Raw genomic sequence first — 57,671 nt, 5'->3', positions numbered from 1 at the left:
CTTCAGGCTTTTTACTAGGATTAAATTGGCTTTTTTTATTTCAAGCATATAAATATACAACTCTTTCAATAGCAACTATTGCTTGTTATTGTGCTCCTATCTTTATGCTTTTTTTATCTATTTTATTCTTGAAAGAAGAACCTGACATAAAAAAAATAATTTGTATTCTAATTTCTATATTTGGTATGATTTTAATTTTTTACAATAGCAATGATTCTAGTAGTAGCATTATATATAATCACACTTTAGGGATTTGCTACGGCCTCCTAACCGCTATTTGTTATTCTGTTGTAATTATTATTAATAAATCTCTAGAAGATATTTTTTCTCTAGAACAAACTTTAGGTCAATTTTTTTCTGCAATTATTATATTACTATTTTATCTATTAATATTTGAAAACTTTAATTTTAAAGGATTAGATATAATCTCATCAATAAATTTAATTGTTATCGGAGTTATACATACAGGATTTGCTTTTTTTATTTATTTTTCTTGCATTAAAAATATACCTGGACAAAGCGTTGCAATCTTAAGTTACATAACTCCTATATTTGCAGTTTTTATATCTATATTTTATCTAAAAGAACCTATCAATATCTTTCAACTATGTGGAGGAAGTTTAATTTTAATATCAACTTTTATAGCTGAAAAAAAATAATCTCTCTTTAAAAAAAGTTTATACATTAGTTCACTTTAAATATAACTTTTTTTGACTAAAATATAGTTGCAGTGTTAAAATAATCATAATCACTTTTAAAATAAAAAATTATTAAACTTATAAAAAGGAGCAAATAAAATGAAAAAGAATTTTATATTATTAATATTAACTTTAACACTATTCAGTTGTTCTCCTGCTAATAGAAAATTAAATAGCTTTAAACAATCAAGGTCATTAAAATTGTCTAAAACAGTAATAATTAAAGATAATATGTTTTTTAGTGATATGCAAAGTAGTGTAAAAGGTGGATTAAATAGTCTTCTTGGAGATTTTTTAGCAAATAGCATGGATAATAAAAAAGAAAAATTTATTAAAGTTATGATAGAAAATAATATTAATATAGAAAATATTGTTTTAAAATCAGCAAACAAAGAATTAAAAAAAGCAGGAATAAATAATTCTGATAATTCAGAATTTGAAATAAAATTTATTGTTAGACTATACGGTTTCGGACAAAGACAAGGACTTTCGAAAAAACTAAAACCTATAATGGTTATTGAAGCTAAAATAAGTGACAATAATAATGAAATTGTCTTTAAGGACATTGAAAACATTACTACTTTTAATTCAAAGACCAAACATTATGAAATAGATGAATATATTAAAGATTATAATAAAATAAATGCTGCATTAGAAGGAGTTGCATCTATTGCTATATCAAATATTTTAAAAAATTTAAATTCATAAAGTAGCTAAAACAGATAATTTTGTAATTTTATTTTTTTAGGGTATAATATATATATAATTATATTACTTTAATTTAAGGGGGCTTTTTATGAAAAAATTCAATTTACCTAAGTTTCTTTTTTGTCTTTTAATCCCTGCTATATCTGGAGGGGTTTCTGGATTTTTCAATCAAAATTCAGTTGAATTATATGAGAAACTTGTTCTTCCTGAGTTTGCTCCACCTTCTTTTGTTTTTCCATTGGTCTGGACTTTTCTTTATACTTTTATGGGAATAGGATTTTATTTAATTCTTGAAAAAAGAAGAAATAAATTTGCAGTAACTAGTTTTTTTATCCAATTAATAGCCAACTTTGCTTGGCCATTTGTATTTTTTAAATTCAATTTAATTATTCCAGGATTTTATTTACATATGTTCTTATTACTAAGCGTAATATGGATGACATTCAATTTTTTTAAACTAAATAAATTTGCAGGGGTTTTACAGTTACCATATATAATTTGGTTAAGCTTTGCAGGATATTTAAATTATTACATTGTTTTACTCAACGCTTAAATTTATAAATAAAAAAATAGAGTGAATTAATTTCACTCTATTTTCATCTTTTTTATTTTATTTTAGCTTTTGATTTAGCAACTTTATCTTCTAAAGTTTTTCCCACTCTAAATTTAACAACTTTTTTTGCTTTTATTTTCATTTTTTTACCTGTTTGAGGATTTCTGACTTCTCTTGCTTCTCTTTTTACTACTTCCCATTTACCCCAACCAACAAAACTAACTGAATTTCCTTTTTCTAGGTTATCTGAAACTGTATCTAAAAATAAATTTACCACTTTTTCCGCATCTTTTTTTGCTATTGCTCCATTTTCAGCAATATCTGCTATAAATTCCTTTTTTGTCATACCTCTCCTCCTTATTTTTTATCTAAAACACTACTATGGTTATAGCCCGTAATTCTTAATTTGTAAAGCTTTTTTTTATTTTTTTAATTAAAAGCAAATTAAAAAAAAGGAAATTTAATAGATATTTTGAATAATAATATGTGTCAAGGTGTTATGGATTTTTTCTCAAACAAACTCATATATCTTTACTATTTAATTAAGGGGAAAATATTTTCCCCTTAATTTATTTTTATTAACTTATTTTAATAACTTTATACCCTGCTGATTCAATAGTATTTTTTATAATTTCATCATTAATGTTATCTAAAACGTTAAAAACTGCTATTTTTGTTTCTAAATCAACTTTAACATCTGTTACTCCTGAAACTTCATTTAAAGCATCTGTCACATGCTTTACACAATGCATACAACTCATCCCTTCTATTAAAACTTCTTTTCTCATAATATCCTCCTCTATTTTAAATCTTTTTAATCTAAGAGCATTAGTTACAACAGATACAGAGCTAAAACTCATAGCCGTTCCTGCTATCATTGGATTTAGCAAAGGCCCACCAAACAAATGTAAAACTCCCATAGCAACAGGAAGACCTAATGTATTATAAGCAAAAGCCCAAAATAAATTTTGTTTAATATTTTTTATAGTACTTTTGCTCAATAAAATAGCTGTAGGAACATCTCTTAAATCATTTTTCATAAGAACAATATCTGCTGATTCAATAGCAACATCTGTTCCACTCCCAACTGCTATTCCTATATCTGCTTGTGCTAAAGCTGGAGCATCATTTATTCCATCTCCTACCATTGCAACTTTTGTATTATATCCTTGGAATTTTTTAACTGCTTTTGATTTATCTTCCGGAAGAACTTCAGCAAGAATTGTATCTATATTTACTTGCTTACCTATGGCTTCTGCTGTTTTCTTATTATCTCCTGTTATCATCGCTACTTTAATTCCCATTTCATGTAATTTTTCAATAGCTCTTCTACTATTTTTTTTAACTGTATCTGCCACTGCTACTATTCCTGCAATTTCATTATCAACAGCTATATACATTGGAGTTTTACCTTCCATAGCTAATCTATCTGACGCCTCTTTTAAATCTTTTAATTTAATTTTCTTATCTTTCATAAGTTTTAGATTTCCAGCTAATATCTTTTTACCTTCTATTTTTACTTCAATACCATGTCCTGGAATCGCTTCAAAAGAAGACACTTTTTTTAATTCTATTCCTCTTTCTATAGCTTCATTAACAATAGCTTCTCCTAGAGGATGTTCTGATCCTTTTTCAGCTGATGCTATTAATTGTAATAATTTATTTTCTTCTAAATTCCCTAAATTAATTATATCTGTTAATCTAGGTTTTCCTTCTGTAATTGTTCCTGTTTTATCAAAAATTACCATCTCAACTTCATGAGTTTTTTCTAAAGCTACTCCACTTTTTATTAAAACTCCATTTTCTGCACCTTTCCCCGTCCCTACCATTATAGCTGTTGGAGTTGCTAGTCCTAAAGCACAAGGGCAAGCTATAACTAATACTGATATAAAAATAGTTAAAGAAAACTTAACTGTTTCCCCTCCTATAAAATACCAAGCTAAACTTGATAAAAGGGCTAACCCTATGACCGTTGGTACAAAATATCCCGCTATAACATCTGCTAAATTAGCTATAGGAGCTTTTGAACCTTGAGCATTTTCGACTAATTTTATTATTTGAGCAAGAGTAGTATCTTCTCCTATTTTTATTGCTCTATATTTTATAAATCCATTTTTATTAATACTTGCACCTACTATATTATCCCCAATATTTTTTTCAACCGGAATACTTTCTCCTGTAATCATAGACTCATCAACAGAAGTATTTCCACTTATAATTTTTCCATCTACTGGAATCTTTTCTCCAGGTTTTACTATTATTATATCTCCAACTTGGACTTCTTCTATAGGAATAGTAACTTCTTTTTCCTCCCTAATAATCGTTGCTATTTTAGGAGCTAAATCTATTAATTTCTTTATTGCTTCTGAAGTTTTACCTTTCGAAACTGCTTCTAAATATTTTCCTAAAGATATTAAAGTTATAATAACTGCAGCTGATTCAAAGTATAAATTTTTTGCATAAATTATATTTCCAATCATAACTTGATATGCTGCATATACTCCATAAAGAAAAGCTGCTCCAGTTCCTATTGCTATCAATGAATCCATATTAGGATTTCCTTTAATTAAAGTCCTTATTCCTACTGTATAAAATCTATATCCAAATATTACAACAGGTAATGTCAATATTAATTGAGATAATGTAAAATTAACTGGATTTATCATTGGGTTTAAAAAATTGGGTAAAGCTAAACCGAACATATGTCCCATAGATATATATAAAAGAGGTACTGTAAATATAGCTGCTGCTAAAAATCTTTTCCAAAGCAATTTAATTTCACTTTGTTTTTCTTTATTCCTCTCTTCAAAAGAAGGAAATTCTTCCTTACTTAAAGCTGTGTAACCTGCATTTTCAATAACTTTTTTTATTTCTTTCTCTGAAACTAATCCTTCATTATAACTAATACTTAGTTCCTCTGTAGTTAAATTAACACTTGCTTTAGTAACCCCATCTAATTTTAAACTAACTCTCTCAACAGTTTTTGCACAAGCAGCACATGTCATTCCTTGAATTTTCAATATTTTTTTCATCATAGTAATCCCTTCCTTTTATTTTCCCATCATTTTGGTTAAAAGTTTTATAACCTCATCTATTTTTTCATCTTCATTATTGTTCTTAAATGATTCTTTTACACAATGTTTCATATGTTGCTTAATTATTAATATATCTGCTTTTTTTAAAAGAGATTGGGAAGCTAAAATCTGATTAGAAATATCAATACAATATCTATTATCCTCTATCATCTTAATTGCAGCTTCAACCTGTCCTCTAGCTATTTTCAAAGTTTGTAATGCTTTTTTTCTTTCTTCATTCATTTTATAAACATCCTCCTCTACCCCCCCTGCACGGGGGTGTTTCTATATGTATACCATCTTTATTTTTATTTGTCAATAAAAATAAAGAAAGAGAAAAAACTAATTCTCTTTCTTTAATCTTAATATTTATGAAATTAAATTCTTATATTAATTTATGTAAAGCTATAATAAGCTCCTTTATATTTATAGGTTTACCTATATGACTATTCATCCCTACTTTGAAAGATTTTTCCATATCTTCATCATAAGCATTAGCAGATAATGCTATAATAGGAACCTTTTTATTAAAATTTCTTATTTTACTTGTCGCTTCTAATCCATCCATTATAGGCATTCTTATATCCATTAAAATTGCATGGAATATATTTTCCCTTGTTATTTCTACAGCCTCCCTACCATTTTTTACCCAAGCATAATCAAAATTATGATTTTCTAATATTTTCATTACAATCTTAGCATTTATTTCAATATCTTCACATATTAATATTTTTTTACCTTTAAATTTATCAAAATCTATTCTATGATAATTTTCCTCTTTTTTTCCTTTAATTCTTTTTTTATCTATCAAATCAAAAGTAGCTATAATTTTAAAAGTTGTCCCTTCTCCCACTTTACTTTTACAATAGATTTTCGCTCCCATAGCATCTACAATCCTCTTACAAATCGAAAGTCCTAACCCTACTCCATCAGTTTCTGAAGTATCTTTATTTTTTTCTCTAGAAAATGCATTAAACATTATTTTTTGAAAATCTTTAGATATTCCTATTCCATTATCAGATATTTCATCAATAATTGTTAGTCTTTTATTTTCAACAAAAAATCTAGTTTTCCATATAACTTTTCCTCCTGAAGGAGTATATTTTATCGCATTATTTAATAAATTTATCAATACCTGTTCTACTCTTTTAGAATCAAATTTAGAATAATATTCTCTATCTATTTCTTCTGTATCTATTTGAAAATCTATATTTTTTTCTAAAGCTTTAGTTCTAATTATTGTTTGAACTTTATTAGAAACTCCACCTATTTTTTGAACTTTATTTTTTAAAAATATATTCTCTGATTCTAATCTTTGAAGATCCAAAACATCTGTTAAAAGTTCTAATAAATATTCTGAACTTTCTTTAATTTGTCTAAAATATTTTTTAGTTTTTATATCTTTAGTTTCATCTATTCCAAAGTTAGACAAACCTATTACTGCACTTAAAGGAGTTCTCATATCATGACTCATTCTAGCTAAAAAGTTAGTTTTTGCTAAATTAGCTTTATCTAATTCTTTATTTTTTTTATGCATTCTCATAGAATGAACTAGAAATCCATAAAGTAATATTAATATCGTAATAAAAGATAACATCAAATCATATCTATAAGCATAAAGCCATGTTGAAAAATCCATTTTATAATGAACTTCCATTACATTTTTAGTTACAATTGATTTAAAAATAGATTCATCCATGCTTATTATTGTTTTGTCCAATATCCTTTTCACTAAAGGATTTACATCAGATGATATAACTAAATTCATAGAATTATCCATCACAGGCATAGGATATATTTTTAAATCTTTAAATCTTGGATTTTGTAAATAATATTGTGCGTCAAGATTACTAACAACGGTACAACTAATATCTCCTCTTTGAATTTCTCTAAAACACTCTTCTATAGTTTTAAAATCTCTTATTATCCAATTTGGCTTAGTTTTTTTTATAAATTCACGTACTGATAAAAAATTTTTTGGAATACCTATTATCTGTTTTCTATTAAAATTTATTTTTCTATCTTTTTCATATACAAAAGACCATTGCATTTTAATTAATTTTTTAGCAAAAACTAATTGTTCATTAGACAATAGCTTTTCTGTTTTTTGAAGCCCTATAGACATATCTGTACTCTTATTTTCAATACTTGTTAATAAATTTTCTCCATTCTTAGTGCCTTTTATCTTTAACTTTATCCCTGATTTTTTAGATATTGCTCTTATTATATCCGCTTGAATACCTTCATATCTTTTAGTTTTATTGTCATAATGTGATAAAAAAAATCGATTTGGTAATACTGCTACGGTATACTCTGGTTTAATTTTTAAAAACTCTTTTTCTTCTCTTGTAAGTTGTGTTTTTTCATTATAAATTTTTGAATAATATTTTTTTATAAGACTTGTATTAAATAAAGGATTATCTTCATATAATTTTCTTTGAGCTTTATTAAATAGTTCTATTTTACCACTACCTTTTAACCCCATAACATAAAGAGGTGATAAATCAAAATAATCTACCGCTCTCAATGTTGATGAATATTCCATTATTTCAGAAGCTATCATATCTATTTTTTGTTTCTGCAATGCTTCTTCAGCTTTAAATCTTGAAGAAAATCTAATCAATTCACATTTAAAATTATTTTCTTTTGCATATTCTAAAAATCTTTCCCCTAAAGGATCACAAGAATATCCGATCTTTTTATTATTAAAATTTTTATAATCTTGATAATAAATTTCATTTTTTGGCTCTGTATAAACTATTCCTTTAGAATATCCCATACTATATCTTGAAAAATCATACTTCTTTTTTCTTTTCTCTGTTATATGACCTAACATTATTAAATCAAGATTACCATTTTCTAAACTTTTTACTATCCCATCCCAAGATCCTGAAATTAATTTTATTTTTATATTTCCCTTTTTTTCCAGTTTTTTTATATACTCATAGGCATAACCACTTGCATTTCCTTCTTTATCAATTTTATTAAAATCACTAAATTCCATATACCCAATTTTAATCAACTGATCATTATTTTCTTTAGCCAAAGCGTTACAGATTATACTTATTTGAAAAACTAATACCCATATAAAAAATAATACTTTTTTTATATTTTTCATTCATGTCTCCTTTGATTAAAATTTTTATATTTTCACAAAAAATACAATTTATCTATTTTATTATACAAAACTTTCTTTAAAATTACTATTGTATTTCTAGTTTTAAAATAAATTTTTAGTTATTAAAAATTTATTTTTATGATATAATCAAAATAATTTTAATACTATAATATTTAATAAAATTTGGAGGCCTCTATGTTTCTTAAATTAAAAAACTTATTTTTATCTTTTGCTATATTATTTTTACTTACTGGAACAAGTTTTTTCTTTGCTTATAATTGGAATTATATGGGAAATTATGAAAAATTATCGTTACCCTTATTTTTAATATTACTTGGAATTATCGGTTGGCTATTTTTTCAAAAAAATAAAAAATATCGTCAGCTTTGCTTATTTTCATCTTCTTTTTTTATAGGATCTCTTTTTGCTGTATTTGGACAAATCTACCAAACAGGAGCAGATTCTTATATTTTATTTCGTAATTGGGGATTTTTTATTATTTTATTTTCAATAATAGAAAAATTTTACCCTCTTTGGATTTTAAATATTACTATATTTACAATTTCAATTATGAAATATATTGACTTTTTCTATGATGATTCTATACTAGTTCTATTTTCTGGAGGAATATTTCTTTTCTTTTGTTTTTTTATATATATAATATTATCAAAAAAAATGTCTTCACCTATTAAAAGATATTTTTACAATTTAATATCCTTTTCATCAATTATTTTTTTAACACTTGGTTTTTGTTCTTCTTTAGTTTCATCTAGAATTAAATTTTATGACAAATCCATTCTTGGAATTATTTTTATAATTGTTATGATTTCATTTTTTTTCTTAAATAAAAAAACTCTAGATAAACCAGAAATAAAAATATTTCAAATAACTTCTATTACTTTTGTCATAAGTTCTTTTGTTATTAATAATGTTATAGGTTTCAACTTCTATTCTCTTGAGACTGCTATTTTGGGAATATTCTTTATTATTTGTCTATTTCTTATTAGTTTAATAATAATTTCAAAAAAATATAAAAATTCTTTTTTTACACAAAGTTTTATAGGATTTTTTAAAACATTTTTAATAATTCTTACTATTTTATTTTTCTTAGGCTTAAGTTCTCTATTAGGACTTAAAGAATTAGGCTTTTACTTGGGAGGAATTTTTCTTGTTTTTATAGCTAGCTTTTCACCTAAATATTTAAAATTTAAAAAAGAAACTATTGAAATAATTACTTTTATTTCTGGACTTATTTTAATATTTTTAGGAATTATGGAAACAATTACTTCTAATAAATTAATTGGAATTTTAATTATTTGGATAATTTATGGAACTTTTTGGATTGTAAGAAAATCTATGGCTTTAGATTTTCTTTCTGTTCCTACTTTAATTTTTGGACTTTATTTTTCTAATATTATTCCTTATAAATTTGAAAGTATCTTTGTTATTATTCCTTTAATTATTTTATTAATATCTTTACTTTACAATAACTTTTTAAATAATAAATTAAAAAGAATACTTAGAGGTACTGAAATATCAGCTATGATATCTATTTTTTCAATTTATTTAAATAATAAAATTCATATTGGTATTTATATAATTGATCTCTTAATTATGGGAATATCTTTAATTATTTTTTATAAAATTTTTCATAAAAAAAATATTAATCTTTTAATTTCAATAGGGTTAATTATTCTTTTAATTGAATTTTTTATTTTAAATGGTAGTCTTACTAATTTAGAATTTATTAATTTAGGAATAATGTTTACATTGTTTTATATTTTCAAAGAAGAAAAAAAAATGTTAATAATTTCAATTCTTTTTCTAGGAGGTCAAATTATAAGTTATTATTATAATTTAGATATAACATTAATTAAAAAATCATATATGCTTTTGGAAAGTAGCGCCTTATTATTTCTAGGATATTATCTTCTTAACAAATTAAAATTGGAGGTTAAATAATGAAAAAAATACTTGTTCTTTCAAACATTTTTTTATTATTAATTACTTTTGGATATTCTGTGTCTAAAGAAGAAACTAACTTAAAAAAATATTCTTTTTATTTAAAACTTAGTCCTGTTGACCCAAGATCTTTAATTCAAGGAGATTATATGAATCTTGATTATCAAATAATAAATGATAGTTATAAAGACCTTAAAAACTTAAAAAAAGGATATATTAAAATTTATATAGACGAACAAAACATAGGACACTACATGGATATTCAAAATTCTTTAACTCCTTTATCTACCAATGAAAAATTAATCTATTTCATTAAAACTTATAGCACTCTAGATATTGGAGCCAATTCTTTTTTCTTTCAAGAAGGACAAAGATATCTCTTCCAAAATGCAAAATATGCCGAAGTTATTATTCTTAAAAATGGAAAATTAAGATTAAAATATTTATTAGATAAAAATTTAAAAATTATAAAAGCAAAATAAAAAGGAAATGTAATACATTTCCTTTTTATTTATATATTTTTTAAATAATCATAAGCTTTTAATAAATTCATAATTTGAACTTTAACTCCTAAGCTTAATGATGACTCCTCAATCGAAAATAAACCATTATGTAAAGGTTTATTTTCCTCTCCTTTTTTCCCTACTCCAAGATTGAAAAAAGCACCTGGAACTTTATCCAAATAATATGCAAAATCTTCAACTACCATTTCTGGAACTTTCTTTTCTTTAACATTTTCAAATCCTAAAATTTCATTTCCACTTAATTTTATTAAATCTACAAATTCATCTTTATTTATAAGAGCCATATAACTGTCTCTATATTCTACTTCTCCTATAGCTCCCATTCCTTCACAAATCATTTCAACCATATTTTTTATTTTTGGTTTTATAGAATCTCTCAAACTATTAGAAAGAGTCCTAATAGTTCCTTCTAATAAAACATCCCCTGTTATTACATTTTCAGTTTCTCCACCTATAATTTTCCCAAAACTTAAAACCAACGATTCTCTTGAATCTATATTTCTACTAACTATTGTTTGAAGAGCAGTTATTACTTGAGCTGCTATAACTATTGCATCAATTCCAGTACTTGGATAAGCTCCATGACAACTTTTCCCTTTAATTTTTATTTTTATCCCTGTTGAAGCTGCATTCATAGCTCCATACTTAATTGCTATCTTTCCTGCATTTATAGAAGGATCAACATGTAACCCAAATATTCCATTCACATTTTTAAGAACCCCTTCTTCTATCATTGGAACTGCTCCTCCTGTTGTTTCTTCTGCTGGTTGAAATATTAATCTAACATTGCATGGAAGCTCTTCTTTATTTTCTGAAATAACTTTTGCCACCCCAAGTAAAATACTCATATGAGCATCATGCCCACATGCATGCATTTTCCCATAATGTTCTGATTTAAATTCAAATTCAGTTTCTTCAATTATTGGTAATGCATCCATATCTGCTCTAAAAGCTAAAGTTATATTTTTATCTTTCCCTTCTATGTTTGCAACAATACCACTTTCACCTATATTTTTTTGATAATCTATTTTTAAATTATCTAATATTTTACAAATTATTTCAGTTGTTTTGGGAAGAGAAAAACCTAATTCTGGGTACTTGTGTAATTCCCTTCTAACATCAATAACAAAATTTCCTATCTTATTTGCTGAATTTAATATTTTTTTTTTCATATTTCTCCTCCTAATTTTTTTCTTTATCTAATTAAAACAAGTTTAATCAAAAATAGCAATTAAATAAAATATATTATATCAATACTATTCATTTATAAAATATATTTTTATTTTGCCTGTTATAAGTGTATAATACACCTTAATTAAATAAGAATCAGATTGAGGAGCAATTGACATTAGTAGCTATATAGAGTTTACCTAAAATTTTGAAATATAGTGAAAGGGAAAATTGCCGAAGTATGAACCTTAGGTAAGTTTATATTGGGGACATAATTAAAAGTTGTGTTACTGTCATTGATTATTCAATGTTGTGCTTTCTGTTGTGTCTTACTAGACTTTAGTATGCGTCATTAGTATAAATTACTAGACCAACAGTTTGTAATCTGTTGGTCTTTTTTATTTAATTAAATTTTTAAAACAAAGGAGATTTACAAATGAGAGTAGTACTAAAATACGGAGGTTCTAGTGTTGCCACAATTGACAAAATAAAAGCTATTGCTGAGTATATAATAAAATTAAAGAAAACTAAATATGATGAAATAGTTATAGTTGCTTCTGCAATGGGAAAAACTACAAATAAATTAATTTCATTAGCTAAAGATATTTCTGAAACTCCTAATCAAAGAGAATTAGATTCTCTTCTATCAACAGGAGAGCAACAAACTGTTTCCCTTATTTCAATGGCTATTAATTCCATGGGAACAAAAGCTATTTCCTTAACAGGATCTCAAGCAAATATTTTAACTAGTGGAGTGCACACAAAAAGTAAAATTAAAAGTATTAATACAGATAGAATAAAGGCATATCTTAATGAAGGAAAAGTAGTAATCGTTGCTGGTTTTCAAGGAATCAATGAACATGGAGATATAACAACTCTTGGAAGAGGAGGTTCTGACACTAGTGCTGTTGCATTAGCTGCAGCTTTAAAATGCGAATGCAGAATTTATACTGATGTAGATGGAATATACAGTGTTGATCCTAGACTACACCCAAAAGCTAAGTTTATAGAACAATTATCATATGAAGAAATGATGGAAATGTCTAATTTGGGAGCTGGAGTTATGGAAACTAGAGCTGTGGAAATAGGTAAAAAATATAATGTGCCTATATTTGTCGGGAAATCTTTAAGTGAATCTGGAGGAACTTATATCATGAATACAATTAATGCATTAGAAGAAAAATTAGTTACAGGAATTAGTATTACAAAAGAAATTATTATTACAAGAATATTAAATATTGGTTATTCACCTGAAAAAATTTCTAAAATATTTTCAATTGTTGATGCTGGAGGATTAAATATAAATATGATTACACAAAATATGACTAAAGACTGTCATGTTGATCTTTCATTTAGTTGTAAATCTGATGAAAAATATTTATTAGAACAAGTTATTGAAAAAGTAAAAGAAACTATTCCAGAAGCTGAAGTTGATTATAATGACAATTTAGGAATGATTTCTATTGTTGGAGTTGGAATGATTAATAACTCTGGTATAGCTGGAAGATTCTTTTCATCTTTAAGCAAAGCTAATGTAAATTTCTATCAAGTAACTACTTCTGAAATAAGTGTTTCATGTAGTATTGATAGAGAGTTAGTTGAAACTGCTGTTAAAGCCGTTGCTGAAGAATTTAATTTATAAATAAACTAGGAGGATTTAAAATGAAAGTTGCTATTGTTGGTGCTACTGGGTTAGTAGGGAGTACTTTTTTAAAAGTTTTAGAAGAAAGAAATTTAGAAATAACAGAATTATATTTATTTGCATCTAAAAGAAGTGCAGGTAAAAAAATTAGCTTTAAAGGTTCTGAATATATAGTTGAAGAATTAACTGAACATAGTTTTGATCGTGGAATAGATATCGCTTTATTTTCTGCTGGAGGAGATACTAGTAAAAAATTCGCTCCTATAGCTGCTGAAAAAGGATGCCTTGTGATAGACAATTCTTCTGCTTGGAGGATGAATGACTCTGTTCCTTTGATTGTTCCTGAAGTTAATAGTAATGCTGCTTTTAATAATCATAAAATTATAGCTAACCCTAATTGTTCTACTATTCAATGTATGCTTCCTCTTAAAGCATTAGCTAATAAATATGGATTAAAGAGAGTAATTTTTAATACTTATCAAGCTGTTTCTGGTTCAGGACAAAAAGGTGTTTTAGACTTAACTAATGGATTAAAAGGAGAAAAGCCTCAAAATTATCCTCATCCTATAGTTAATAACTGTCTTCCGCATATTGACATATTTTTGGATAACGGTTACACTAAAGAAGAGATGAAGATGGTAAATGAAACTAGAAAAATATTAGAATTACCTAATCTTCCAATAACTGCAACATGTGTTAGAGTTCCCGTTGTTAATTCTCATTCTGTTTCTATCACTGCAGAACTTGAAACTGATTTTGATTTAGATGAAGTAAGAGATATTTTTTCTAAATATCCAGGAATGATTTTAGTGGATAATCCTGAAAATAATGAATATCCATTAGCCACTAATGCAACTGGACATGATGAAATTCTTGTAGGAAGAGTTAGAAGAGATTTTAGTGCTCCTAAAAGCATTAACTTTTGGGTTGTAGGAGATAACATTAGAAAAGGAGCAGCTACTAATGCTGTTCAAATTGCAGAATTATTTAAAAATATAAATAAATAGGAGGAAAAAATATGACCTTATTTACAGGATCAGGAGTTGCAATAATCACACCATTTACAAATTCAATGGAGGTAAATTATCCTAAACTTAAAGAACTTTTAGAATTTCATATTGAAAATGAAACAGATGCTATAATCATCAATGGAACAACTGGAGAATCTGCTACTATGACAGATGAAGAAAGTTTGAAAGTAATTAAATTTACTGTTGAAGTTATTAATAATAGAATTCCTGTAATTGCAGGAACTGGTTCAAACGACACAAGACATGCTATAGAATTTAGCGTTGCGGCTACAAAACTTGGAGTAGATGGATTATTAATTGTTACTCCTTATTATAATAAAGGTAATGAAAATGGAATATATAATCACTATAAAGCTATTGCTGAAGCCGTTAATTGTCCTATCATTCTTTATAATGTTCCTTCTAGAACAGGAGTTAATTTATCAATACCTCTTTTAGAAAAACTTTCTAAATTTGATAATATTATAGCAATTAAAGAAGCTAGTGGAAATATTTCTTATGCTGCTGAAATAGCTAGAGTTATTCCTTCTCTTACTATCTATTCTGGTAATGATGATATGGTTGTTCCCTTATTATCACTTGGAGCTAAAGGAGTTATTTCTGTTTCAGCTAATATAATACCTAAAATAACACATAAAATGGTTATTTCATTTTTAAATTCTGACATTAATAAAGCAATGAGATTACAATTAGATTATAATGATTTAGTAAATGCTTTATTTATAGAAACAAATCCTATTCCTATAAAAAATGCTATGAATTTTTTAGGTTATAATGTTGGACCTTGTAGATTACCTCTTGGAGAAATGTTTGAAGAAAACAAAAAAACTTTACATACTATATTAAATAAACATGGAGTTGACAAATGGATATAATTATACACGGAACAGGAGCTATGGGAAAAGTAGTTTCTGACCTATTAAAAGAAGAAGAAAATTTAAATGTTAGTGGCTTTGCAGATGAATTAACAAATGAAAAAGGAGATGTTATAATCGATTTTTCTCATTTTTCTAGATTAAATTCTCTACTTGAATATGCTAGAGAAAATAAAATTCCTTTAGTTGTTGCAACTACCGGATATGATGATAACACTTTGAATAAATTAAAAGATTTTTCAAAAGAAATACCTATTCTTCTATCATCGAATATGTCATTAGGAGTTAATCTTATGCAAGATGTTCTTAAAAAAATAGTTCCAATATTATATGATAAATACGATATTGAAGTTATTGAAAAACATCATAATAAAAAAGTTGATTCTCCAAGTGGAACTGCTAAAACTATTTTAGAAGTTATTGAAGAAGGCTGCAAAGAAAAAATGAAAGAACAATATGGAAGAGAAGGAATTAAAAAAAGAGAAGAAAATGAGATCGGAGTACATGTTGTTAGAGGCGGAACTATTGTTGGAGAACATTCTGTTTTATTCTGTGGAAATGATGAAATCATTGAAATAAAACATACTGCAATGTCTAAAAAAATATTTGCAGAAGGGGCTATAACAGCTGCTAAATTTTTATCTGACAAACCTGCTGGGCTTTATTCTATGAAAGATATATTTTAATAATTAAATTTAAACGGAGGACAATAATGAACGGATTAAATACTGCTGAAGAAATAATAGCATTTATAAAAAACTCAACAAAAAGTACACCTGTGAAGGCTTATATTAATGGTAATTTAGAAAATTTAAAAACAACTGCAAAAGTTTTTAAAGGAGAAGGTTCTTATATATTAATAGGAGAATCTGATGAAATATCTAAAATATTAGAAAATTACAAAGAAACTATAACTGATTTTCATATTGAAAATGATAGAAGAAATTCTGGAGTTCCTACTCTTGACCTTAGAAATATAAATGCAAGAATAGAACCTGGAGCTGTTATTAGAGATAAAGTTACTATTGGAGATAATGCAGTTATAATGATGGGAGCTGTTATAAATATTGGATCTATAATCGGAGAAAATACCATGATAGATATGGGAGCAATCCTTGGTGGAAGAGCTACAGTCGGTAAAAACTGTCACATTGGAGCTGGAACTGTTCTAGCCGGGGTTATCGAACCTTCTTCTGCAACTCCAGTAATAGTTGAAGATAATGTCTTAATTGGTGCTAATTCTGTAGTTATAGAAGGAATTAGAATTGGAAAAGGAGCTGTTGTTGGAGCTGGTTCTATAGTTTTACAAGATGTTCCTGCGGGAGCTGTTGTTGGAGGTAATCCAGCAAAAATTATAAAAACAGTTGATGAAAAAACTTTAGGAAAAACTCAACTTGTTGATGACTTAAGAAAATAGTCTTAAAGATAAGGAGGCATAAATGGAAGTAAACAAAGTAGTTAGTAATTTACAATACTCTTTAATCAGAGCATTAAAAGAAGAAGCAACAAACTATTCAGATGTTATTGATTTAACTGTAGGGGAACCAGATTTAGAGACACCTAAGGAAATTGTATTAGAAGCATTTGAAAGAGCTAAGGATATAAAACTTAGTTATCCACCAACTGGAGGTGGAGAAAGAATTCGTTCTCTTATCGCTAAACATTATAATAAAAAATATAATACAAATTATCAAACTGATAATATTATTGTAAATGTAGGAGCATCTGAGGCTATATCTTCTTGTTTTAGAACTATTCTTAATCCAGAAGATGAAGTAATTGTTCTTTCTCCATTTTATGCAGGATATCCTCCTATGATAGAACTTTGTTATGCAAAACCTGTTTATATTGATATTTCTAAATATGATTTTGTATTAACTCCTGAAATTTTAGAGAAATATATAACTGATAAAACAAAAGCTATCTTATTTTGTAACCCTTGTAATCCTACAGGAAATGTTATGGGATATGAAGAAATGAAAAATCTTGCAAATTTTTTAGCAGGAAAAGATTTATTTATAATTTCAGATGAAATTTATAGTGAACTTGCTTTTGAAGAATTTTATTCTTTCGGTTCTTTTGAAAATATAAAAGAACAGCTTATTATTATAAATGGATTTTCAAAATCTCATTCTATGACTGGATGGAGAATTGGTTATACTATTTTCCCTGTTAAATATCGAAAAAACTTTTTAAACACAACACTTTATACATTAAGTTCACCTATGGCAGTTTCAATTCTTGCAGGAGAAGTTGCTCTAGAAAGATTTGATGATAGAAGTGAGTTTAAAGATATCTATAAAAAAAGAGCTCTTTATCTATATGACGAGCTAAAAAAATTGGGACTTGAACCAGTTAAACCTAAAGGAGCTTTCTATATTTTTGTTAACTATTCTAATATTTCAAAGCTAAATTCTTATGATTTTGCTATTGATTTACTAAAAAAATCAAAGGTTGCCCTTGTGCCAGGGATTGCTTTTGGTGTAGAAAATTATTTTAGAATATCTTCTATCTACGATCTCCCTATCTTGGAAGAAGTTGTTAACAGATTAAAAATATATATAGAAGGGAATTAAAAAAAGCGGTGAAATTTCACCGCTTTTTTCTATTATTTAATTATTTTTATTTAGCCCATAATTTTTTTAAATTTTCTATAAATTTAAAATCATCTTCAATACTTCTTCCATTTATTGTAAGATATCCACCAATCATCATTCCATTAGCTCCTGCTAAAAATGCATTTCCCATAAAATCTTTTAGAATACTTTCTCTTCCTGCTATTACTTTTATTCCCTTATCTTTTAATATTAATCTATATATAGCTATTGTTTTTAATATTTCATCCACTGATAATATTTCTCTATTCCCATGAGGAGTTCCTGGAATTGGATTCAAAATATTCATTGGAACTGCATCTACATTTAATTCTTTAAAAGTAAAAGCCATATCCATTCTATCTTCCCATGTTTCACCCATTCCTAATATTCCGCCACAACAAATTTTCATTCCTGCTTTTTGAGCATTTTTTATAGTTTCAATTCTATCTTCCACATTATGAGTAGTTGCAACTATATCTTTATATGATTTTATAGATGTCTGTAAATTTGAATGAAATCTATTAATCCCTTTTCCTTTTAAATATCTAAGCTCTTCTTCTGATAAAAGACCTATTGAGCAACAAATTTCAATTTTACCATCCTTTGTCATATCTTCTGCAAATTTAGCTACTGTTTCATAGTCTTTTGTTCCTTGATTAATTCCTCTTCCACTTGTAACTATTGAGAATCTATCGCTATTATGTTCTATTGCAACTTTACATTCTTCTTCTAAAGTTGCAATATCCTTCATAGGATAAGTGGTTATACAAGTATTATACTTCTCAGATTGAGCACAAAATTTACAATCTTCTGAACATTTTCCAGACTTTGCATTTGTTATTGTACAAGTTTCTATTTTATCACCACAATATTTTTCTCTTGTCATATTAGCAACTTTAAATAATTCTAAAAGTTCACTTCCTTTTAAATTAACTAACTCCATTGCTATTTCTTTTGTTACTTCGCCATCAATATACTTTTCTAAATTCATTTTCCATTCTCCCTTTTAACTTTATAATTTTTGTAATATAATTCAAAGTTATGTTACAGAAGAAATTATACAATCTATTCAAAAAATTGTAAACATTTTTTATTCCGATGGTTAACATTTCATATTTTGCCTATTTTATCCATTCCTTCCATATTTCTGGCTTATACCCTATAGTCACTTTATTTTTTTCTCTTAAAATTGGAGTCTTAAAAAGAGTAGGTGAATCCATTAATAATTCCAAAGTATCAAAAACATAATATTCTAAATTACGTTTTTTAAATTCTTTTCCTTCTCTATCTAAGAGATCTCCAATATCAAAAATTCGTACTATGCTTTTCAACTCTCCTTTTGAAATTCCTTTTTCTTTGAGATTAATAAATTGAATATCAATTTTTCTATCCTTGAAAAATCTTATAGCTTTTTTTGTATCATTACAATTTTTAACTCCAAATATCTGTATCATTAATAACTCCTCACATTTATATAGTCATCTTATTTTACTACATTAATTAAAAAATGTTAAACTATATCTTAAAAAAAATAATATTTTTTTAAAAAAACGTTCGAAAATAAAGCTTAAAAATCATTTGACAAACAAAAGTTATAAATGTATAATGATGTAAGCGGTTACATGATAAGGAGAGTAATATGAAAATAAAAGATATCGCACGACTAGCTGGTGTATCCACGGCTACTGTATCAAGAGTAATAAATAATTCTTCTTCAGTAAAAGAAGAAACAAGAAAAAACATTTTAGAAATTATTAAAGCTAAAAATTACAAGCCTAATATAACAGCCCAAAATTTAGCTAAAAAAGAAAACAACACTATCGGAGTAGTTATTCCTGATTTAGATAATCCCTTTTTTGGAAAAATTATAAAAGGAATTTATGAAAAAATCGAAAAAGAAAATTTAAATATTATCCTTTTAAATAGCTATAGTAGTTTAAAAAAAGAAAAAAGAGTAATTGAAACTTTAATAGAGCAAAGAGTTAAAGGAGTTATAATAGTTCCTATAGCAAAAGATAAATTTTCTAGTTATGAACATTTTAATAGATTAGATGAATTTAACATTCCTTATGTTCTTATAGATAGAGAAGTTGAAGGAGATAATTTTTCTAAAGTTTATTTAGAAAATAGAAAAGGAGCCTACAATGCAACTAAATATTTAATGAATAAAACAAAAAATATTGCTATGATTTCAGGCCCTACTAGAACAACCACTGCAACTAAAAGATTAGAAGGTTATAATATGGCCATGGATGAAGAAAATTTAGAAAAAAAAGTTTATTATGGAGATTATAAAATAGATTCAGGTTATAAAATAATAACCGAAATTATAAAAAAAAATAATCTTCCAAAAGCTTTATTTATAGCTAATAATATGATGACACTTGGAGTAATAAAAGGACTTATAGAAAATAACATAAAAATACCTGAACATATTTTAATATTTAGTTTTGATGAGGTAGAAATGGCTGAAATTTTTGGTATTAAAATAGATTATCTTGAATTTAATGTAAAAGCTGTTGGAGAAAAAGCAGTAAATATATTAAAAGATAAATTAAATGGTGATAATTCTAGAAAAATTATCAAAATACCTGGAAAAATAAAAAAATAATTTTTTTAATTTTAAATGTAAACGGTTACAAAATTAATGAAAAGGAGGATATGACAAATTATTTGCCATATAAAATTATGAAAAAAATATTAGTAATTGGAAGTCTTAATATGGATTTAGTTACCATGGCTAAAAGACACCCTAAATTAGGAGAAACAATTATTGGAAAAAGTTTCTTTCAAATTCCAGGGGGAAAAGGAGGAAATCAAGCAGTTTCCATTGCAAAATTAGGTGGAAATGTAACTATGTTTGGTTGCGTAGGTAAGGATTCTCATGGACAAATATTAATAAATGAATTAGAAAAGAATAATATCCAAACTAAGCACATAAAAAAAGTTGAAACTAATACTGGTATTGCTACAATAGTAGTAGATGAAAATGCTGATAATACTATAATTGTTGTTCCTGGAGCAAACTTTGAAATAAATAAAACAGATATTGATAATAATATAAATTTAATAAAAGAAGCAGATATAATTCTTCTTCAATTGGAAATTCCTATAGAAATAGTTAAATATATCTTAAAAAAAGCAAAAGAAAATAATAAAATTACTATTCTTAATCCTGCTCCAGCTAAAAAACTTTCTAAAGATATAATCAAAAATGTTGATTTTTTAATTCCTAATGAAACTGAATTAGAACTTTTAAGTGAAATGCCTACTACTTCTAAAGAAGAAATTTTAATAGCTTGTAAAAAACTTCTAAACAAGGGTGTTAAAAATCTTATAGTTACATTAGGTAAAAAAGGATCAATATTTGTAGGAACAGACAAAACTTTTAGTGTTGGGATTCACAAAGTAAATGCTATTGATCCAACTGCAGCTGGCGATTCCTTCATTGGAGGAGTTATAAGAATGTTATCAGAAGATAAAGAAATAAAAGAGGCCATGGAATTTGGAGCTCAAGTAGGAGCTATCACAGTAACTAAAAAAGGAGCTCAAAGTTCTCTTCCTACATGGAATGAAGTTATTGATTATAAATTTAAAAAATAATATAAATATTTAAAGGAGATAAACTATGAAAAAAGGCAGATTATTAAACAGTGAAATTAGTTCTGTAATCTCTAAAATGGGACATACAGATCACATAACAATAGGGGATGCTGGGCTACCTATTCCAGGTAAAGTAAATAGAATAGACTTAGCTTTAGAAAAAGGAATTCCTAGCTTTTTAGAAACCTTAGAAGTGATTTTAGAGGAATTACAAATAGAAGAAGTTATTATTGCTAAAGAAACAGAAGAAATAAGTATAGATTTATACACTAAAATATTAAACTTATTAGAAAAAAAATGTGGAAAAATAACTATTTCAAAAGTGTCTCATGAAGAACTAAAAAAAATTACAAAAGAAAGTAAAGCTGTAATTAGAACAGGAGAATGCACACCTTATGCTAATATTATTTTAAAATCAGGGGTAACTTTCTAAGGAGAAAACAATATGAAAAAAATATTAGAAATGTCTGGAATAATTAAAAATTTTCCAGGAGTAAGAGCATTAGATAATGCTAATTTAAGTATATATGAAGGAAAGGTAATGGCTCTACTTGGTGAAAATGGAGCTGGAAAATCAACTATAATGAAAATAATGACTGGAATATATAAAAAAGATGCTGGAATAATTAAATATAACGGAAAAAAAGTTGAATTCAATGGACCAAAAGAGTCTCAAAATGCTGGAATAGCTATAATTCATCAAGAATTAAATTTAATAGATAATCTGTCTATTGCTGAAAATATTTTTTTAGGAAGAGAGTTAACTAAAAATTTTAAAATAGATTGGAATATAATGTTCAATGAAGCAGATATAATCTTAAAAAAATTAAATTTAAAATATTCCTCTAAAGAATTAGTTGGAAATTTAAGTATCGGAGAAAAACAAATGGTAGAAATAGCAAAAGCTCTTTCTCAAAATGCTAAAATAATAGTTATGGATGAACCTACCGATGCTCTTACTGATACTGAAACAAAAAGTTTATTTAAAGTAATAAATGAATTGGTAGCTGAAAATAAAAGTATCGTCTACATTTCTCACAGGTTAAAAGAAATATTTGAAATATGTGACTTTGCTACTATTATGAGAGATGGAAAATTTATAGATGAACTTATTGTAAAAAATACAACAGAAGATATTATTATCGAAAAAATGATAGGTCGAAAATTAGAAGATCAATTTCCTAGAATAGATACTAAGTTTGGTGATATTTCTTTAAAAGTAGAAAATCTTAATGGAGAAGTTACAAAAGATATTAATTTTTTTGTTAGAAAAGGTGAAATATTAGGAATAGCTGGACTTATGGGTGCTGGAAGAACTGAATTAGCAAAAACTATTTATGGATGTTTTAAAAAAACAAATGGACAAATTTATATTGAAGGAAATAAAGTAGAAATTAATTCTCCCCAACAAGCTTTAGAAAATAAAATTGCTTATGTTTCAGAAGATAGAAAGGGAGATGGATTAATTGTCGGGCTTTCTGTGAAAAAAAATATGAGTTTATCTTCACTATCAAAATTTGAAAATTTTTATAAAAAAATTGAACCAAATAAAGAAAAAAAATCAGTGAAAAATTTTATATCAAAATTTAATATAAAAACTCCTACAATGGACCAATTGATAAAAAATTTAAGTGGAGGAAATCAACAAAAAGTAGCTATAGGAAAAGCTCTTATGACCAATCCTAAAATATTAATTTTAGATGAACCTACAAGAGGAGTTGACGTAGGAGCTAAAAAAGAAATTTATAATCTTATAAATGAGTTTAAAAAACAAGGTATGAGTATTATTATAATTTCTTCCGAAATGCCAGAAATACTAGGGCTTAGTGATAGAATAATGGTTATGTATAATAAAACTATCACAGGAATTTTTAATAAAAATGAAGCTACCCAAGAAAAAATAATGAAATGTGCTATAGGCTTTATAAAGGAGAAGAATAATGAAAACTAATACAATATCAAATGACTTATCAATAAAAAAAGAAAATAAATTTTTAGAAAATAAACCTTTAGTTGGTTTAGTTATATTTTCAATAATTGTCTCAATATTAAATCCAAGATTTTTATCAATAGCTAACTTTTTAAATATATTAAGACAAACATCTATAAATGCAATAATAGCAACTGGAATGACTTTTGTTATATTAACTGGAGGAATAGACCTTTCAGTTGGATCCATTTTAGCTCTTTGTGGTGCTGTATCTGCTAGTATGCTTACTAATGGAGTAAATGGTTATATTGTTTTGACAGTAACTCTTATTTTAGGAACCATTCTTGGAGCAATTAGTGGAAGTTTTATCAGTTATGGAAAACTTCAAGCCTTTATAACAACTTTAGTAGCTATGACTTTATTAAGAGGTGCTACTTTAGTTTTTACAGATGGAAAACCAATTTCTATGGGATTTAGAGATAATGCTCTTTTATTTGATACTATTGGTGGAGGATATATTTTAGGAATCCCTGTTCCTATATATATAATGATTTTTGTATTTGCTGTATGCCATTATATTTTAAAAAATACCAGATTTGGTAGATATGTTTTTGCAGTAGGTGGAAACGAAGAAGCTACTAAACTTTCTGGAATTAATGTTGATAGATTAAAAGTTAAAGTATATGCTATAAGTGGAGGTTTATCCGCCTTAGCTGGAATTATTATCACATCTAGATTAGGATCTGCACAACCTACAGCAGGAACAGGATATGAATTAGATGCTATTGCTGCTGTAGTTTTAGGTGGAACTTCACTTTCTGGAGGAATTGGAAGCATCTCTGGAACTATAACTGGAGCTTTAATTATTGGGGTTCTTGGAAATGCTTTAAACCTTTTAGATGTATCATCATATTACCAAATGATGATAAAAGCAATTGTTATCTTAGCTGCAGTATTAATTGATAAAAAAACAAATAAATAAAAAGGAGAAGAATAATGAAAAAAGTATTAAAATTATTAATTGTAGGATTTTGTATTGGAATGATTTCAACAGTGGCTTTTGCTAAAGGAAAGGTAGGATTAGTAGTATCAACTTTAAATAATCCTTTCTTTGTAGATTTAAAAGAAGGTGCTCAAGATAAAGCAAAACAACTAGATATGGAACTTATAGTTTTAGATTCCCAAAATGATCCCGCTAAAGAATTATCAAATGTAGAAGATTTAATTGTAAGAGGAGTTGATGTAATATTAATTAATCCCACAGATTCAGATGCAGTATACAGAGCTGTAAAAAATGCTAACAGATCTAAAGTTCCTGTTATTACTTTAGATAGAGGAGCAAATAGAGGCGAAGTAGTAACTCACATCGCATCTGATAATGTTGCTGGAGGAAAAATGGCTGGAGAATTTATTCTAAACAAATTAGGTAAAAATTCTAAAATTATTGAATTAGAAGGTATACCTGGAACAACTGCTGCAAGAGATAGAGGAAAAGGATTTAATGAAATCGCTAATGATAATTTAAATGTAGTTGCAAGACAAGCAGCTGATTTTGATAGAACAAAGGGGCTTAATGTAATGGAAAATATGATCCAAGCTCAACCTGAAATAGATGGTGTTTTTGCTCACAACGATGAAATGGCTCTAGGAGCTTTAAAAGCTATTGGAAATAAAAATATATTAGTTGTAGGATTTGATGCAACTGCTGATGCTGTTAAATCAGTTGAAGAAGGAAAATTAGCTGCTACTATAGCTCAACAACCTAAATTAATTGGAGCAAAAGGAATAGAAACATCAAATAAAATAATAAAAGGAGAAACAACTCCTAAATTTATTCCAGTGGATTTAAAATTAATTAAAAAATAATATAAGCATAAAAAGAACAGACTAGCATTTTTAATGTTAGTCTGTTAATTAATTAACGAATCAATATTTAAAAAAATATCTCTCCTTCATTTTCATTTACTTAGATAGAGAATACCACAATTAAACCTTTTCTGTCAATATTTTTTTAATTACAAGTTACTTTACTATCTTTTTTTACACCAAATAAATATTTTTCAGTTATGGTAATCACAATAGCATTTATAGCAAAAGCTGGAACTATTTCATATAAATATGCTCCATAACCAATAGTTTTCCATAAAATAAGAGTTATAGTTCCTATTAACATTCCAGAAAATACACTTCTCCAATTTAAACCTTTTACATAAAGAGTTGCAATAATTGCAGGACCGAATACTCCTCCGAATCCTCCCCAAGCATAGGAAACCATAGCTAGTATTTTTGTAGATGGATTCATAGCCATTACTGTAGCTATTGCAGATATTATTATTATTCCAAATCTTCCAGTCCACATTATTTCTTTTTCAGTTGCATTTTTCTTTATAAATTTATAAAAATCTTCAGATAAAGTAGAAGAAGATACTAATAACTGAGAATCAATAGTTGACATTATTGCTGAAAGTATTGCTGCAAGTAATATTCCTCCTACCCAAGGATTAAAAAGTTTTGTAATCATATATATAAACACTCTTTCAGAATCTCCACCTATCTCAGCAATATCCTTAAATACAGCTATACCTGTTATTCCTATTGCCATAGCTCCCATTAATGAAATAATTACCCATACCATTGCTATTTTTCTAGCTTGAGCTAATTCTTTTAACCCTTTAACACTCATAAATCTTGATAATATATGTGGCTGTCCAAAATATCCAAGCCCCCAAGCAAGAGAAGAAATTATTGCTAAAGTTCCTATATTTCCAGATTTAAATACACTTAAAGATATTTCTTTTGCTTGAGCTGCCATTTGTATTTCTGCCATTCCTCCACCTTTTACATAAGCAAGTCCTGGTACTACTAATATCGCTAAAAACATTAAGCTTCCTTGAAAAAAGTCTGTCCAACAACAAGCTAAATATCCTCCCATAAAAGTATAAAAAACTATTGTTCCTACTCCTATCAATACTGCTACTTTATAATCTATTCCTAAAATACTTTCAAATAATTTTCCAGAAGCAACAAGTCCTGATGCAGAATAAACAGTAAAGAAAAATAATACTATTGCTGCAGAAAATATTCTTATTGTTCCTGTTTTATCTCCTAATTTTTCACTTAAAAAATTAGGTAATGTCATTGTCTTTGTTTCTTCTGTTTGTACTCTCAATTTAGGAGCTACATATCTCCAATTGAGATAAGTTCCCACAGCAAGACCAACTACAACCCATATTTGTGACATTCCAGATGAATAAACAGCCCCAGGTAATCCCATCAATAACCATCCACTCATATCACTTGCCTGAGCCGAAAGAGCTGTTACCCAAGACCCCATACCTCTTCCACCAATTAAATAATCTTCTGCACTTTCTGTTTTCTTATAAAAATAAATTCCTACTCCTACTAAAAATATTAAATACACTACAAATGTTATCATTGTCTCCATTGTCATCATTTCTTTTCCTCCGTCCTTTTATTAAACTCACAATAAATTTTAATTTCTTTACCTACTTATTTGTAAGCTCCCGGGGACTTTAATTAATTTCATAATTCAACTCCTTTATATTAATATTTTTTAAACTTAAATAAAAAAACCATTTAATGCATCTAAATGCAGTTAAATGGCTTTATCATATAAAGAAAGACTTTCTTTAGTTTAGCTCAATTCCACATTAGATACAAATCCAAATTTTCAGCTTAAAATGGATTTATACCTATGATTTAAAATCATACACACAAATCCTAATTATGGAACCATGGGGTTTTGGAATTCTACTGCTATCACTAATTTTTTCACGAGTCTCTCCTTCTAATCTAAAATTTAATTTACATTTATTGTACATATTTTTCAACTAAAAGTCAATATTTTTTTATTTTTGAATTTTATAACTGGACTATATACAGAATAAAGACTATAATATGGACATGAATTAAAATAACTATTGGAGGATTAAAATGGAAAAAATAATTATAAAGTGTCCTAAATGTAAGAAAAAAATGAGGGTTAGAAATCAAGTAGCAAAATATAAATGCCCAAGTTGTTCTCATATATATAAACTAAATAAGTTCAAGATTATTTTATTAAATATTAAAGGATTTTTTATTGGTTTTATAGATACTATCGTAGGAATTAAATCTAGTATTATTTATAAATTTAAATCTATGGTTTCAACTTATAAATATATGAATAAAGTTAGAAAAAATATGAAAGCTGATCCAAACTGGTCTAATTATCATAGAGAACAAAAAGAAATGAAAAATGCAAATAAACGTTCTTTCAAAGATATCTTTAAAAGAAAAAAATAAAAAAACATTTGACAAAATAAGAAAATTAGTATATTATTATTTCAAATAAATATCCATCAAGAGAAACTGAGGGACTGGCCCTTTGAAGTTTCAGCAACCTGCTTGTATAGTGTGGTGCTAATTCCAGACAGATGGCGATGACCCAAAATCGTTGAACCAAATCTCTAAAACTTGATGTATATAGTTTTAGAGATTTTTTTATATATTTTGCAACAAAAGAAAGGAGCACTACATGATACGTATACAAAACATTAATAAAACTTATCCCAATAATTTCGCTGCTGTTAAAAATGTTAATTTACACATTAAAAAAGGAGACATATTTGGTGTTATTGGTTTAAGTGGAGCTGGAAAATCATCTTTAATTAGACTTTTAAATAGATTAGAAGAGCCTACAAGCGGTGAAATAATTATTGATGGAACTAATATAACTTCTTTAAATAAAAAAGAACTTCTTGAAAAAAGAAAAAAAATTGGAATGATTTTTCAACATTTTAATCTTTTATCTTCTAGAACTGTTGAAGAAAATGTCGCTTTTTCTTTAGAAATAGCTAAATGGGAAAAATCTAAAATCAAATCAAGAGTTAGTGAACTATTAGAACTTGTTGAACTTTCTGACAAAAGTAAGTCTTACCCCAGTCAACTTAGTGGTGGACAAAAACAAAGAGTAGCTATAGCTAGGGCTCTTGCTAACAATCCTGAAATACTATTATCAGATGAAGCAACTTCTGCTTTAGACCCTAAAACAACTAAATCAATTCTACAGTTAATAAGAAATATCCAAAATAAACTAGGTCTTACTGTAGTTATGATTACTCACCAAATGGAGGTTATAAGAGATATCTGTAATAAAGTTGCTGTAATGTCTCATGGAGAAATAGTAGAAACTGGGGGAGTTCATCATATATTTTCAAATCCTAAGACTGAAACTACAAAAGAACTTATATCTTATCTTCCAAATAATGAAGAGTCTACTGCTGATTTAATGAAAACTAAAGGAAAAATGTTAATTAAATTAAATTTTCTTGGATCTATTTCAAAAGATCCTATTATTTCAAGAGCAATTAAAAAATTTAATGTGGATTTTAGTATAATAGGCGGATCAATTGAAAGTCTTTCTACAATGAGAGTTGGTCATTTATATGTAGAACTTTCTGGAGATTTTGAAGAACAAAAATTAATTATTCCTTGGTTAACAGAAGAAGGAGTTATTGTGGAGGTGATATATAATGGTCTTTAATATGATTTTTAATTCTACATTAGAAACTTTATATATGGTTTTATTTTCAACTTTATTTTCTTTAGTTATTGGTTTTCCTATTGGTATCTTACTTGTTATAACAAAGGAAGGAAATATCTGGGAAAAACAAAAATTAAATCAAATTTTAGAATTTATTATTAATACTCTTAGATCTTTTCCATTTATTATTCTTATGATTTGTTTATTTCCACTATCTAGAATAATTGTAGGAACAACCATTGGAGTTAATGCTGCTATAGTACCTCTTTCAATATCTGCTGCACCTTTTGTAGCTAGAATAGTTGAAGGTGCTCTAAATGAAATTGATAAAGGTTTAATTGAAGCTAGTTCTAGTATGGGAGCTAATAATTTAACTATAATCTTTAAAGTAATGATACCTGAAACACTTCCTCATCTTATACACGGAATTACTGTAACTATAATCAGTCTTATTGGATACTCTGCAATGGCTGGAACTATAGGTGCTGGAGGTCTTGGAGACTTAGCTATTAGATTTGGATATCAAAGATTCAAGGTTGACATTATGATTTATGCTGTTATTGTTATAATAATTTTGGTTCAATTAATACAAAGTTTAGGTAACTATCTTGTTTATAGAACAAAGAAAAATAGATAATTAAATATATATAAAGGAGAGGATTTATTATGAAAAAAACATTTAAAACATTATTATTAACAGGTATCAACTTATTACTTTTAAGCCAATTAGCTTTTGGAAATACCATATTAAAAGTTGGAGCTACCCCTGTACCACATGCTGAAATATTACAAGCAATTAAACCTGATTTAGCTAAAGAAGGAATCGATCTTAAAATAGTTGAATTCACTGATTATGTTACTCCTAATTTAGCTCTTGCAGATAAAGATTTAGATGCTAACTTTTTTCAACATGTTCCTTATTTAGAAAAATTTAAAAAGGAAAGAAACTTAAAACTTACATCAGCTGGAAATGTTCACGTAGAACCTCTTGGACTTTATTCTAAGAAACATAAATCTTTAGACGAACTTAATAAAAAAGACACTATTGCTATACCTAATGATCCATCTAATGGAGGAAGAGCATTAATCCTTTTACATAACAAGGGAATTATTACTTTAGCTGATCCTACTAATCTTTACGCTACTGAATTTAATATTGCTAAAAACCCTAAAAAATTAAGATTTAAATCTTTAGAAGCTGCCCAACTTCCTCGTGTTTTAGATGATGTTGACTTTGCTGTTATAAATACTAATTTTGTTATTGAAACTGGTTTATCCCCTGAGAAAGATGCTTTATTACTTGAAGGAAAAGATTCTCCATATGCTAATATTGTTGCTGTTAGAAATGATGATTTAAACAAACCTGAAATAAAAAAATTAATGGCTGCTTTACAAAGTGAAAAAGTTAAAAAATTTATTGAGAAAAAATATAATGGTGCTGTTGTTACTGCATTCTAAGATAGGAGGAACTTTTTATGAAAAAAATATTATCACTACTAATATTAACTATTCTTAGTTCTCAGCTTTTATTTGCAAATATTGTCTTAAAAGTAGGAGCTAGTCCTGTACCACATGCTGAGGTATTAGAAAATATTAAACCTTTACTTAAAGAAAAAGGAATTGATCTTAAAATAGTTGAGTTTAATGAATATGTTACTCCTAATCTTGCTCTTGCTAATAAAGATCTAGATGCTAATTTTTTCCAACATATACCTTATTTAGAAAAATTTAAAAGAGAAAGAAATTTAAAACTTTCTCAAGTTGGAGATGTTTTAATCGGTCCAATAGCTCTTTATTCCAAGAAACATAAATCTTTAGACGAACTTAATAAAAAAGACACTATTGCTATACCTAATGATCCATCTAATGGAGGAAGAGCATTAATCCTTTTACATAACAAGGGAATTATTACTTTAGCTGATCCTACTAATCTTTTTGCCACAGAATTTGATATTATTAAAAACCCTAAAAAATTAAAATTTAAATCTTTAGAAGCACCTCAACTTCCTCGTGTTTTAGATGACGTTGACTTTGCTGTTATAAATAGCAATTATGCTATTCAAGGAGGCTTATCTCCAGTTAAAGATGCACTGCTTAGAGAAGATAAAAATTCTCCTTATGTTAATGTTGTTGCTGTTAGACAAGGAGATGAACAAAATGAAACTGTTTTAGAATTAGTTAACGCTCTTAGAAGTCAAAAATCAAAAGATTTCATTCTAAAAAAATATCAAGGATCTATAATTCCAACTTTTTAAAACAAATTAAAAGACCTTAACTTTAAAAAGTTAAGGTCTTTTTTAATTCATTTGTAAATTGCATCTTATAATTTAAGTTGTTTATTTTACTAATAGGCATTATCCCCATAAGAGAATTAGTTATAAATATTTCATCTCCAGTTAATAAAAATTCTTTATCCATATTTTCTTCGTAAACTTCTATCCCTAATTTTTTGAGAGAATCAATTATTTTTTGTCTAATAATTCCGTTTAAAATCCCACTTTCTAATTTTGGAGTATATATTTTTTTATTTTTCACTACAAATATATTGCTTGTAGAGCATTCTCCTATTTGACCTTTTGTATTTAAAAATATAACTTCATTATATCCATTTTCTTTAACTCTCTTTAACTCTCTAAGATTTTCTAAATAATTCAAGGTTTTATGATATACTATTTTAGAAGTTTCATTTTTCAATATATCAGAAAAAGTTAATTTAAATCCATCCTTATACATCTTTTGGGTATAGTTTATTTCTCGTATAGAAAAAATCATACTGCTCATATTATTATCTTTTAAAACACTTACTCTTAAAGCAAAATTTTCATTAGGAAATTTATTTATTTCTTTTCTTATTTTTTCCTGAAATTCTTCAAAATCTATATACAGATTTATATCTAATTCCTTACTGGAATTCTTCATCCTATCAAAATGTTCCAACAAATAAATAGGTTCATTATTTATAACTTTTATAGTTTCAAATAGTCCATATCCATATAATAAACCTTCATTAATTTTCATTATTTCCCCTCCAAATTAATGCTTCTTTAAGTGCTTTTCCTTTTAAAAGACTTTCTTCATATTCTAATTCACTATCAGAATCCCAAATTATTCCTCCCCCTACTTGATAATAAGCTTTAGATTTCTTACATAATATACTTCTTATGGCTATATTAAAATCCATATTTTTATTAAAACTTATATAACCTATATTCCCAGTATATATATTTCTTGTTTTTTCTTCTAGTTCACCTATAAGTTTCATAGCACTTATCTTGGGAGCTCCTGTAATAGATCCTCCTGGAAAAGTTCCCTTGATAATTTCTTTAATAGAAAAACCTGACCTTAATTTTCCTGAAACATTCGCAACTTGCTGAAAAACTGTAGCATATTCTTCTATATGAAAAAGTTCTTCAACTTTTACACTTCCACTTTCACAAATTTTTCCTATATCATTTCTTTCTAAATCTATAATCATTAATAATTCAGCTTGATCTTTTTCACTATTTTCAAGAATTTTTCTATTTTTTATATCTTCTGTTTTATTTTGTCCTCTAGCAATAGTTCCTTTTATAGGCCTTGTATCTATATTATCTCCCCTAACTCTGACAAATCTTTCTGGAGAAGATGATACTATCTGATAATCTTTATAATCTAAATAAGCAGCAAATGGAGATTTATTTGTTTTAGAAAGCCTATTATACAAAGTAAATGGAGACTTATTTAAATTACAGTTAAATCTTTGAGTAAAGTTTATTTGATAAACATTTCCATTTTCTATATTGTTTTTCACACATGAAATAGCATCTAGATACTTATCTTTTGATATTTCATTTTGTATTTTTACATCTGTATTATAAAAACTATCCTTTATTTCAGAAGGATTTAATATTTTATCTTCTATCTTTTTAATTCTTTCCTCAACATTTTCTAAAAATTCATGAGAAATTAAATAGATTTTTTCTTCTTTATTATCTATTAAAATAACTTCATTATAATAACTAAAATACATATCATAAATATTTAAATCATCCTCTTGATTAATATCTAATTTTTCAACTTCACCATAAAAATCATATGCAAAATATCCAATTGCTCCACCGATAAATGGCATTTTTTTCCCCTCTTCTATCTTATATTTTTCCATATATTCTACCAAAGTATCTAATGGGCCTTTCTTTTCAATTTGCCATTTTTTATCTTTATATATTTCAACTTTAGTCCCTTTACTTCTAATTCTAAAAAATGGATTACTTGCTATTATTGAATATCTTCCTAAATTTTTATCTAATTTTTGACTCTCTAAAAGAACCGGAAGCTCATCTTGTAAAAAATTATTAAAAATTTCTTTGACATCACTTTTTAATTTATATTCTCTTATATTCAAAATATTATTCCCCCTCAAAAAAATTATTTAACATTTCTAATCCATATTCTGTTAGCAAAGCTTCTGGATGAAATTGAATTCCTTCTATTAAATATTTTTTATGCTTTATTCCCATAATGACATTATCTTCTGTTTTCGCTGTTATTATAAAATCCTTTGGTAAGGAAGATTCTTCAACTACTAAAGAATGGTATCTAGTTACATTTAGAGGAGATTTTAAATGTTTAAAAACTCCCAATCCATCATGATTAACTTTAGAAATTTTTCCATGAACTGGCTCTTTTCCTTTTACTATTTTTCCTCCAAATGCTTCTGCTATTGACTGATGCCCTAAACAAATACCTATAATCGGAATTTTTCCTTTAAATTTATTAATTACTTTTAAAGTTATTCCTGCTGATTTGGGATTCCCTGGACCTGGAGATAACAGTATCCCTTCAGGATTTAGATTTTGTATTTCTTCTAAACTTATTTCATCATTTCTTTTTACCATTATCTGTTTATTTAATATCTCCAAATACTGAACTAAATTATATGTAAATGAATCATAATTATCTATTATTAATATCATATATCCTCTCCTTACTAAATCACATTAGTAATAGTTTATCATAAACTAAATTTATTTCAATAAAAGTTTTTATTCTATTTATTTTTCATTTGGACTTTTCTTTTTAAATACTATATAATTATATAATGTAGTAATTATATTTTTTGATTAGTTTAGGAGGATTAAATGTTTAAAATAGATAATAAAAAATGTATTGGATGTGCCCTTTGTATAGATGACTGCTTTGTAAAAGATATCATTTTTGTTGAAGAGAAAGCTTTTATTAAAAATAATGATTGTATAAAGTGTGGACATTGTATAGCTATTTGTCCAACTAATGCTATTTACACAGATGAATATGATATGAATGAAGTTATTGATTATGATAAAGTTTCTTTTAATATTAAACCTGAAAATTTATTAAATTTTATAAAATTTAGAAGAACAATTAGAAAATTTAAAGATAAAAAAGTAGAAAATGAAAAATTAATAAAAATAATTGAAGCAGGAAGATATACTCCCACAGCAAGTAATTCTCAAGATGTTTCTTATATTATTATTCAAGAAAAAATAAATGAACTAAAAAAATTAGTATTAGAATCATTAAATGATTTAGCTAAAGAAATTTTAAAAAATCCAAAAAATGAATTAGATATAAAGTATGCTAAAACTTGGAAACTTATGTATAGAATATTCCAGAGAAATCCCAATAAGCAAGATAATCTTTTCTTTTTCTCTAAAAATATTATAATCATAACCTCTCCTAACGAATTAAATGCTGGTCTCGCATCAACCAATATGGAACTTATGTGTAATTCTTTAGGTTTAGGATCTCTATATAGTGGATTTTTTATATTAGCTTGTAAAAATAATGATCAAATCAGAAAATTTCTAAATTTAAATAAAAATGAAAAAATAATAAATTGTATGGTTATTGGATATCCAGATGTAAAATATTTAAGAACTGTACCTAGGAAAAAATCTAATATTACATGGTTATAAAAAAAGAAGAGACTAGTCTCTTCTTTTTTTATAAAGTATGTTTTCCTTGATATAAAATTCTATTTAGTTGATCAGTTATTGTTACTCTTATAGTTTTTCCCTTAATATTATCTACAGTCATTGAATTATCTATTCTGTTTTTTCCATTTCTTGCACTTCTTCCAAACTCAGTATCATAAACTTTTTCAACTTTACCTGCATTATTTAATATTTCTAATTTCCTAGATAATTTTAAACTAGCATTTCCTTTTGAAACTAAATCACATCCCATAATGACATTATCTTCATCAGCTAATTTTACAGTAAAATTACTTAAACTCCCTTTTACTATTTGTTCGCCATAAGTACCATAAATACTAATACCAATTTCAGCTAACATTTTAAGCTGAACACCGATGCCTGTACTTTCTTCTATATTAGTTTCAACCTTCTTAATTTCTCCTTCTTTCTCTTTAAAAACAATATAACTCTTATATTCACCTGGTTCCATATTAGGACTAGGCTTAACTCTAAATCTAACAATTTGTCTTCCACCTGGTTTGATTGAAACCATTTTAGGATATAGTTTAATATTCTTATTTAAATTATATTTTCCATATCCCTCTGGAGCCTCTAAAAAAGTTGAAACTCTCATAGGTTCTGCAGTATTATTCATAAGTATTACTTCATTAGTTGCTATTTTGTCTAGACTAACCTCAAATCTTGTTGGGGCTACACTAAAGTTAAACGCTAAAAGTTGAATAGACATCAACATTCCTGCAAATAACATTATCATTTTTTTCATACACATCACTCCATTTCTGTTAATATTTTATTATATTGTTCATACTTTAAATCCCTATTAAATTTCTTAAACATTCCTACTATATTATCTCTAAGCCTTGGAACTTTAGTTTCACCTGTTCCTAACTCTAATCCATTTTCAAATTTAGCTACATCCAATATCATTCCAGATTTATCATAAATAACTAATTCTCCATCTTTCAAACCTTTTTTATATTCTATAGTTGTTTTTAAATCTCCATTTCTATAAAACATCATCCATTTACCTTCTCTCCTGTTATTTATATAATTTCCATCTAATAATAATGTTCCACCATCTGAATATATCCTAATAGGTCCATTTACCTTTCCTAATCTAAAATTAGTTTCAGCTTTTAAATTTCCACTATTATAGAAAAAAGTTCCTTCCTTTTCTAGAAGTCCATTTTTATAATTCACTGTAGCCTTCAAACTTCCATCTTTATTATATTGAACTACTTTTCCTGCAAGCAACCCATCTTTTAAATTTTCATATCCTGCTATTGCTTTATTCGGATAAAAATATGACCAATGTCCATGAGGTCTATCATAATTATATTTCATAATAGCTTTAGTTATCCCTGTTTTATATTTCAAATACCAAACTCCATGTTTTATTCCCTGAACATATCTTCCTTCATATAAAAAAGCTTCTTTATCTATTTTAACTATACCTTTAAAATAGCCATCTTTTATTCCACTTTTATATATTTCTACTATATTTTTCCCCTTTAATGTTCCTGTATAAGGAGATTTTTCATTTTTTATATAAACTATCCCGCTTTTCAATAATTTTTTATCTATGTTTTCTATTCTTTCTCTTGAGAAAATTTCAAAAGAAAAAACTAACATTAGACTAAATAAAATAAATAATTTTTTCAATTTAATTCTCTCCTTTAAAAGTTATTTAATATATTTGTTATATCTTCTGTTTCTTCTTTATCTTCTGTTACTTCTGATTGATTTTCTTCGTCACTATCATCTACTTCTATTATTGTATCTAAGCCTTCAAAATATCCTCCCTCCTCATCACTTTCTAATTTAACTATCACTGGTATTTCTTCTTGAGTAAATTTAATTCTTTCATCACCTAAATAATTAAATTTAATTATATATTCTCCTGGAACTACATCTTCAAAGAAAAATAAGCCATCATATTCTGGATCTATTTCTTTATATGTTTTCCCATCTTTTAATAAAGAAATATTGGTCATACTTATAATACGCATAAATTTTCTATCATTTATTTTTTCTCCCATCCAAAGATTTCCACTGACCATAGAAACCGGAGCTATTGGAATATCTATCTTAACACCTTCAGAAGCTTTTGTTACAATTGTTACTTTATCTCTTACACTTTTTAACATTGGATCAATTGTTCTTCTATTTAAAGAAAGTTCATGAATTTTATTAGGTAATACTCCATCTATAAAATATTTTCCTTTTTCATTTGTAAAAATTGTATCCCCATCTAAAGATACACCAACTTTCTCTAACAAACGTTCTCCTTCATCATATTTTTCATTACTATTTGAATCTAAATAAACTTTTCCAAATACCCAAGATTTATCAATATCTACATTTTTAACGTCTCTTCTTATATCTGACAAATCTATAATTTTATCAAGCTTCAATCCTACTTTTCTACTTCCTTTATCATCTATATAAATAGGTGTTTCCACACTAACATGATCATCAAAATACAATGTGAAATCAAGAGAACTATAAAATTTTTCTTCATCAGAATAATTTGCTGATAAACTAACATCATAAAATAATTCAGTTTTAGGTATCTGTAATTTTCTTGTATAAGCTCTAAAACTATAATCTGACTCTAAATCTTTTGTAAAATCTTTAGCCTTAAATTCTGCTTTCAATATAAAACTTACATTTTTTACTCCGTGATAACTAACTTCTGGACTATAAACCATAAAGGAACCTTCATCATTTTCTACTTTTTTTAATCTTATTCCAAATGTCGTTTGATAAAATCTTCTATTCTCAACATCTAAAAAATATTCATGTTCTTTTCTAGATTCTTCATTATTTTTTAATGTGTAACCAATTTCTACAGAATTATTATTAAAATCTTTATTTGCTGATATACGGTAATAATCCGATATATTTTCTTGATCTTTTATTGATTTTCCATATTTCTCGTTTTCAAATCTTAAATTAACGTCATCAATATTATGATTAATAGTCAATTCATAACTATCACTTTTAGTTTTATTTTCATAATAATTTGTAAAATTGGTTATTGTTTTATCTCTTCCTTGACCTGTTTTAAATATTAAATTATTCTTTAATATCCTATATTTTTTACTGCCTGAAGATTTTAAATCATACGCCCCTATTCCAGCAGTAAGTGAATCATTTAAACCATATCTAACTTCTGCATACTTTTGATCATCTTTTTGTTTTTCTGTTCTTCCTATTTGAACTGTGTAATCAATTTTCCCCTCATTTAATAGCCTTCTATCTCCTGCTATATAAACTTTTCTATTTTCTATTTTACCATCTCTATAGTATATCTTTAAATTATATTCCCCTCTAGATGCCCTATCTTTTATCTTAAATTCAAATTCTTCTTTATTAGGTCTTAGATAATCAACTAAAGCCTGTCCTTGATAAAGCTCTATAATATCAGCATTTTTAGCCTTACCTTTAATCTTTATATAACCATCTTCATCTGATTTAGTCATATAAGTATTATCATCACCAAAATATACACCTCTTAAATCACCGCTTACATCTACAAACCCTGGAAGTTCCATATTAAAATTTCCTAATATTAAACTTTTCTTTTTAAAAACATTATGATAAGTCAATCTATATATATCTAATTCTTTTTTTGGTGTTATATCTTGCTTTACATAAAAATCTCCATACAACAATTGATTAGCATATTCAAAATCAAAATTGTCTTCATTTTTTTCAATATCATTTTTATAATAATTTAATTTTAAAAGACCTGGTGTAAAAAGTTTTCCCTTAGATAAATAATCGATATTTACTTCTGTCTCTTCTTGTGATTGATCAAATCTCATTCTATTTATTTTGCTTTTTTCTCTTTCTTCTATTGGTAATTCAAACAAAGGATTTAATGTTATACTAAGTTCTGAAGAATTATATGTTGGATCTTTTATATTTAGTTTTTTTAGTTTTTCTATACCTACAAATATATCTTCATTATCTACAAAATACTCTTTTTTAGAAAAAGTTGTTTTAAAATTTTTACCTGCTATTTCACCTGAAACTAAACCTGTTTTAGTATTCACTTCCACATTATAAAGCTCTAAAAAATAAAACAAAGATTTTATTCCTACGTAAACTCTATCATTTTCGTAATCATACTTCACCATAAAAAAATCATCCATTTTTCTTCTTGCTCTAATTTCCACATAAGCTTCTTCATAATTTTTATAGTCTCCTGTAAAAGAATAGGAAACATTAAAAATTATAGTAAAAATAACTATCATTTTTATTCTATTTAAATTTTTATTCAATCTTCCCATATTCTCTCCCATTTAAAATAAGACTATTTTATTTAAATCTAAACTTAACATAAAAACTTCCCTTGTATTTACCTACAGGAGTATTTTTATGAGTTTGGACTTCCCCTATTACTCTAATTTTACTATGAGAATCCCACGTACTATAATTATATAATTCATCTGTTAAATTTACCTGTAATCTATTTCCATTTGAATTTTCAATATATGTAAATTCTGGCATTTCGTAAGTGCTTCTATCATTATAAAAATAAACATCTACATCTACATCTGCTCTAGAAGACTGCCCTGCTATAACTTGGCCAAAATCCATTTTGCCACTAACATTAACATTCACTTTTGGAATAACATTAGTTTGGTAATATAAATATGCAATATCAATTGTTTTATTTTTTTGATTATAAAAAGGGACATCATATTTTAATCTCATTCTTCCTATCCAATCTGTATAAGTTCTATTACCTCCATTTCCTGGAGGATATGCCCACTCATAACCTGAATAAGTTCCTAAAATTTTAATTTTTAGTTTATTTGAATTATCTGGAAATTCTATAACATCACCTACATTTACTTCTCTTCCATTAACATAATACCTAAAATCATAAATTTTACCAACTGGTATATTTAAAAAATCTACATGATCTCTATCAGGTAATGATTCTATTCTTATATTTTTTATTTTATTTTTCCATTTTTGCTTTAGTTCTATTTCTATTGCTTCATTTTCCTTTAATTTTCTTCTTGAAGCTCCTGTTATGACATCTTCCATTACGCCAATTTCTGTAGTTGCTGAAAGTATCCTATCGTAATCATTCCCCCAAAATTTCTGAGAATAAGTTAATGTATATATTAATAAAGAGAATATTAAAACTACAGTTTTTTTCATAATTATCTATCCACCTTTTTATCAATATCGTATATTTTATCCAGTCTATTATAACCTACCACTAATAATTTTTCATGAATTATTGGAATATATGATAATTCCTTATATATAAGTTGAACTATTTTATCAAAAATCTTATCTCTTTTTGATTTATCCTTTTCTTCCATAGCAATTTTTAAAAATGGATCAATAGCATTATATAAATCTATATCTTTTATATCATTTAACAAAATATTTCTGATATTTAATAAAATATAATCATCCTTATAAACCATATTATAAAGGGCTACATCATAATCTCCATTTTTAATTTTCATAGAATAAGAATCTATATTATGAGGCAATATATTTACTTTAATTCCATATAACTTAAATTGTTCTTTTATAATTTTTGCCATATCTAACATATTATTTAATATCATTAAGTTTATTTCATTTTTTATATTACTTTTCTTTATTTCAGATTTTATTAATTTTTTATTAAAATTATTTTCTGTTTTAGATAAAGATGCTTTAAATAAACTTTTTGGAAAATATGTTTCTGCCATATTGTCTTTTGTCCCTGTTACTAATTTTGAAATTTCTTCTCTATTTATAATTTTTTCAATCAATTTTCTATTTTTTCTTGTATAGATATCTTTATTTTTATTTCCAAACCTAATAACAGCACTTTCCATCAAATTATTCTTTCTAACTAAAACATCATCTGGAATTATACCTTCTTCCCTTGCCTCGTTATATGCATTTTCACTTACATCAAAAGCTACATCACTTCCTTCATCAAATAAAGAAGTCATTTTTTTCTTATCATTAATTTCATGAGTAAATCTTATTTTTTTTACTATAGATTTCCCTTTAAAATATTTAAAATATCTTTTTAAAACAACTTGTCCATTATTAAAAACAATAGGATAGAATCTCCCACTTCCTGTAATTCCTTTTTTGGTTTTCTTTACTATAGAACCAGATACATATGTTAACTTTTCTAAAAACATAGTGTCTTCTTCTTCTAATTTCATTATTAGCTTTTTACTGTCTATGATTTTTATATTTCTTATTTCCTCAAAAGTATCTTTTAAAGCTCCTTTTTCAGAAAATCTTTCAAAAGTAAATTTAACGTCAGTTGAAGATAGCTCCTCTCCATTGTGAAATAATACCCCCTCCTTTAATTCTATAAATAGAGTCCTTTCATCCTTCCATTTATAATCTTTAACTAAATAAGGAACTACTTTACCATCTTCTATATTAAATAACGTATCATAAATTAACTTTACTGCTCTTTCTGAATATTGATCTCTCATTTTTATAGGATCTAAAGTTTGAATCTTAATACTTTGAATAATATTAAGTTCATTCTTTACTTCATTTTCGTTTCTAACTTCCTCCATAAAAATGCTTTCTATATTAGAGTCTTCTCCTAAAGATATTATGTTTGATATAAGAAATACTATGAATAATAAATATTTCTTCAAAATTTCACCTCTTCTTTTAATAAATTATTATTTTATAGCAGAATAAAATTCCTCAGCCAAATCAACTGCTTCTTTATTTTCTTCATAAATTTTTTCAAATAACTTATGGTTTTTAACAAAGCATTCCACTATTTCAGAAGAAAAACTTTTACCTGATTCTGATTTTATTATTTCCACTGCTTCACTATGAGTCAAACTTTTCTTGTATGCTTTTTCCTGTCTCAAAGCATCATACATATCAGCAACACCTACCAAAGCTGCTTCTAAAGGAATATCATTTCCTTTTAATTTAAGAGGATAACCTTTTCCATTCCATTTTTCATGATGAAATCTAACTATATTCTCTGCTATTTTTCCTAGTTTTAAATTTTTAACTATTTCAAAACCTGAATTAACATGCCCTTTTACTATATTAAATTCTTCTGATGTTAATTTCCCTGGTTTTTTTAAGACATCAGCAGGAATAGTAACTTTCCCAATATCATGCACCGTTGCATATTTTCTTATCTCGTCTATTTCTTCTTTTGTAAATTTTCCTATATCCCTTGCTAAAACTTCTGAATAAAGGCCTAGTCTTTTAGTATGTTCCCCCGTATCTTCATCATTTAGTTTATTTGCCATCTCTAAAGTCTTTACTAGCATATAACTTAATTCTTCGGCTCTTTTTCTATTTCTTTCTGAAATAATTAAAACTATTATTAAGATTATTATAAATATTAATACAGGTATACCTATTTTAGCCATTAATTTATAATTTCTAGCAACTAAAATATTTTTTGTTAAAGAATCATCATAAATAGTTTTATCTACATCAAAACTTTCTACAATCATTCTTACTAATTGAGATAATTCTGGCTGATCTTTGTCGATAGCTACACTTACATTTAAAGTGTCATTTAAAATTCCAGCTATTTTAACTTTATCTTCTATAAAATTATTAGAAATAATCCCATTTATAGAACCAAAGTAACCTACTAAACACTCTCCTTTTTTATCAAGAAGTCTTTCTAATCCTTCTTGATATGTAGCAACTTCTATTATTTCAGGATTTTTAACTCTACTTTCTATATATTCTCTAATATTCGTATCTTTTCTAACTATTATTTTTTTGTTATCTAAATCAGCTATATTTTCTATAAAACCATCTCTACTTCTATTGGCTATAGTAATTTTACTTTCATAATAAGGTTTAGTAAATATATAACTTTTTAAATTTTTGCTATTTCTAACAAGAATAGGCTTTATATCTCCATTATTCTCACTAAAAACAAGGGGTATCTCAAGTACTCTTTCTATCTCTTTAATAACTTTTATAGTTATTCCTTTATAACTCTTTTTATAAGAATAATAGAAAGGTATCATATATTTATCTTCTGGTAATTTTACTTTTATTTCATTAAATTTATTTTTTACTATTGAATAATTTGGTGTATCTTTTAAAATATACTTATAATATTTTGTTCTTTCAGTACTAATTATTTTTTCTATTTCTTCATTTTTTAAATTATCAATTTTTAATTTTATTTTGTTATAAACATTTTCTTTATCTTTATCAATAGCTATACATTCTTTATAGTTAATCTTATCAATAATTCTTGTAATTTTATTATCATCATAATAATTAAGCCAATCTTTAATTATTAAAGCTTCTATCTCTCCTTTATCAAGAGCTTCTAATCCCTTTTCTCTATTTTTAACTGAATTTTCTATGAAATTTATATTTTTAAATCTAGTTTTAATTTCTTTTAAACCTTGACTCCCTTTTATATATCCAACATTTAAATTATTTAAATCATCCATTGTTTTTACAAAGGAATCCTTTCTCGTTAAAACTGCAACTGTATACCTAATTGGAGTTTCAATATAATAATGTTCATTATCATTTTTATCTTCAAAAGTTCTAACAATAACTGAACTTTCTTTACTAACTCTACTGTGATTATTATAAAAACTATCGTCTACTTTATAAATAACTTTATCTGAAATTCCATCTAAAAAATAAGTATATACTCCCTCGTATTTACCTATTTCTAAATTCTTATAAAGATACATATCAGTAGTTTTTAAAGGTATATTTACTTTTATTGCATCCTCACCAAAGGAAAAACTAAATAAACACATCATTAAACCTAATATTATTTTCTTCATATATCCTCCATTTTTATGTAATTATTAATTATACCTTACTTTTACCACAGCAAAACCTTCATAATATCCTGGATTATCAACTACTCTATCAATACTTCCTATTATATTATCTCTTACTTCTCCATTATTTATATATAAATATCCATCATTTGAACTTTGCAATCTTAAATTAACTCTTTGTTTTTTAGAATTATCAGCTTGATTTATTAATTCTATATATCCTTCATTAGAAATATTATTTCTATCAAAAAATTTAACTAACACCCATCTTCCTGCTTCCCCTTCAATTTCGATATTACTTGTTGCTTCTATATTAGTTGCTCCAGGCATACAATCCCCAAAGTGCATAGGGGTAACTTCGACACTTAAATCTTTTATAATTTCTAGTTCTACCTCTATTTCAACTTGTCCTTCTTTTACAGATTTTCCTTGTATAAAAGAAAATAATAATATATATACGGTCATAAAAAAAACAAATTTTTGTTTCATTTTTTCCTCCTAACTATCTTTTTCCCTTAGTTTTATTGTACCTTAATTCGATTAAAAAAACAATAAACAAGTAAAAAATAATAAAAAAAAAGTGGCTTAAGCCACTTTTTTTTTATTATTTTTTTATTCTTTCAACATAAGAATGATTTCTTGTGTCTATTTTTATCCATTCCCCTTGTTCAACAAATAAAGGTACTTGAATTTCAAATCCTGTTGCTAATTTTGCTGGTTTAAGAGCTTTTCCTGTAGTATCTCCTCTTAATCCTGGTTCAGTATATTCTATTTGTCTTTCAACAAATGTAGGTAACTCTACACTTACTGGAGTTTCTTCATAATATTGAATTTGAACTTCCATTTCTTCTTCTAAATAATTAATTGCATCTCCTAAATCTTCTGCAGATAATTCAATTTGATCCCAAGTTTCTGGATTAGAGAAAATATAGTTAGTTCCATCAGAATAAGAATATACAGCATTAACTCTTTCTAGTCTTATATCATCCATTTTTTCATCAGCTTTTATAGCTGTATCCACTATATTTCCAGCTAATAAGTTTTTCATTTTTAATTTCATAACCGCTGCATTTCTTCCTGATTTATTATACTCAGCTTTTAATACGATGAATGGATCTTTACCTATTCTTATTGTAGACCCTTGTCTTAATTCTTGTGCTACTTTCATTAATTGTCCCCCTTTAAAATCCTTTTATATATGTTTTTAATTTTTCTACTAAATTACATTCTTTAGTTAAAAAAGTACTATACTTTTTACAAATTTTTTCTATAGTAGAAAAATTATGGAATAAAGCTGAATAGTTTTCATTTCCTAACTTTAAAGAATTCTCATTTCTATCATTATAGTCTCTTAAGAGTTTTTTATATTTTTCAAAAATATTTTTTTCTTCATGAGATAGTAAAATACTTTCTTCTAATCTTGCTATAAAAGCATTTAATTTATCCATGTGGACTTGATCTTCTTGTAAATATATGTGCCATAAAAAAGGTTTCCCTAATATCAAAGCTCTAACTATAGAATCTTCTCCTCTTGTAAAATTAAAATCTGAGGCAGAAATAATCTCTTCATATTCCTCTTGAGATAAAAATTCCATATTCTTTAGAATTATTTTACCATATTTCATAAAATTTCCAAAATTTTCTAAAAGATTTTCATCTAAAACTTTAAGAATACTTTTTTGTGTTTTTTCACCCATAAGTAATAAAACTGTATCTTTTTCCATCCTATTTAACTCTATTAATAAATTTTTAAAATTTTTTTCATAAGAAAAAATAGTCCCCACTAGCTTTTTATCAAAAAATATTTTTGGCAAATATTTTTCTAATATTTTATCTTTATGTATTTCACCATATTCTTTTCTTTTTATAAAAGTTTCATCTAATATAATTCCACCACTTTTATTAGTAAAGCCTGGCATATAAAAAATCTTTTTTAAATTCTTAGAATCTATTAATGATTCTTGCAAATGAAAACCTTCAATCCATTTTTCGCCTGAAAGATATTCAAGATTTATCCAAAGTTTTGACTTTTCTTTAGCTATATCTATATAATCTTTTAAGATATTACAACCAAAAGCCTCTATTATTATATCAGAAACTCCATACTTTTTTAAATTTTTTTTTAAAAAATTTTCTTTAATATATATAAGGTTACCTACCTCTTGATAATCCTTGTCTTTTGTTTTTGGATTAACTTTTAACAACTCCTCTAATTTGTTTAAAATTATTCTTATCCTAACTTGAGGATAAACTCTTTTTAATTCTTTAGATAATCTATATACAACTCCTATATCTCCATAATTGTCAATAATTTCACAAAATATATCAATACTTCTAGGTATCATACTTACACCTCTTTTATTTTAATTCATTTCTTTTTTTATAAGAAATCATTGCTTTATGCATCCATCTTTTGGTAAAAATCATAGCCCTTCCAACAGCAACCAAATCAAGCAAATCATTTTCTATTAAATAACTAACTTGTTCTTCTTTTTTTATATTTCTTACCCCTATAACAGGAATATTTATATTTTTTCTTATCTGAACACCCATATAAATAACCCAATCTAATGGAAACTCTTCTGGGAAATTATCTATCTTTGCTTTTTGCCTAAATCTTTCTTCAGGAATCCCTGTAGAAACATGAATTAAATCTATTCCTAAATTTTCAAGATATTTTGCTATTTGTATGCCATCTTCAAGAGAAGGTTCATTCCCTCCCATTCTATATCCTAAAATAAAATCTTCATCAAATAATTCTCTAGTTCTTTCTATTAAGTTCTTATTAAAATACATTCTTTTTTCAAAACTTCCACCATATTTATCAATTCTTGTATTATATATTCTTGAATTTAATTGACTTAACAAATAAGTATGAGCTCCATGAATTTCTATTCCATCAAACCCTGCTTCCTTTGCTCTTCTAAAAGCAACTATAAATTTTTCTAAAATTTCATCTAAAATTATTTCTGGAACTAAAGAAAAATCTTTCTTAAAGCCAGCATGGTGAATTTGTATTAACATTGGAACTTTATATTTTTTACCAATAGCCGATACTTTTTTCAACCCTTCAATAAAACTATCATTCCATATTCCAAGTTGATTATCCCTTAATTTACCATCTTCTGCCACACAAGTAGCTTCAACAATAATCATGCCTACTTTATCTCTAGCAATATCCTCATACCAATTTAAAAGTTTTTCTGTAACTTTTCCATCAGTTCCAATCATTGAAAATCTAACTAAAGGGGGAAGAATAATTCTATTTTTCACTTCTATATTTTTTATTTTTAATGGCGTCAATATATTTTTCATTTTTTTCCTTATCTCAAATCTAATTTATTTTTTAACAAGGTATATAATAACATTATATTTATACAACATCAAGATTTTTTTAATATATTATTTATTATTAGCTTTCAAAGTTTTAATTTACTAAAATTTGTGATATAATACCCTGAATATAATAAAACTATTAGGAGGAATATTAATTAATGATTTCAACAAGCAATCTTACTATGAGATTTCCAGATAAAAAACTTTTTGAAGATGTAAACATCAAATTTACACCTGGAAATTGTTACGGACTTATTGGTGCTAATGGTGCTGGTAAATCTACTTTTGTTAAAATATTATCTGGTGAAATATCACCAACTGAGGGAGACGTTATTTTAGATAAAAATAAAAGAATGGCTGTTCTTTCTCAAAATCACTTCGCTTTTGAAGAAGCTAAAGTTTTAGATGTCGTTCTTATGGGACATAAAAAACTTTGGAATATAATAGAAGAAAAAAATGCTATTTATGCAAAGGAAGAATTCACAGATGAAGACGGTATGAGAGCTGCCGATCTTGAAGGAGAATTTGCAGAATTAAATGGATGGGATGCTGAACCTGAAGCTGCCATGCTACTTACTGGTCTTGGTATCAAAGCTAAATACCATGATTTACTAATGAAAGAATTAGACGAAGGAATGAAAGTAAAAATATTACTTGCTCAAGCTCTATTTGGAAATCCTGATGTTCTATTACTTGATGAGCCTACAAATGGACTTGATATCAAAGCTGTTGCATGGTTAGAAAATTTTCTTATGAATTTAAATGATACTACTGTAATTGTCGTATCACATGACAGACATTTTTTAAATAAAGTTTGTACTCATATAGCTGATATTGATTATGGTAAAATTAAAATGTTCGTAGGAAACTATGATTTCTGGTATGAATCAAGTCAACTAATGCTTGGTCTTATTTCTAATAAAAACAAAAAATTAGAACAAAAAAGACAAGAATTACAAGAATTTATAGCTAGATTCAGTGCCAATGCTGCCAAATCAAAACAAGCAACTTCAAGAAAAAAACAACTTGAAAAACTACAACTTGAAGATATGCAAGTTTCAAATAGAAAATATCCATTTATTGAATTTAAATCTAACAGAGAAGCTGGAAATAATATGCTAAAAGTTGAAAATATTTCTAAATCTATAAATGGGGTTAAAATATTTGAAAACTTATCATTTACAATAAACACTAAAGATAAAGTTATTTTTATTTGTGATAATGATATTCTAAAAACAACTCTTCTTTCTGTTTTAGCAGGAGATATTGAACCTGATTCAGGTACTATTACTTGGGGAGTTACTGTCACTCCAGCTTATATGCCAAAAGATAATTCTGAATTTTTTGAAGGAGCTAATGAAAACTTAGTTGATTGGTTAAGACCTTATTCTCCTGATCAACATGATTCATTTGTTAGAGGATTTTTAGGAAGAATGTTATTTACTGGAGAGGAAACTCAAAAGAAAGCAGCTGTTTTATCGGGAGGAGAAAAAGTTAGATGTATGTTATCAAAAATGATGATGTCTGGAGCTAATGCTTTATTATTTGATAATCCTACAGACCATTTAGATCTTGAATCTATTACATCTCTTAATAAAGCTCTTACTAAATTTAACGGAACTGTACTTTTCTCAGCTCATGACCATGAATTTATACAAACTGTAGCTAATAGAATTATTGAAATTTTACCAGACGGAACTATCATTGATAAATTAATGGATTATGATGATTATATCCAAATGAAAATAGATCAAGAAAATCAAAATTAAATATTTATATTCAAATGAATGGAGGTATTCAAATGAAAAAAGTGTATGTTTTGTTAGCTGAAGGATTTGAAATTTTAGAAGCTATGGCTCCTATTGATATTATGAGAAGAGCTGGAATAAAAGTAGTTACATTATCTATCAATAAGACTCTTGATGTTAATTCAGCACAAGGAGTTATGGTAAAAGCAGACGAATTATTTAAAGATTACAAAGATGCAGATGGAATCTTTTTACCTGGAGGATATTCTGGATATGAAAATCTTTATAAATCAGATGATGCTATGAAATTAACTAAATATTATTTGGATAATAATAAACTAGTTGCTGCTATTTGTGGAGCTCCTTCATCTTTAGCTAGAAGAAGAATGATTGATAACAGAAATATTACTCTGCACTTTGGTTGCTATGACCTTGTTAGAGAATTTTGTAATATAATTAATAAACCTATCGTCTTAGATAAAAATTTATTAACTGCTAGTGGTTCTGGTTATTCACAAGAACTTGGATTTGAAATTTTAAAATATTTAACACCTGATAAAATTTCAGAAGTTAAAAATGGAATGACACTTAAATAAATATTAAAAAAGAGCTTAGATGACTAAGCTCTTTTTTTTGTTAATAAAACAACATTTTTGCATTTGAAAAATTCATGTATATTTCTTTTCCTATTTTATCTTTAAGTATTATTATTTCATTAAAATTATCTACCTTAACTATCTCAAATTTATCATATAGCTTAATTCCATTATCTTTTAAATAATTTAACAATTTTATATTGTCTAAGACTCTTTTTAATTTAAATTTATCTCCCTCTTTTAATTTTAAAATAGAATTATTTGAAAAATTTTCTACTTCACCTTTTTCATTTGGTATTGGACTTCCATGGCAACAAAATTTAGGTTTCCCTAAAAAATTATATAATTTATCTGTAACTATATCACTACTAACATGTTGAAGTTTTTCAGCCTCCATATGAACCTGTGACCAATCTAATTTTAAATATTCAGATAAAAAGACCTCCCAAATATGATGTACTCTAACTAATCTTATTGATTTTTCTTTTCCATTCTCTGTTAATTTTACTCCTTTATAAGGAACATACTCCACAAAAAAATTATCAGCCAATTTTTTCACCATTTCTAAAACACTTTGAACAGTATATTTCATTTTAGAAGCTATATCACTAATTTTAACATATTCTTTTTTATTTTCATTAGATAATTCATATATTATCCTAAGATAATTTTCTTCTGTTATATTCATTAATTCCCCCTATAAACAATAAAGCTAATAAAAACACTATCATATTCACACTAGCCACTGCGCCTGATATTATTATATCATACTTAAAAGCTATTCCATAGCCTACTAAACTGTTAATTAATCCTATAAAAATTGAAAAGATAATCGTCTTTTTTAAATTTTTTGTAAATAATAAACTTGTTATACTTGGTCCAATTATTAAACTAATAACTAAAATAACCCCAACAATGTTAAATGCAGACACTGCAGTTAATGAAATTAAACTTATAAATAAATAATGAACTAATAAAACTGAAACACCTGAAGTTTTAGCAAAAATAATATCAAAAGAAATTACTTTTAATTCTTTATAAAAAATTATTATAAATACTGCTATAACAACTGCAATAACTAACATTATATATAACGCCAAAGGTCCTAAATCTATATTATTTATAGTTAATCTTTTAAAAATAATAAACTCTAGTTTCCCAAATAAAGCTGAATTAATACTTATCTGAGAATTTTTTAATTTTCTATCTATTATAAGTACCCCTAAACTAAATAGAAGAGGAAAAATTAATCCCGTTGCAGCTCCTTTTTCTATCTTTTTATCAGATAAAACTTCAATTAAATAAACTGTCAATACACAAACAGCTGAAGCTCCTATAATAAGAAAAGGAGAATTTATATCTCTAATAATTAAATAAGCTAAAACAACTCCTATTAAAGCTGTATGACTTATCGCATCCATAAGCATCGCCATTTTTCTTAAAGAAATAAATACACCTATTAAAGAACAAGAAAAAGAAGTTATTATTAATATCATTAAAATTTCAAAATTCATTTTATTTCACCTTCTTTAAAAATATAGAAATTATTGCAATCAAACTTACTACAACAACAATTATTGGTCCTATAGATAAATCTGAATTTTTAAAACTTATAAAAGTTCCAACAAATCCTGCTAACCCTCCAAATAAACCAGATAAAACTAAATTTTTATAAAAAGAATTGCTCCATTGCCTGGCAGCTATTCCTGGAGCTATTAATATTGATGTCATTAATATCACACCTACAAATCTAATCCCCATCATTATCACTATTACTGTTAAAAGTATTATTAAGTTATCTAAAAATTCACATGAAAAACCTAAACTTTTATAAAATTCTTTATCAAATATAAATAATTTAATTTCTTTTCTAAATAAAACTACTATTAATATAATAGTAATTGAAATAATTGAAATAATTTGTATATCTGAAGACAAAATAGTTGCTACTTCTCCAAAAATAAATTTTTCCAAACCTGCTTGATTTGAATTTCCTGTATTTTGAATTATAGATAATAAAACTTGACCTAAACCAAAAAAACCAGATAAGACTAGAGCTAAAGCTGAATCATACTTTATTTTTGAATATTTTTTTATAATTTTTATTATTACTAAGGAAATAATTGAAAAAAAACCTGCTCCAATCAATAATAATTCTATATTTTTAGTTTTTATAATCATAAAAGAAAGCATTACTCCTGGAAAACTAGCATGAGCTAAAGCGTTTCCTATTAAAGCTTCTTTTCTTAAAGTTATTATGCTTCCAAGAATTCCTGAAATAATTCCTATTAAAGTAGTTCCTATCATAATTACAATTAATACATAATTATTCAAAATTAATTTTCCCATTTTTTCTCCTATTAATAATCTCTATAAAAAGTCTTCTTTATATTTTCTTTATTAAAAACATCTGCTATTTCTCCTTTAGCTATTATCTTTCTATTAATCATAACTAAATAATCAAAATATTCTTTAACTGTTTCTAAATTATGATGAACCACTAAAACAGTTTTGTTTTTTTCTTTTAAAGTCTTTAAAATTTTTATAATAGCTTTTTCTGTTTTTATATCAACCCCCTGAAAAGGTTCATCCATAAAATAAATTTCAGCTTTTTGCATAAGAGCTCTCGCTATAAAAACTCTTTGTTTCTCTCCCCCTGATAATTGAGAAATCTGTCTATTTAAATATTTTTCCATACCAACTTTTTTTAACATTAAAATAGCCATTTCTTTTTCTTTCTTTTTAGGTCTTTTAAATAAACCTAGCCTTCCATAAGATCCCATTATTACCACATCTAAAACTGTAGTAGGAAAATCCCAATCTACTGTATCCCTTTGAGGAATATAAGCTATCTTTTTTAAATATTCTTTATAATATTCTCCTTGAAATTTTATATCACCTGAACTATTTTTTACTATATCAAGTATACCTTTTATAAAAGTTGATTTTCCACCTCCATTTGGGCCGATAATTCCTATTAATTTTCCTTTTGGAATATTTATATTAATATTGGATAATATTTTTTTTTCATCATATGAAATTGTTAAATTTTTTATACTAATAGCTGATTTCATTAAGCCTCCTTAAATTAATCCTTTAACAATAGTATCTATATTTTTTTTATAATATTTTATATATGTATCTGCTCCACTTTCTTTATCTCCTAAAGAACCAACATATAATTTTCCACCTATTTCTACATTCCAATTATTTTTTTTACTTCCTTCAATAATTATATCTAATATGTTTTGAGAAGTAGAGTTTTCCAAAAATATAGTTCTTATTTTATTTTCTTTTAAATATAATATCAATTTATTAATTTTACTTACCCCTACTTCACTTTCAGAAGAAATTCCTTTTACATAATTTGTTTTAAAACAATAATCTTTTGCAAAATAGTTAAAAGCTCTATGAGAAGTAACTAATATTTTTTTTGAATTCTCTACCTTATCTAATTGTTCTTTAGCATATTTATCTAACTCATTTAACTTCTCTATATATTTATCTTTTGATTGCTCATAATATTTTTTATTTGTTTTATCTATCTGAATAAATCTTTTTTCTAAAATATTAGCTGCATTTTTCCATAACTTTATACTTAAAAATATATGAGGATCATATTCACCGCTTTCCATTAATATTAGATCTTTCTTATCTATTTTATCTCCAACTACTAGAATCTTATTCCTATCTAAATTTTTAAGACATTGTTCCATTTTACCTTCTAAATAAAGTCCATTAATAATTAACAAATCTCCTTCCATTATATTTTTGGTATCACTTAATTTAGGTTGGTAAGAATGTGGACTTACCCCTGGATTCATAAGTACTTTTAAATTAATTTTATTTCCTCCTATTTCTTTAGCTAAGTCTCCTAACATAGTTGTAGTAACAACTATACTTATTTTTTCTCTTGAATTTTCATTACTTTTTACTTCTTTCCCACATCCTAAAATTAAAATCATTAAGATAATTATTCCTATCTTCTTAAATTTTTTTTTCATCATCTCACCTTCCTCATAAGTTTAAGGCAACCCTTAAACTTATATTAACGTATGTGTGTTTCGGTAATTAGTATATTCCTTAAAGGAATAAAAATCAAGTATTTATTTCCTTAATGAATATTCTACCGAACATATTTTGAATTTTTCACCATCTATTAAACTCCAAAATTTCTTAATTAAAATCCTCTCAATAGAACAATAAATTTTTTTTATTGTTAGCTTTTAAATTATATTAAAAAATGGTATCATAAGAGAACTAAATTTTAACTAAACTTATAATAAAAGGAGCATTTATGAATATAAAATTAAGAAAAGTAGTAATTATTGGAGCTGGTCATGTAGGTTCTCATGTAGGATTCTCTTTTGCAACACAAGGAGCATGTGAAGAATTAATTTATATTGATATTAACAAAAATAAAGCTATTGCTCAAGCTGAAGATACTGAAGATGCTATAGTTTATTTACCTCATCATATAAACATAAAATCAGGAAATTATTCCGATATAGATGACGCTGAAATAATTGTTATATCCGCTGGCCCTTTGCCAAATATGAATCAGACTAGAATGGATACCTTAAAAGATACTATCGAATGTATTAAACCCATTATTAAAGGAATTCACGATTCTAAATTTAATGGAATTATCATTAATATTTCAAACCCTGCAGATGTTATAACTCATTATTTACAGAAAAAATTAAATTATCCTTCTCAAAAAATAATTTCAACAAGCACTACTCTTGATTCTGCTAGATTAAGAAAAGTTCTAGCTAGAAAATTAAATATTGATCAAAAATCTATATATGCCTATGTCATGGGGGAGCATGGAGAAAGTCAAATGGTTCCTTGGTCTTGTGCCTCTATTTTTGGAAAAAATTTATATGATTTAATGAAAGAACACCCTAAAATTTATGGACATCTTAATTTAGAAGAAATCGCTAGCGAAGCTAAACTTGGAGGATGGATAGTTCTAAAAGGAAAAGGTTCTACTGAATTTGGTATAGGCACTTCTTGTGTAGAAATTGCTAAAACTATCTTTGCCAATGAAAGAAAAGTTTGTATGGTTTCTACTTTACTAAATGGTGAATATGGACAAAAAAATGTTTATGCTAGTGTTCCGACTATTATTGGAAAAGATGGAGTTGTGAATATTATTGAACTACCTCTAAATGAAGAAGAATTAATAAAATTTAATAACTCTTGTGAAATAATAAAAGATAATTTGCTTTTAAGTCTTAAATATTAAAATAAAAAAACCTCCAAAATTTATAATGGAGGTTTTTATTCATTTTATTCCTTTACTTGTTTTATTATATCTATAACTGTTCCATCTCTATATTCTACAATACCAACTATTTCATCTAAATATTGTGTACTTTCAGGTTTTCCTGTTAATTGTTCTATTTCTTCTTTCAACTCTTTTATTTTTTTTGTTTTTATTCCAGAACTATTTAAAATTTCTTGAATATCTTTTCTTCTTGGATTTACACAAATTCCTCTTTCTGTTACTAAAACATCTACTGTCTCTCCTGGAGTAACTACTGTAGTTACTTTGTCTGTCACTATTGGTATTCTTTTTCTCATGGAAGGAGCAACTACAACTGTTAATTTTGATCCTGCTGCTGTATCTGGAGCACCACCTTGAGCACCCATTATCATTCCTGTTGAACCTGTTAATGAGTTAATATTAAAGTCTATATCTATCTCTGTTGCTGACAATATCATAATATCTAATTGATGAGCTATACAAGCTTTATTATGAGGATTAGCATACATTGAAGCTGACATTTCTATATGATTAGAATTTTTTCCTAAAGATTCTATCACTGATGTATCAAAACTTTGAGTATCAAATAATGCTTCAAAATAGCCTTCCTCTAAAAATTCAACTAAATATCCTGTTGCTCCTCCTGAAGCAAAAGATCCTTTTATCTCATTCTTTTTCATATACTCTTTTAAAAATCTACATACTGCAAGAGATGAACCTCCCGATCCAGCCTGAAAAGAAAATCCATTTTTTATAACTCCTGATGCTATTAAAACTTCTGATGCTTTTTCTGCTATTAACAATTCTTGTGGATTTTTTGTTATTCTAGTTGCTCCTGTAGCTATTTGTTCTGGATTTCCAATCTCTTCAACTTCAACTATATAATCAATATCCGTCATTGATATTGATATATTTTTTAACGGAAAAGGTACCAAATTATCTGTTATTGCTACAACTTTATCTGCAAATTTCACATCTACCATTGGATAACCCATAGATCCAAATGCTGATTTTCCTTCATAACCATTCATATTTCCTAAATTATCACATGTTGGAGCTGCGACAAAAGCAATATCTATTTTAATTTCTCCAGCTTCAATTGCTCTTGCTCTTCCACCATGAGTCCTAAATATAACAGGTTTTCCTAAAATATTATTTTTTGAGATCTCTTTTGCTATTGTTCCTCTTAAACCAGAAGTATTTATTCCTGTGATAACTCCTGATTTTATATGCTTTATTATTGGTTCATGAGCCTTGGTTAAAGATGATGCCACTAAATTTATATTCTTTATTCCTAATTTATTTATTTCATCCAAAACCATATTTAAAACATAATCACCATTTCTTAAATGATGATGAAAAGAAATTGTCATTCCATCTTTAAGATTACAGTTTTCTATTGCTTCTTTTAAATTGTTAACTAATTTTTGAGTTCCTGGCTTATAAAATCCTTTATTTACAGCATATTTTTTTCCTTGAGGTTGCACTGAAAAAGGTCCTTTGTAAGGTTTAACTTCCCCATATCCTTCTATATATTTAGGTAATTCTCTATTTACTTTATTTTTTATAATTTCCACTTTATTCATCTCCCTTATTTAATAACTCCTGATGCTTTTGCAAGTCTTACAACTTTCTGAGCTTTTGAAATAACTGGTATATCTATCATTTTCCCATTCACTTGAATTACGCCACCATTTTCTATATCTGCTTCTTCCGCAGCTTTAACAATTACTAAAGATTTGGCTATTTCTTCTTCTGTTGGTGTAAAAATATTATGAATTATTTTTATTTGAGATGGATGTATACAAGATTTACCCGAAAACCCCATATTTATAGAACTCTTGACTTCCTCTTTAAATCCTTCTATATCTGCAAGATGTGCCCAAACAGTATCTATAGCATCTATTCCTGCCATAGCTGCTGCCATAACTACCATACTTCTTGCTACAAATATCTCTTTTCCTTCTTTAGTTCTTTCTGCTCCTAATGTTCTTGTAAAGTCTTCTGCTCCAAATGACATTGTAACCACTCTATCTGAAGCTTTTGCTATTTCATAAGCGTTTTTTATTGCTGTTGGGGTTTCTAATGAAGCTTGAATTTTACATGATCCTACTTTTATTCCATGTTCTTTTTCTACTTCGGTTAACAAAATATCTAATTCTTTTATTTGTTCTGGAGTATCTGTCATAGCAAGTCTCATATTTCTAAGACCTGCAGGAACTAAAACTCGTACATCTTTTTCTCCAAATTCTGTATATAGTGGGTTTATCCTAGCAAATATTTCAGTTTCTCCATAATCTATAGTTTTTAGAGCCTCTGCGAATAAATCTCTAGCTGCATCTTTTTCTGAATATTTAATTGCATCTTCTAAATCAAAAATTACACAATCTGAACCATAAAGATGAGCCATTGTTAACATTTTAGGATTGTTTGCTGGAGAAAATAACATAGTTCTTCTTGATCTCTTTGGTTGTTTTGTAATCTTACCCATTACTTATCATCTCCTTTTAATTCTTGTGCTCTATGCAAAGCAGTTCTAGTTCTAGCTTTTATTACAAAATCTAGAGCTCCAAAATCTTGAACTTTTATCTTCGCATTCTTTATATTTTCTTCTTCTAAAACCTCTCTTACAGATTTATCCATTAATTTTCCAAACATTTTTTTTAATTTAGATTCTATCTCAACTTGAATTCCCTTACAGTCTAAATCCACAGTAACTAAAACATCAGAACTTTTTTCATTTCCACAAATACCTATCATAATTTATATCTCCTTTAATTTAAATAATTATATTTTATCCAAATATATTTAATAATACTCCTGCTGCAACTGCTGAACCTATTACTCCTGCAACATTTGGTCCCATTGCATGCATTAATAAAAAGTTTGCTGGGTTCTCTTCTTGACCAACTTTTTGTACTACTCTTGCTG

Annotated in this window: 56 protein-coding genes and 2 riboswitches (1 of these 58 running past the window's edge); of the genes, 26 read left to right on the top strand and 30 right to left on the bottom strand. The window is 26.4% G+C overall.

Going from position 1 to position 57,671, the window contains the following annotated elements; genetic code table 11:
• From Q7K47_04535 to Q7K47_04525, 3 genes are all read left to right on the top strand, one after another.
• Nucleotides 1-659, top strand: the 3' portion of a protein-coding gene (locus Q7K47_04535; protein MDP0506481.1) for a DMT family transporter. 199 nt of this gene lie to the left of the window's left edge; the window shows 659 of its 858 coding nt (coding positions 200-858); the start codon falls outside the window, past its left edge; it ends in the stop codon at nucleotides 657-659.
• A gap of 138 nt (nucleotides 660-797) precedes the next feature.
• Nucleotides 798-1,406 carry a hypothetical protein gene (locus tag Q7K47_04530; protein MDP0506480.1) on the top strand — a complete coding sequence of 203 codons (609 nt, stop codon included), beginning with the start codon at nucleotides 798-800 and terminating at the stop codon, nucleotides 1,404-1,406.
• Between the two features lie 88 nt (nucleotides 1,407-1,494).
• Nucleotides 1,495-1,959 carry a TspO/MBR family protein gene (locus Q7K47_04525; protein MDP0506479.1) on the top strand — a complete coding sequence of 155 codons (465 nt, stop codon included), beginning with the start codon at nucleotides 1,495-1,497 and terminating at the stop codon, nucleotides 1,957-1,959.
• A gap of 52 nt (nucleotides 1,960-2,011) precedes the next feature.
• Here the strand turns inward: Q7K47_04525 and Q7K47_04520 are convergent, their stop codons facing one another.
• From Q7K47_04520 to Q7K47_04505, 4 genes are all read right to left on the bottom strand, one after another.
• Nucleotides 2,012-2,305, bottom strand: a complete 294-nt coding sequence (locus Q7K47_04520) for an HU family DNA-binding protein (GenBank protein ID MDP0506478.1) — start codon at nucleotides 2,303-2,305, stop codon at nucleotides 2,012-2,014.
• A 232-nt stretch (nucleotides 2,306-2,537) separates the two neighbouring features.
• A complete protein-coding gene (locus Q7K47_04515; protein MDP0506477.1) occupies nucleotides 2,538-4,994 on the bottom strand; it encodes a heavy metal translocating P-type ATPase in 2,457 nt (818 codons plus the stop codon).
• A 15-nt stretch (nucleotides 4,995-5,009) separates the two neighbouring features.
• Nucleotides 5,010-5,276, bottom strand: a complete 267-nt coding sequence (locus tag Q7K47_04510) for a metal-sensing transcriptional repressor (protein MDP0506476.1) — start codon at nucleotides 5,274-5,276, stop codon at nucleotides 5,010-5,012.
• Between the two features lie 142 nt (nucleotides 5,277-5,418).
• Entirely contained in the window at nucleotides 5,419-8,151 is a 2,733-nt protein-coding gene (locus Q7K47_04505; GenBank protein ID MDP0506475.1) for a transporter substrate-binding domain-containing protein, read from the bottom strand.
• Between the two features lie 195 nt (nucleotides 8,152-8,346).
• Between Q7K47_04505 and Q7K47_04500 the strand changes: the two genes are divergently transcribed.
• The gene (locus tag Q7K47_04500) at nucleotides 8,347-10,113 is read left to right on the top strand and encodes a DUF4401 domain-containing protein (GenBank protein ID MDP0506474.1); all 1,767 of its coding nucleotides are present in this window, start codon (nucleotides 8,347-8,349) and stop codon (nucleotides 10,111-10,113) included.
• Complete coding sequence (locus Q7K47_04495) at nucleotides 10,113-10,595, top strand: GDYXXLXY domain-containing protein (GenBank protein ID MDP0506473.1); 483 nt, start codon at nucleotides 10,113-10,115, stop codon at nucleotides 10,593-10,595. The genes Q7K47_04500 and Q7K47_04495 overlap by 1 nt, the downstream gene beginning before the upstream one ends.
• Before the next feature lie 29 nt (nucleotides 10,596-10,624).
• Here Q7K47_04495 and Q7K47_04490 read toward each other — a convergent pair whose 3' ends face one another.
• Nucleotides 10,625-11,809, bottom strand: coding sequence for a M20 family metallopeptidase (locus tag Q7K47_04490; GenBank protein MDP0506472.1), 1,185 nt, complete (start codon nucleotides 11,807-11,809; stop codon nucleotides 10,625-10,627).
• A 151-nt stretch (nucleotides 11,810-11,960) separates the two neighbouring features.
• Nucleotides 11,961-12,133: riboswitch (Lysine riboswitch) on the top strand.
• A gap of 110 nt (nucleotides 12,134-12,243) precedes the next feature.
• On the opposite strand from Q7K47_04490, the gene Q7K47_04485 reads away from it, so the two are divergent.
• Genes Q7K47_04485 through Q7K47_04460 form a run of 6 tightly spaced genes read left to right on the top strand, consistent with a single transcriptional unit; the run spans nucleotide 12,244 to nucleotide 17,931 of the window.
• On the top strand, nucleotides 12,244-13,449 hold the full coding sequence (locus Q7K47_04485; protein ID MDP0506471.1) for an aspartate kinase: 1,206 nt from the start codon (nucleotides 12,244-12,246) through the stop codon (nucleotides 13,447-13,449).
• Between the two features lie 20 nt (nucleotides 13,450-13,469).
• Complete coding sequence (locus tag Q7K47_04480) at nucleotides 13,470-14,456, top strand: aspartate-semialdehyde dehydrogenase (GenBank protein ID MDP0506470.1); 987 nt, start codon at nucleotides 13,470-13,472, stop codon at nucleotides 14,454-14,456.
• Nucleotides 14,457-14,467: 11 nt separating this feature from the next.
• Nucleotides 14,468-15,355, top strand: coding sequence for a 4-hydroxy-tetrahydrodipicolinate synthase (dapA, locus tag Q7K47_04475; GenBank protein MDP0506469.1), 888 nt, complete (start codon nucleotides 14,468-14,470; stop codon nucleotides 15,353-15,355).
• Nucleotides 15,346-16,041: a 4-hydroxy-tetrahydrodipicolinate reductase gene (gene dapB, locus Q7K47_04470; GenBank protein ID MDP0506468.1), complete on the top strand. Its 696-nt coding sequence runs from the start codon at nucleotides 15,346-15,348 to the stop codon at nucleotides 16,039-16,041. Before dapA ends, dapB begins: the two co-directional genes overlap by 10 nt.
• A 26-nt stretch (nucleotides 16,042-16,067) precedes the next feature.
• Nucleotides 16,068-16,772 (top strand): 2,3,4,5-tetrahydropyridine-2,6-dicarboxylate N-acetyltransferase, encoded by a 705-nt coding sequence (dapD, locus tag Q7K47_04465; protein MDP0506467.1) that lies wholly within the window; start codon nucleotides 16,068-16,070, stop codon nucleotides 16,770-16,772.
• A 22-nt stretch (nucleotides 16,773-16,794) separates the two neighbouring features.
• Complete coding sequence (locus tag Q7K47_04460; protein MDP0506466.1) at nucleotides 16,795-17,931, top strand: aminotransferase class I/II-fold pyridoxal phosphate-dependent enzyme; 1,137 nt, start codon at nucleotides 16,795-16,797, stop codon at nucleotides 17,929-17,931.
• Between the two features lie 46 nt (nucleotides 17,932-17,977).
• Here the strand turns inward: Q7K47_04460 and bioB are convergent, their stop codons facing one another.
• Both bioB and Q7K47_04450 read right to left on the bottom strand, forming a co-directional pair.
• Nucleotides 17,978-18,943, bottom strand: a complete 966-nt coding sequence (gene bioB, locus Q7K47_04455; GenBank protein MDP0506465.1) for a biotin synthase BioB — start codon at nucleotides 18,941-18,943, stop codon at nucleotides 17,978-17,980.
• 130 nt (nucleotides 18,944-19,073) lie between these two features.
• Complete coding sequence (locus Q7K47_04450; GenBank protein ID MDP0506464.1) at nucleotides 19,074-19,406, bottom strand: arsenate reductase family protein; 333 nt, start codon at nucleotides 19,404-19,406, stop codon at nucleotides 19,074-19,076.
• A 185-nt stretch (nucleotides 19,407-19,591) separates the two neighbouring features.
• On the opposite strand from Q7K47_04450, the gene Q7K47_04445 reads away from it, so the two are divergent.
• From Q7K47_04445 to rbsB, 6 genes are read left to right on the top strand one after another with little or no spacing between them, the layout of a single operon-like run.
• The gene (locus Q7K47_04445; protein MDP0506463.1) at nucleotides 19,592-20,563 is read left to right on the top strand and encodes a LacI family DNA-binding transcriptional regulator; all 972 of its coding nucleotides are present in this window, start codon (nucleotides 19,592-19,594) and stop codon (nucleotides 20,561-20,563) included.
• 50 nt (nucleotides 20,564-20,613) lie between these two features.
• On the top strand, nucleotides 20,614-21,555 hold the full coding sequence (rbsK, locus tag Q7K47_04440; protein ID MDP0506462.1) for a ribokinase: 942 nt from the start codon (nucleotides 20,614-20,616) through the stop codon (nucleotides 21,553-21,555).
• 25 nt (nucleotides 21,556-21,580) lie between these two features.
• Nucleotides 21,581-21,988 carry a D-ribose pyranase gene (gene rbsD / locus Q7K47_04435; protein ID MDP0506461.1) on the top strand — a complete coding sequence of 136 codons (408 nt, stop codon included), beginning with the start codon at nucleotides 21,581-21,583 and terminating at the stop codon, nucleotides 21,986-21,988.
• Nucleotides 21,989-22,000: 12 nt separating this feature from the next.
• A complete protein-coding gene (rbsA, locus tag Q7K47_04430) occupies nucleotides 22,001-23,506 on the top strand; it encodes a ribose ABC transporter ATP-binding protein RbsA (GenBank protein ID MDP0506460.1) in 1,506 nt (501 codons plus the stop codon).
• Nucleotides 23,496-24,467 (top strand): ribose ABC transporter permease, encoded by a 972-nt coding sequence (gene rbsC / locus Q7K47_04425; protein ID MDP0506459.1) that lies wholly within the window; start codon nucleotides 23,496-23,498, stop codon nucleotides 24,465-24,467. The genes rbsA and rbsC overlap by 11 nt, the downstream gene beginning before the upstream one ends.
• A 14-nt stretch (nucleotides 24,468-24,481) precedes the next feature.
• On the top strand, nucleotides 24,482-25,351 hold the full coding sequence (rbsB, locus tag Q7K47_04420) for a ribose ABC transporter substrate-binding protein RbsB (protein MDP0506458.1): 870 nt from the start codon (nucleotides 24,482-24,484) through the stop codon (nucleotides 25,349-25,351).
• A gap of 145 nt (nucleotides 25,352-25,496) precedes the next feature.
• On the opposite strand, the gene putP is transcribed toward rbsB, so the two are convergent.
• Nucleotides 25,497-26,939, bottom strand: a complete 1,443-nt coding sequence (gene putP / locus Q7K47_04415; protein ID MDP0506457.1) for a sodium/proline symporter PutP — start codon at nucleotides 26,937-26,939, stop codon at nucleotides 25,497-25,499.
• Between the two features lie 500 nt (nucleotides 26,940-27,439).
• On the opposite strand from putP, the gene Q7K47_04410 reads away from it, so the two are divergent.
• The 5 genes from Q7K47_04410 (at nucleotide 27,440) to Q7K47_04390 (ending at nucleotide 31,285) form a co-directional block, all read left to right on the top strand.
• Nucleotides 27,440-27,790, top strand: a complete 351-nt coding sequence (locus Q7K47_04410) for a hypothetical protein (GenBank protein MDP0506456.1) — start codon at nucleotides 27,440-27,442, stop codon at nucleotides 27,788-27,790.
• Nucleotides 27,791-27,840: 50 nt separating this feature from the next.
• Nucleotides 27,841-27,928: riboswitch (SAM riboswitch) on the top strand.
• Between the two features lie 94 nt (nucleotides 27,929-28,022).
• Nucleotides 28,023-29,030, top strand: coding sequence for an ATP-binding cassette domain-containing protein (locus Q7K47_04405; GenBank protein MDP0506455.1), 1,008 nt, complete (start codon nucleotides 28,023-28,025; stop codon nucleotides 29,028-29,030).
• Nucleotides 29,020-29,667 (top strand): methionine ABC transporter permease, encoded by a 648-nt coding sequence (locus Q7K47_04400; protein MDP0506454.1) that lies wholly within the window; start codon nucleotides 29,020-29,022, stop codon nucleotides 29,665-29,667. The genes Q7K47_04405 and Q7K47_04400 overlap by 11 nt, the downstream gene beginning before the upstream one ends.
• Nucleotides 29,668-29,696: 29 nt before the next feature.
• On the top strand, nucleotides 29,697-30,488 hold the full coding sequence (locus Q7K47_04395) for a MetQ/NlpA family ABC transporter substrate-binding protein (GenBank protein ID MDP0506453.1): 792 nt from the start codon (nucleotides 29,697-29,699) through the stop codon (nucleotides 30,486-30,488).
• Nucleotides 30,489-30,505: 17 nt separating this feature from the next.
• Entirely contained in the window at nucleotides 30,506-31,285 is a 780-nt protein-coding gene (locus tag Q7K47_04390) for a MetQ/NlpA family ABC transporter substrate-binding protein (protein MDP0506452.1), read from the top strand.
• 22 nt (nucleotides 31,286-31,307) lie between these two features.
• Here the strand turns inward: Q7K47_04390 and Q7K47_04385 are convergent, their stop codons facing one another.
• The 3 genes from Q7K47_04385 to Q7K47_04375 are packed head-to-tail and all read right to left on the bottom strand — an operon-like array spanning nucleotide 31,308 to nucleotide 33,985.
• Nucleotides 31,308-32,048 carry an aminotransferase class IV gene (locus Q7K47_04385; GenBank protein ID MDP0506451.1) on the bottom strand — a complete coding sequence of 247 codons (741 nt, stop codon included), beginning with the start codon at nucleotides 32,046-32,048 and terminating at the stop codon, nucleotides 31,308-31,310.
• Nucleotides 32,038-33,414, bottom strand: coding sequence for an aminodeoxychorismate synthase component I (pabB, locus tag Q7K47_04380; protein MDP0506450.1), 1,377 nt, complete (start codon nucleotides 33,412-33,414; stop codon nucleotides 32,038-32,040). Before pabB ends, Q7K47_04385 begins: the two co-directional genes overlap by 11 nt.
• A 4-nt stretch (nucleotides 33,415-33,418) precedes the next feature.
• Nucleotides 33,419-33,985: an aminodeoxychorismate/anthranilate synthase component II gene (locus tag Q7K47_04375; protein ID MDP0506449.1), complete on the bottom strand. Its 567-nt coding sequence runs from the start codon at nucleotides 33,983-33,985 to the stop codon at nucleotides 33,419-33,421.
• A 165-nt stretch (nucleotides 33,986-34,150) separates the two neighbouring features.
• Here Q7K47_04375 and Q7K47_04370 point away from each other — a divergent pair, with 165 nt between their 5' ends.
• The gene (locus Q7K47_04370) at nucleotides 34,151-34,966 is read left to right on the top strand and encodes a nitroreductase family protein (GenBank protein ID MDP0506448.1); all 816 of its coding nucleotides are present in this window, start codon (nucleotides 34,151-34,153) and stop codon (nucleotides 34,964-34,966) included.
• Nucleotides 34,967-34,994: 28 nt separating this feature from the next.
• On the opposite strand, the gene Q7K47_04365 is transcribed toward Q7K47_04370, so the two are convergent.
• From Q7K47_04365 to Q7K47_04320, 10 genes are all read right to left on the bottom strand, one after another.
• Nucleotides 34,995-35,750 carry a molecular chaperone gene (locus tag Q7K47_04365; protein MDP0506447.1) on the bottom strand — a complete coding sequence of 252 codons (756 nt, stop codon included), beginning with the start codon at nucleotides 35,748-35,750 and terminating at the stop codon, nucleotides 34,995-34,997.
• Between the two features lie 5 nt (nucleotides 35,751-35,755).
• Nucleotides 35,756-36,649 (bottom strand): toxin-antitoxin system YwqK family antitoxin, encoded by an 894-nt coding sequence (locus Q7K47_04360; GenBank protein ID MDP0506446.1) that lies wholly within the window; start codon nucleotides 36,647-36,649, stop codon nucleotides 35,756-35,758.
• Nucleotides 36,650-36,663: 14 nt separating this feature from the next.
• Complete coding sequence (locus Q7K47_04355) at nucleotides 36,664-39,285, bottom strand: hypothetical protein (GenBank protein MDP0506445.1); 2,622 nt, start codon at nucleotides 39,283-39,285, stop codon at nucleotides 36,664-36,666.
• 28 nt (nucleotides 39,286-39,313) lie between these two features.
• Nucleotides 39,314-40,168 (bottom strand): hypothetical protein, encoded by an 855-nt coding sequence (locus Q7K47_04350; GenBank protein ID MDP0506444.1) that lies wholly within the window; start codon nucleotides 40,166-40,168, stop codon nucleotides 39,314-39,316.
• A gap of 2 nt (nucleotides 40,169-40,170) precedes the next feature.
• The gene (locus Q7K47_04345; protein MDP0506443.1) at nucleotides 40,171-41,640 is read right to left on the bottom strand and encodes an ABC transporter substrate-binding protein; all 1,470 of its coding nucleotides are present in this window, start codon (nucleotides 41,638-41,640) and stop codon (nucleotides 40,171-40,173) included.
• Between the two features lie 27 nt (nucleotides 41,641-41,667).
• Nucleotides 41,668-43,788: a transporter substrate-binding domain-containing protein gene (locus Q7K47_04340; GenBank protein ID MDP0506442.1), complete on the bottom strand. Its 2,121-nt coding sequence runs from the start codon at nucleotides 43,786-43,788 to the stop codon at nucleotides 41,668-41,670.
• A gap of 24 nt (nucleotides 43,789-43,812) precedes the next feature.
• Nucleotides 43,813-44,277: a hypothetical protein gene (locus tag Q7K47_04335; GenBank protein MDP0506441.1), complete on the bottom strand. Its 465-nt coding sequence runs from the start codon at nucleotides 44,275-44,277 to the stop codon at nucleotides 43,813-43,815.
• 115 nt (nucleotides 44,278-44,392) lie between these two features.
• Nucleotides 44,393-44,956 carry an elongation factor P gene (gene efp, locus Q7K47_04330; protein MDP0506440.1) on the bottom strand — a complete coding sequence of 188 codons (564 nt, stop codon included), beginning with the start codon at nucleotides 44,954-44,956 and terminating at the stop codon, nucleotides 44,393-44,395.
• A gap of 13 nt (nucleotides 44,957-44,969) precedes the next feature.
• Nucleotides 44,970-46,133, bottom strand: a complete 1,164-nt coding sequence (gene earP, locus Q7K47_04325; protein ID MDP0506439.1) for an elongation factor P maturation arginine rhamnosyltransferase EarP — start codon at nucleotides 46,131-46,133, stop codon at nucleotides 44,970-44,972.
• A gap of 13 nt (nucleotides 46,134-46,146) precedes the next feature.
• The gene (locus Q7K47_04320) at nucleotides 46,147-47,103 is read right to left on the bottom strand and encodes an NADH:flavin oxidoreductase (protein MDP0506438.1); all 957 of its coding nucleotides are present in this window, start codon (nucleotides 47,101-47,103) and stop codon (nucleotides 46,147-46,149) included.
• Nucleotides 47,104-47,282: 179 nt separating this feature from the next.
• Here Q7K47_04320 and Q7K47_04315 point away from each other — a divergent pair, with 179 nt between their 5' ends.
• Both Q7K47_04315 and Q7K47_04310 read left to right on the top strand, forming a co-directional pair.
• Nucleotides 47,283-48,893 carry an ATP-binding cassette domain-containing protein gene (locus Q7K47_04315; protein MDP0506437.1) on the top strand — a complete coding sequence of 537 codons (1,611 nt, stop codon included), beginning with the start codon at nucleotides 47,283-47,285 and terminating at the stop codon, nucleotides 48,891-48,893.
• A 32-nt stretch (nucleotides 48,894-48,925) separates the two neighbouring features.
• Complete coding sequence (locus tag Q7K47_04310; protein MDP0506436.1) at nucleotides 48,926-49,468, top strand: DJ-1/PfpI family protein; 543 nt, start codon at nucleotides 48,926-48,928, stop codon at nucleotides 49,466-49,468.
• A gap of 40 nt (nucleotides 49,469-49,508) precedes the next feature.
• On the opposite strand, the gene Q7K47_04305 is transcribed toward Q7K47_04310, so the two are convergent.
• The 5 genes from Q7K47_04305 to Q7K47_04285 are packed head-to-tail and all read right to left on the bottom strand — an operon-like array spanning nucleotide 49,509 to nucleotide 53,475.
• Nucleotides 49,509-50,156, bottom strand: coding sequence for a metal-dependent transcriptional regulator (locus Q7K47_04305; GenBank protein MDP0506435.1), 648 nt, complete (start codon nucleotides 50,154-50,156; stop codon nucleotides 49,509-49,511).
• Nucleotides 50,128-50,982: a metal ABC transporter permease gene (locus Q7K47_04300; protein ID MDP0506434.1), complete on the bottom strand. Its 855-nt coding sequence runs from the start codon at nucleotides 50,980-50,982 to the stop codon at nucleotides 50,128-50,130. Before Q7K47_04300 ends, Q7K47_04305 begins: the two co-directional genes overlap by 29 nt.
• 1 nt (nucleotide 50,983) lies before the next feature.
• Nucleotides 50,984-51,817 (bottom strand): metal ABC transporter permease, encoded by an 834-nt coding sequence (locus Q7K47_04295; GenBank protein MDP0506433.1) that lies wholly within the window; start codon nucleotides 51,815-51,817, stop codon nucleotides 50,984-50,986.
• An 11-nt stretch (nucleotides 51,818-51,828) separates the two neighbouring features.
• Nucleotides 51,829-52,542 (bottom strand): metal ABC transporter ATP-binding protein, encoded by a 714-nt coding sequence (locus Q7K47_04290; protein ID MDP0506432.1) that lies wholly within the window; start codon nucleotides 52,540-52,542, stop codon nucleotides 51,829-51,831.
• Between the two features lie 9 nt (nucleotides 52,543-52,551).
• Nucleotides 52,552-53,475, bottom strand: coding sequence for a zinc ABC transporter substrate-binding protein (locus Q7K47_04285; protein MDP0506431.1), 924 nt, complete (start codon nucleotides 53,473-53,475; stop codon nucleotides 52,552-52,554).
• 290 nt (nucleotides 53,476-53,765) lie between these two features.
• Between Q7K47_04285 and Q7K47_04280 the strand changes: the two genes are divergently transcribed.
• Nucleotides 53,766-54,719, top strand: a complete 954-nt coding sequence (locus Q7K47_04280) for an L-lactate dehydrogenase (protein ID MDP0506430.1) — start codon at nucleotides 53,766-53,768, stop codon at nucleotides 54,717-54,719.
• A 44-nt stretch (nucleotides 54,720-54,763) separates the two neighbouring features.
• Here Q7K47_04280 and citF read toward each other — a convergent pair whose 3' ends face one another.
• The 4 genes from citF to Q7K47_04260 all read right to left on the bottom strand — a co-directional run.
• On the bottom strand, nucleotides 54,764-56,317 hold the full coding sequence (gene citF, locus Q7K47_04275) for a citrate lyase subunit alpha (protein MDP0506429.1): 1,554 nt from the start codon (nucleotides 56,315-56,317) through the stop codon (nucleotides 54,764-54,766).
• 14 nt (nucleotides 56,318-56,331) lie between these two features.
• Complete coding sequence (locus Q7K47_04270) at nucleotides 56,332-57,231, bottom strand: CoA ester lyase (protein ID MDP0506428.1); 900 nt, start codon at nucleotides 57,229-57,231, stop codon at nucleotides 56,332-56,334.
• The gene (citD, locus tag Q7K47_04265; GenBank protein ID MDP0506427.1) at nucleotides 57,231-57,500 is read right to left on the bottom strand and encodes a citrate lyase acyl carrier protein; all 270 of its coding nucleotides are present in this window, start codon (nucleotides 57,498-57,500) and stop codon (nucleotides 57,231-57,233) included. The genes Q7K47_04270 and citD overlap by 1 nt, the downstream gene beginning before the upstream one ends.
• A 34-nt stretch (nucleotides 57,501-57,534) precedes the next feature.
• A partial coding sequence (locus tag Q7K47_04260; protein ID MDP0506426.1) for a sodium ion-translocating decarboxylase subunit beta occupies nucleotides 57,535-57,671 on the bottom strand: 137 nt, incomplete at its 5' end.

Source organism: Fusobacterium sp. JB019, from assembly GCA_030673965.1.
In the GTDB taxonomy this organism is placed as follows: domain Bacteria; phylum Fusobacteriota; class Fusobacteriia; order Fusobacteriales; family Fusobacteriaceae; genus Fusobacterium_B.
The sequence above is the reverse complement of the archived record's forward strand: the minus strand, read 5'-3'. Positions and strand labels throughout refer to the sequence as shown.

Coding starts and splice junctions, on each gene's coding strand:
- Q7K47_04530 (MDP0506480.1), top strand. CDS start 798: ATGAAAAAGAATTTTATATTATTAATATTAACTTTAACACTATTCAGT.
- Q7K47_04525 (MDP0506479.1), top strand. CDS start 1,495: ATGAAAAAATTCAATTTACCTAAGTTTCTTTTTTGTCTTTTAATCCCT.
- Q7K47_04520 (MDP0506478.1), bottom strand. CDS start 2,305: ATGACAAAAAAGGAATTTATAGCAGATATTGCTGAAAATGGAGCAATA.
- Q7K47_04515 (MDP0506477.1), bottom strand. CDS start 4,994: ATGATGAAAAAAATATTGAAAATTCAAGGAATGACATGTGCTGCTTGT.
- Q7K47_04510 (MDP0506476.1), bottom strand. CDS start 5,276: ATGAATGAAGAAAGAAAAAAAGCATTACAAACTTTGAAAATAGCTAGA.
- Q7K47_04505 (MDP0506475.1), bottom strand. CDS start 8,151: ATGAAAAATATAAAAAAAGTATTATTTTTTATATGGGTATTAGTTTTT.
- Q7K47_04500 (MDP0506474.1), top strand. CDS start 8,347: ATGTTTCTTAAATTAAAAAACTTATTTTTATCTTTTGCTATATTATTT.
- Q7K47_04495 (MDP0506473.1), top strand. CDS start 10,113: ATGAAAAAAATACTTGTTCTTTCAAACATTTTTTTATTATTAATTACT.
- Q7K47_04490 (MDP0506472.1), bottom strand. CDS start 11,809: ATGAAAAAAAAAATATTAAATTCAGCAAATAAGATAGGAAATTTTGTT.
- Q7K47_04485 (MDP0506471.1), top strand. CDS start 12,244: ATGAGAGTAGTACTAAAATACGGAGGTTCTAGTGTTGCCACAATTGAC.
- Q7K47_04480 (MDP0506470.1), top strand. CDS start 13,470: ATGAAAGTTGCTATTGTTGGTGCTACTGGGTTAGTAGGGAGTACTTTT.
- dapA (MDP0506469.1), top strand. CDS start 14,468: ATGACCTTATTTACAGGATCAGGAGTTGCAATAATCACACCATTTACA.
- dapB (MDP0506468.1), top strand. CDS start 15,346: ATGGATATAATTATACACGGAACAGGAGCTATGGGAAAAGTAGTTTCT.
- dapD (MDP0506467.1), top strand. CDS start 16,068: ATGAACGGATTAAATACTGCTGAAGAAATAATAGCATTTATAAAAAAC.
- Q7K47_04460 (MDP0506466.1), top strand. CDS start 16,795: ATGGAAGTAAACAAAGTAGTTAGTAATTTACAATACTCTTTAATCAGA.
- bioB (MDP0506465.1), bottom strand. CDS start 18,943: ATGAATTTAGAAAAGTATATTGATGGCGAAGTAACAAAAGAAATAGCA.
- Q7K47_04450 (MDP0506464.1), bottom strand. CDS start 19,406: ATGATACAGATATTTGGAGTTAAAAATTGTAATGATACAAAAAAAGCT.
- Q7K47_04445 (MDP0506463.1), top strand. CDS start 19,592: ATGAAAATAAAAGATATCGCACGACTAGCTGGTGTATCCACGGCTACT.
- rbsK (MDP0506462.1), top strand. CDS start 20,614: ATGACAAATTATTTGCCATATAAAATTATGAAAAAAATATTAGTAATT.
- rbsD (MDP0506461.1), top strand. CDS start 21,581: ATGAAAAAAGGCAGATTATTAAACAGTGAAATTAGTTCTGTAATCTCT.
- rbsA (MDP0506460.1), top strand. CDS start 22,001: ATGAAAAAAATATTAGAAATGTCTGGAATAATTAAAAATTTTCCAGGA.
- rbsC (MDP0506459.1), top strand. CDS start 23,496: ATGAAAACTAATACAATATCAAATGACTTATCAATAAAAAAAGAAAAT.
- rbsB (MDP0506458.1), top strand. CDS start 24,482: ATGAAAAAAGTATTAAAATTATTAATTGTAGGATTTTGTATTGGAATG.
- putP (MDP0506457.1), bottom strand. CDS start 26,939: ATGATGACAATGGAGACAATGATAACATTTGTAGTGTATTTAATATTT.
- Q7K47_04410 (MDP0506456.1), top strand. CDS start 27,440: ATGGAAAAAATAATTATAAAGTGTCCTAAATGTAAGAAAAAAATGAGG.
- Q7K47_04405 (MDP0506455.1), top strand. CDS start 28,023: ATGATACGTATACAAAACATTAATAAAACTTATCCCAATAATTTCGCT.
- Q7K47_04400 (MDP0506454.1), top strand. CDS start 29,020: ATGGTCTTTAATATGATTTTTAATTCTACATTAGAAACTTTATATATG.
- Q7K47_04395 (MDP0506453.1), top strand. CDS start 29,697: ATGAAAAAAACATTTAAAACATTATTATTAACAGGTATCAACTTATTA.
- Q7K47_04390 (MDP0506452.1), top strand. CDS start 30,506: ATGAAAAAAATATTATCACTACTAATATTAACTATTCTTAGTTCTCAG.
- Q7K47_04385 (MDP0506451.1), bottom strand. CDS start 32,048: ATGAAAATTAATGAAGGTTTATTATATGGATATGGACTATTTGAAACT.
- Q7K47_04375 (MDP0506449.1), bottom strand. CDS start 33,985: ATGATATTAATAATAGATAATTATGATTCATTTACATATAATTTAGTT.
- Q7K47_04370 (MDP0506448.1), top strand. CDS start 34,151: ATGTTTAAAATAGATAATAAAAAATGTATTGGATGTGCCCTTTGTATA.
- Q7K47_04365 (MDP0506447.1), bottom strand. CDS start 35,750: ATGAAAAAAATGATAATGTTATTTGCAGGAATGTTGATGTCTATTCAA.
- Q7K47_04355 (MDP0506445.1), bottom strand. CDS start 39,285: ATGGGAAGATTGAATAAAAATTTAAATAGAATAAAAATGATAGTTATT.
- Q7K47_04350 (MDP0506444.1), bottom strand. CDS start 40,168: ATGAAAAAAACTGTAGTTTTAATATTCTCTTTATTAATATATACATTA.
- Q7K47_04340 (MDP0506442.1), bottom strand. CDS start 43,788: ATGAAGAAAATAATATTAGGTTTAATGATGTGTTTATTTAGTTTTTCC.
- Q7K47_04335 (MDP0506441.1), bottom strand. CDS start 44,277: ATGAAACAAAAATTTGTTTTTTTTATGACCGTATATATATTATTATTT.
- efp (MDP0506440.1), bottom strand. CDS start 44,956: ATGAAAGTAGCACAAGAATTAAGACAAGGGTCTACAATAAGAATAGGT.
- earP (MDP0506439.1), bottom strand. CDS start 46,133: ATGATACCTAGAAGTATTGATATATTTTGTGAAATTATTGACAATTAT.
- Q7K47_04320 (MDP0506438.1), bottom strand. CDS start 47,103: ATGAAAAATATATTGACGCCATTAAAAATAAAAAATATAGAAGTGAAA.
- Q7K47_04315 (MDP0506437.1), top strand. CDS start 47,283: ATGATTTCAACAAGCAATCTTACTATGAGATTTCCAGATAAAAAACTT.
- Q7K47_04310 (MDP0506436.1), top strand. CDS start 48,926: ATGAAAAAAGTGTATGTTTTGTTAGCTGAAGGATTTGAAATTTTAGAA.
- Q7K47_04305 (MDP0506435.1), bottom strand. CDS start 50,156: ATGAATATAACAGAAGAAAATTATCTTAGGATAATATATGAATTATCT.
- Q7K47_04300 (MDP0506434.1), bottom strand. CDS start 50,982: ATGAATTTTGAAATTTTAATGATATTAATAATAACTTCTTTTTCTTGT.
- Q7K47_04295 (MDP0506433.1), bottom strand. CDS start 51,817: ATGGGAAAATTAATTTTGAATAATTATGTATTAATTGTAATTATGATA.
- Q7K47_04290 (MDP0506432.1), bottom strand. CDS start 52,542: ATGAAATCAGCTATTAGTATAAAAAATTTAACAATTTCATATGATGAA.
- Q7K47_04285 (MDP0506431.1), bottom strand. CDS start 53,475: ATGATGAAAAAAAAATTTAAGAAGATAGGAATAATTATCTTAATGATT.
- Q7K47_04280 (MDP0506430.1), top strand. CDS start 53,766: ATGAATATAAAATTAAGAAAAGTAGTAATTATTGGAGCTGGTCATGTA.
- Q7K47_04270 (MDP0506428.1), bottom strand. CDS start 57,231: ATGGGTAAGATTACAAAACAACCAAAGAGATCAAGAAGAACTATGTTA.
- citD (MDP0506427.1), bottom strand. CDS start 57,500: ATGATAGGTATTTGTGGAAATGAAAAAAGTTCTGATGTTTTAGTTACT.